The organism is Kocuria subflava (genome assembly GCF_012163155.1).
GTDB classification, from domain to species: Bacteria; Actinomycetota; Actinomycetes; order Actinomycetales; family Micrococcaceae; genus Kocuria; species Kocuria subflava.
Map to the genome: position 1 here is coordinate 1 of NZ_JAAVUN010000003.1, position 57671 is coordinate 57671.

Here is a 57671-nt window from a genome sequence, read left to right on the forward strand (position 1 = left end):
CCGCCACAGGACTCTGACCAGCGACAACACCGGCCAAGTCAGCCAGGAGCTCTCAAGTGGCACGAGTCAGGTTGGATGCGCCGGGAGCCGGGGATCGGAACGATCCACGGCTGCTGCGCCAACAGCCACGCCAGCGCCACCTGACCTGCAGTGGCCTCCTTGGAGGCAGCCAGGGTCTGGACGTGGTCCACCAGGGCCTAATTGGCCTGGCGGTTCTCCTCCTGGAAACGCGGAATGGTGGCGCGGATGTCACCGTCACCGAACGACGACGTCGTCACCTGGCCCGTCAAGAATCCCTTGCCCAGGGGACTGAACGGGACAAAGCCGATGCCCAACTCGGCACAGGCCGGAAGAATCTCCGGTTCCGGGTCACGGGTCCACAGTGAGTATTCGCTCTGGACGGCCGTGACCGGGTGCACGGCGTGGGCGGCCCGCAGGGAATGTGCACCGGGCTCTGAGAGGCCGAAGTGCAGGACCTTGCCTTCGGCCACCAGATCACCCACTGCACCGGCCACCTCTTCCATGGGCACATCCGGGTCCACTCGGTGCTGGTAGAACAAGTCGATCCGGTCCGTGCGCAGCCGCTTCAGGGATTCCTCAGCCACCCGCCGGATCTGTTCCGGGCGGCTGTTCAGGCCGGTGATCTGACCGTCCGTGATCTGCCAGCCGAACTTGGTGGCCAGCACCACCTGGTCGCGCACCGGCTCAAGGGCCTCACCCAGCACTTCCTCGTTGTGGAAGGGACCGTAGGCCTCGGCGGTGTCAAAAAACGTCACACCGGCATCCACAGCGTCCCGCAGTACCTGCACCATGGCGGCGTGGTCGCCGGGGTTGGGGCCGTAGGACTGGGAGATGCCCATGCATCCCAGACCAATGGCCGAGACTTCCAAACCCTGTCCCAAAGTACGTGTGTGCATGACCTGCTCCATTCTGCTCGGAAGCGGCGGCGGACCTCAGTCGTTGGCCCGCTGGGCGGACCCGTTGGCCAATCTAAGGCCTCTGAACCGGTTGACGGCAGCCTGGAGCTCTTGTTGCCTGGGCGCTGCCAGGTAGCCAGGGTGCCCGCCATGAGCACTGAGCGCATCCAGCCCATCGCGTTCCATGCTGCAGATCCGCTCGAATGCCGCACGTTCCAGGGCCACGTTGTGGGGTGTGGTGGTGGCCAGTTCATCCAGGGCTCGCGCCAGCGCCGCGGTTTGACCGGCATCCACCAGCTGAGAGACGGCGGACAGGTCAATGTTCTGGCGGCCCACCTGAATCTCCGTGCGCCCACGGGCTCGATTGGGTTTGGTCTTGGAGCGTGGATTCAAGCTGGGTGCATGCAAGATCCGCGGGGTGCGGGCACGGAACGGTGCCACCTCACGGCCGTTGACGTCCACGTCATCGGACTCATCCCCCCACGGTGTGTCCTGGGCAATCTGCCGGGCCTGCTCGGTGACGTCACGCGGACGGTAGGCCTCCATGACAATCACCTGATCTGCCACGTCAAAAAAGGCTCCAGTTCCACCGGCCACGAGCACGGTGGAGACCCCGGTGTGTTCCAACATGGGCTTGACCCGCTCCACGAACGGCGTGATGGGTTCCCTGTGCGGAGGGATCAGGCGTTTCATCCGGTCATCACGGATCATGAAGTTGGTGGCGGAGGTGTCCTCGTCAATCAGCACGGTGGAGGTGCCAGCTCCCAGCGCCTCCACCAGATTGGCGGCTTGGGACGTGGAGCCGCTGGCGTTCGTCGTCGTGAATTCGCGGGTGTCCACGCCGGTGGGCAACCCGGTGATGAAGGGGGAGATGTCCACCCCCGTCACGCAGCGCCCGTCCTCAGCCCGGATGGCAACGGCATCGCGGCGGGTGATCACCCACTCGCGGCCGTCCCCGGCAACGTGCGGGTAGACCCCGCCGCTGAGGGCTGCCAGCAGCGTGGACTTGCCGTGGTAGCCGCCGCCAACAATCACCGTGATGCCCTCCGGGATGCCCATGCCGCGCACGGTTTTCCCACTGGGCAGCTCAAAACTCACGTCCAGAGAGCCTGGGGTGGTGAACGGGATGGCCCCCTGTTCCAGGGGCAGATCGGAGTCGCCGGCCCTGCGCGGCAACACCGACCCATCACCCACAAAGGCCACCAGTCCCCGGTCCTTCAAGCTCTCAGCCACATGGAGTTGGTCCAGGTAGAGCTGAACGTGGGCGACCAGGGCGTCGTCGTCCCGGTTTTCGGGGTCAAGAGCAGCGGCGACCACCTGCGGCAACTGCTGGGTGAGAACGTGCTCGGCGGCGCGGCCCTTGATGCGGCGCCCTGCGGCGGGCAGGGCCACCTCCAAGCGGACTTCCACACGGTCATCGGTGATGAGCACCGTGCTGCGTTCCAGCACCTGCTGACCGTGTGCGTAGGTTTTCAAAGCAGTGGTCTCGCCCTGATGCGAACCGTTGCCGTAGCTTCCACGAGGCTTGGAGCGCGGCGGCTGGTCCTGGGACGTGGTCCGGCCCTGGACGGCAGCATGGAAACGCCGGGCCAGATGGTCTGCTGCAGCAATCCGTTGAGGACGCGTCTGGGTCACGTGCCCGGGTAGCTGGATCTGGTCCCGGGCGAGCATCACGCGGATCTTGGACGGGGGAGCATAAGGGTCCACCTGCGTGTGGTCCACACTGAGTCGGAAGCCACCCATGTCATAGGTGCCCTTGAGGCGGTTGTAGCTGCCGTATCCCTGGCCGTCCAGATCGCGGAGCGTGTGCTGCAGTGCCTTGAGGTCGCCCATACCCCCACCCTATGAACTTCCTGCCGAGTGTGTGAGTTCGGGCGTTTCCAGGGCTACCAGACGACTGAACTCACACACTCGGCAGCAAGACGGTGGGGACGTAGGGTGGTGGTGTCAAGGACCGACCAGTCAGGAGTGCACCATGACTTCCACCTTGCCGCAGTTGGCCGTCACCGGTTCCACGGGAGTCCTGGGAGGGGCCGTTGCCCGCACGTTGTCCCAGGCCGGGGTGGCACAGCGGTTGATGGTGCGCTCCTTGAACCGGGCGCCTGAGATCCACGGCTCCACCGCCCGTCAGGCCGAATACGGGGACCGTAGTGCGGCCTTGGGCGCACTTGAGGGGGTCAAGACCCTGTTCATGGTCTCCGGCCGGGAAAGTGCCACTCGACGTCAAGAGCACGCCACCTTCATCCAGGCCGCAGCAGACGCCGGGGTCCAGCACATCGTCTACACCTCCTTCTTTGCCGCCAGCCCTGACGCAGTGTTCACCCACGCCCGGGGCCACGACGAAGCGGAGAACCTCATCCGTGACTCCGGGATGTCCTGGACTTTCTTGCGCGACAACTTCTATATGGACGTCCTCCCGGCGTTCACCGGGGACGACGACGTCCTGCGCGGTCCGGCTGGTGACGGCCGCTGCTCCTTTGTGGCCCGCGACGACGTCGCTCGCGTGGCTGCCGCCGTGCTCCAGGACCCCGCAGTTCACGTGAACCAGACGTACAACCTGACCGGCCCGGAGGCCCTGAGCCTCCAGGAGGCCGCAACCACCATGTCCCAGGTGATGGGCCGCTCCTTCAGCTACCACGCGGAGACCGTTGAGGAGGCCTACGAATCGCGCCGCGCGTGGCCTGCCGAGCAGTGGGAGTACGACGCCTGGGTGAGCACCTACACCGCCATCGCATCCGGAGACCTGGCACCTGTGACCGGTGACATTCAACGAGTGACAGGTCAGGCGCCCATGACCTTTGAGCAGTTCCTCCGCGCCCAGTCATCCAGCTGACGGTCGCTCCGGCCGGTCAGTCCCAGAGGCCCGAGCAGCCCCGCCGGTGCGAGCCCACCAGGTGCAGGTCCACCAGTCCGATGGCGGACATCAACGCGTAGGCCGTGGTGGGTCCCACAAAGCTGAAGCCCCGTTTCTTCAAGGCCTTGGCCATGGCCACAGACTCCGGGGTCTGGGTGGGCAGTTCCGCCATGCTCCGCGGCGCCGGGGTGGTCTCCGGGCGGAAGGACCACACCAGATCGGCCAGCCCGCCGTCCTCTCGAAGGCGCACGGCGGCTTGGGCGTTGCCGATGGTGGCGGTGATTTTGGCGCGGTTGCGCACGATCCCGGCGTCGTTCATCAACCGCTCGTGGTCAGCTGGACCGAAGGCAGCCACCGCGTCCGGATCAAAGTCTGCGAATGCCTCCCGAAAGCGTGGGCGCTTGGCCAGGATGGTGGACCAGGCCAGCCCGGACTGGAACGCTTCCAGGCTCAGCCGTTCGAACACGCCGCGCTCATCGGTCACGGGCATGCCCCACTCGGAGTCGTAGTACGCACGCAACAGATCACTGGATGCTGCCCAGGGCGGCCGGGCCAGGCCGTCGTCGCCGATGACCAGATCAGTCGGCACGGATTCAGATGTGCTCACCCCTTCAGGGTAGGCCGCCCCCGGCGTCCGGTCAGACGGTCCCAGAGCGGACCGCTCACCGCGGCCAGGACGACGGCGCCCGCCATGATGGCTGCCAGTCCTGCTGCCCCGGTGCCCAACCCGGCGCTGCGCTCAGCGCTGAAGAACAGGACGTCGCGCACACCCAACCAGGTGTAGTGCAGGGGCTCGATGTTGGTGATCCAGGCGAAGAACCCGGGTAGGGCCTCCACCGGCACCACGGCACCGGCAGATGGCAGGCCCAGGAAAATCAGGTAGACCATGGACAGGATCAGCCCTACGCCGCCGGCCGCCGTGAGCAGTGCCAACGTCACGGCCGATGACGCTGCGATGGAGAGCCAACTGATCAGGAACAGCTCGCCACCGTTCGGCATGGGCATGTTCACCACGGAGGCCGCCAGCATCATCAACCCGGAGGTTGCGGCACCGGCCAGCAGCATGATCGCCCACTTCACCAGGAACGTGGTCAGCCGGGACAACTCCACCGTGCGGTACTGGTGGAAGCTGGGCCCCAGATCCACCGGCATGATCCCCAGGATCCCGTCCACCAGGGTGTGGACTGCCACGCTGCCGCTGAGACCCACCACCAACAGGACCACGGACCAGTAGAACGGGCTCATGCCCAACGCGGTGCCGTCCTGCAGGTCCTGCCAGGCATGGGTGGTGATGTGAACGGGATCGTTGAGCACGTCCTGGGCAACGGTGGTGACCTCGGGGACGTGCTGACCTGCGTCCTGGCGTGCTTGCACCTGTTGGTCCGCGGATGCACTCAGGTCCTCACCAATGGACTCAGATGCCTGGTCGAGTCCTGGCTTGAGGCCATCGGAAACCAGCCGGGTGCTCATGGAACCGGCCTGTGGCGAGGTGATCAGCTCAATGGTGGGCTGGGTGCCGTCGCCGTCCCCTCCGATGGCAGCGGGTACCAAGGCCACGGTCTGTGCGGAGAACTCCTGCGGGATCTTGATGGCCCCGTAGATCTCACCGCTGGACAGTTGGCTGTCAGCTTGCTCGGAGGACATCTCCTGCAGATTGAACTCACCGCTGTCATTGACCTTGGACATCAGGTACTCCGTGAGGTCATCACCCAGGTTCACCTTCTGTGGGGAACCATCGGCTGCGGTGGTGGTGGCGCCGTCGTCCTGGTTCACGATGGCAACGGGCAGGTCCTCCATGTGATCAGCGGGGGATCCCAGGCCACCCAGGTAAAGCAGGATGCCCAGGAACCCGATGATCATCACGCCCACCGGGGGAATGATCCACCGCAGCGTGCGGGGCAGGTCCCACAGTGTGGCGTGGTGGCGGGTGGCCTCCGCGGACGGGGAGTTTTCGCGGTGTTTGGGATGTCGCTCGGTGAGCTCGTCTGAGTGCATGACGTCCTCGATGCATGAGTGTATTGAAATTCAGGGCCTGACGATACACTGGTGTATCGAGTCGGTCGAGGGGATGATGACGCCAATGAGTGAGACTCCTGACACAGAAGCCGCCAAGCGCTCGCGCTCAGCCACGCGCACCAAATTGGTGGACCAAGCCGCCACCGTGTTTGTCACCAAGGGCTTGGAGGCTGCCAGCGTGGCGGATCTCTGCGCGGCGGCAGGGTTCACACGGGGTGCCTTCTACAGCAATTTTGACTCCAAGTCTGAGCTGGCGGTGGCGGTCTACGCCCACCGGGTGGATCAACTGGTGGAGCTGCTGACCACGGAAGTGCAACGGCAACTGCGGCGGGATGTGCCCGTGACGCAGATGTTGGCGTTCGTCCTGCAGGCACTGTCCGGATTGACCCAGGACGGCCAATGGCAGGCCTTCCGTGTGGAGATGCACTTGGCGGCCGACCGAGACCCGCAACTGCGCCTGGCCGTGGACGAGCAATACGAACGCATTCTGGCGGCTGTCACGGAAGTCCTGGAGCAGGTCAAGAGTCGCGGGGTTTCCTACCGCGTTGACGGCAAGGACCTGGCGCGCATCCTGATCGCGGTCTGGGACGGGGAGTTGTTGCGTGCAGGACGCAACATGGCACCGGACCGGGGGACCGGTGCCCGGTTGATCACCGCAACATGGGAGGCCTTCACCACGGTGGACTGACACCGCCACCGCGGCCCCATGTAATGGCCTGCAACCACGCGCCACCGGCACGGCGCTGTGCCTACCGTGGAGATGAATGCACACACAGCATTCGAACCTCAAATCGGTACCCAGAGGAGTGGCATCAGATGAAGGCTGCACGTTTCTACGACCGTGAAGACATTCGTATCGAGGACATCCCGGAGCCCACCGTGGAACCTGGTCACGTGGGGATCGACGTCGCCTGGTGCGGAATCTGTGGCACCGATCTTCACGAGTACAAGGATGGCCCGGTGTTCTGCCCCACGCATGACACCCCTCACCCCATCTCCGGTGAGACTGCGCCCATCACTCTGGGCCATGAGTTCTCCGGTGTGATCTATGAGGTCGGTGAGGGCGTCACCGACCTGGAGGTTGGCGACCACGTGGTGGTGGAGCCCTACATCATCGACGACTCCGTGGACACCGGCCCCGAGTCCAAGGACTATCACCTCTCCCAGAACATGAACTTCATCGGTCTGGCCGGTCGCGGTGGCGGGCTGGGGGAGAAGATTTCCGTCAAACGCCGCTGGGTGCACGCCATCAGCAAGGACCTTCCCCTGGATCAAGCAGCACTGATCGAGCCCCTGTCCGTGGGCTACCACGCGGTCCAGCGTTCCGGGGCCACGGAAGGGGACATCGCTGTGATCGGCGGTGCCGGTCCCATCGGCTTGCTCACCGCAGCTGTGCTCAAGGCCATTGGATGCACCGTGGTGGTCTCCGAGCTTTCACCCCTGCGCCGTGAGAAGGCCCTGGAATCGGGCGTGGCAGATCACGCCCTGGATCCCACCCAGGTGGACGTTGCCGAGGAGGTACGCAAACTCTCCCGTGACGGACGCGGTGCGGACGTGGCTTTTGAATGCACCTCGGTGCAGGTGGTTCTGGACACCCTCATGGACGCGTTGCGGCCCACGGGTGGTCTGGTGGTGGTCTCCATCTGGGCACAGCGCTCCAACTTTGACATCCACACGTTGGTCATGAAGGAGATCGACCTTCGCGGCACGATCGCCTACGTGAATTCCCACCCGGCCACGATCGCGCTGGTGGAGTCCGGAAAGATTGATCTGGCCCCGTTCATCACGGGCAAGATTGCCGTGGAGGACCTGGTGAGTGAGGGCTTTGACACACTCATCCACCGCAATGAGACGGCCGTGAAGATTTTGGTCTCTCCCAGTGGGAGGGGCTTGTAAAGTCGGATCCATGCGCCCGACACTTCTTGAGCGCCTACGCAGTGAGTCCGGTAGCGCGCTTCTTTTGGTGGCGGTCACGGTCTTTGCTCTGTTGTGGGCCAACTCCCCGTTCTCCAGGCTCTACCACGAGCTGTGGGAGACCCACATGGAGGTCACCGTGGGGTCCTGGGGCCTGAACCTCAGCCTGCACCACTGGGTCAATGACGGCTTGATGGTCATCTTCTTCTTTGTGGTGGGCTTGGAGGTTCGCCAGGAGTTCGCAGTGGGCTCCTTGCGCGACCGTCGTCGGGCCCTGGTGCCGCTGGTGGCCGGCGTGCTGGGCGTGGGGGTGCCTGCGTTGATCTACCTGAGCATCGCCGGGGGCGAGGCACCCGCTGGTTGGGGTGCGGTGGTGGGAACGGACACCGCATTCCTGCTGGGTGCTCTGGTCCTGGTGGGCCCGGCCATGTCCAATCAGCTGCGGATCTTCCTGCTCACCCTGACCGTGGTGGATGACTTCCTGGCGGTGTCCATCATTGGTGTGTTCTACACCGAACAGGTGCGTATCTGGCCCCTGGTCATCGCGGTGTTCGCCTTGGTGGCTCTGTTCCTCTTGGGGCGCACCCGGCAGTGGCGTTCCTCCCCGTACGTGGCACTGGTGATCGTGCTGTGGCTGGCCACTTTGGAATCGGGGATCCACCCGTCCATCGCAGGCATGGTGGCGGGCCTCATGGTGCCCGCCTTCGCCACGCACCGCGGTGTGGTGGACAGTGTGGCGCACCTGTTCCGTGACTTCCGTCAGTCCCCGGAGGCCGACGCCGCCCGTACGGCTTCCCGGGGCCTGGCCCGTTCCATCTCGGTCAACGAGAGGCTACACGCCGCCTTGCGCGGGCCGTCGTCGTTGGTGATCGTTCCGCTGTTCGCCCTGGCCAATGCCGGGGTGGACCTGCGCGGTGACACCCTGGGACAGGCGGCGACCTCCACGGTCACCTGGGGTGTGGTGGCCGGGCTGGTGATCGGCAAACTGGCCGGAATCTCCTTGGGCACCTGGCTTGCCATGCGCATGGGTCTGGGCAAACTTCCCGACGGCGTGGGGCCAGGTTCCATCATGGGTGGTGCGGCCCTGTCCGGAATCGGGTTCACGGTGTCTCTGCTGGTGATCGGGTTGGCCTTCACGGATCAACAGCACAGCAATGCCGCCACGGTGGGAGTGCTGTTGGCCATGGTCCTGGCCTGGTTGTTGGGCTGGATCATCTTCTGGGTGGCCCGGGTCCGGTTCGGGGAAACCTCAGCCGACCTGCCGGTGACTCTGACTCCTGCGGTCAACGAGGACTACGACCACATCTTTGGATCCCCGGATGCCGAAGCCACTGTGGTCGAGTACTTCGACTACGAATGCCCCTTCTGCTCACGCACCACGGGTATCGGTCAGGACCTCTACCAACACTTTGGGGACCGGGTGCGTTTTGTGGCGCGTCACGTGCCCATTGCAGACCGGCATCCCAATGCCGAACGTGCGGCCGTGGTGGCAGAAGCGGCCGCTCGCCAGGGTCAGTTCTGGGACATGCACAAGCAGTTGTTCGATCACCAGGACCACCTGGATGAGTCGGTCTACCGGCGACTGGCGCAGGAGATCGGACTGGACATGGACCAGTTTGAATCTGACCTGGCGGACCCGGAGCTGCCCAAGTGGGTGGCCAAGCATGCCCGTAGCGCCCATGAGAGCGGGGTGCGTGGAACCCCCACGTTCTTCCTCAACGGGTCGCGGCACCTGGGCGCCCATGATGCCCGCACCATCATCGCCGAGCTGGAGGCCCAGATGAACACCCAGAGCGAACAGCCCCTACGGCGCCGCTCCTGAAACTATCGGCCTTGGCAGCCCGTGGGCTTCTCAGGCAGTTTCCTCCACTTCACGACGACGCAGTGCAGCCAGGTGGGCGTGCACCAACGGCAGCACAGACGCACCCTCGCCGGCGGCGGATGCCACGCGTTTCATGGACCCTGCGCGGACGTCACCCACCGCAAAGATCCCCGGCGTCGTCGTCTCCAAGCTGGTGGGGGGCATGCCACCGCGCCACCGGTCCTGGGGGACATCGCGACCGGTGAGGATGAAGCCGTGGTCGTCGCGGACCACGGAATCGGGCAGCCAGTGGCAGGCGGGTTGGGCACCCAGCAGACAGATCAGGCCGTCGGCTGGGACGTCGCGGGTGACACCAGTGGGGATCTCCTCCAAGGTGATCCCGGTCAACCGGCCCTGTCCACGACCTCCCACCACACGGGTGTTCGGCAGCACTGAGATGTTGGGGGTGGCCTCCACCTCACGGATCAGGTAGTCGGACATGGTGGCGGCCAAGGACTCACGGCGCACGGTGATGGTCACGGACCGGGCGAACTTGGCCATGTGCACGGCCGCCTGGCCCGCGGAGTTGCCACCGCCCACCACGTAAACGTCCTTGTCCTCCATCTCCCGAGCCAGGGACGTGGCGGCACCGTAGTGGACCCCCATGCCGATCCATTCATCCACGGATGCGATGTCCAGGCGCCGGTAGGCCACACCGGTGGCCAGCACCACGGTGCGGGAACACAGGTGGGTGTCATCCACCACCACGTGGTGGTGCTCTGGTTCATCGGCCGGTCCCGGTTCCACGGAGGACACCGGGCGGCCCGTGTAGAACCGTGCCCCGAATCGACTGGCCTGCACACGGGAACGCTGCGTGAGCCGCATGCCGGAGATCCCACGCGGGAAGCCCAGGTAGTTGCGGATCATGGAGGAGGACCCTGCCTGACCCCCAATGGCGTCTTCCTCCAGTACGATGGTGGACAGGCCCTCCGAGGCTGCGTACACGGCCGCCGCAAGGCCGGCCGGGCCTGCCCCGATCACCAGCACGTCCGCGATTTCACCCTCCGGGATTTCGTCGTAGCCGCCGTAGAGGTGTTGGCCCACGGACTGTGCTGTGGCGTCCTGGATGATGCTGCCGTTGAACGTGCGTACCAGGGGGAGCGCGGCACCTGGTCCAGCCTCTTCCAGGACGGCCTGTGCGTCCTCGTCCTCCAGACCCAGCATCCGTGTGGGCAGACCCATGCGTTCCAACATGTCCCGAATGGCCGCGGTGGTGGGTGTGGGTTGGTCGGTGATGATGTCCACCGCCGAGATCACGGGTCGGGCCACGGACCAACCCCATTCGGAGAGCAACTCGATCAGCGCGGTGTGGAACTCCTCGTCCCGCGGGCCTCTGGGGATGCCCACAAAGGTGTCCATGTCCCGTTCCAGGGCGGCCTGCTTGAGCTCCTCCAGGTGGTTGAGGTATCCATCCATACCCACCAGCGCCACGCGGCGGGAGGTGGGGGTGACCATCTGCATCTGACGCAGCAACTCGATGGCCGTGGTGTCCGGAAGGTCGAACTCCGCGGCCACCATGGCCAGTTGCGCCGACGCGGAGCATAGCTGCTCGGCCCGCGCCAGGGCCTCCTGACCGGTCTCCACCACCTCGATGGCGTAGTCGCGGTTGTACCGGGCCCGGAACTCGGCCTCGGTCACCTGGCGGTCGTGGTGGGTCACCAACAGAATCACAGGACGCTCAGTCACGCGATCAGCCTAGTCCTGCCGGGATCAGCCGGCATGAGAGCCGGGCAGTGCACGTTCCTTCCGGGAGGTCTGAGGGACAGGATGTTTCCGGAACGCGTGCTCTGTGCGGTCCCGGGCCAGAGTTGTCCGTGGGCATGACTAGACTGTGGCGAGGTTGTCCCAGCCGCCTTTCACGGTGGTCACGGGCAACTCCACACAGACGTCCGGCCGGCTCGTTGCTTCCCTTCCCCACGGGGTCGCCCGAACTTTGATCACTTCATGAGCACCAGAGGAGGAACGCGGGAATGATGACCACGCCGTCCGAGCGCAACATCCCGTCCGCTGGCCCGGAAACCACGTCCATTCAGATCATTTCTGAGGTCCTGGAAGAAGCTGCCGTGGGGCACCGCCTGTCAGATGAGGAGCAGGCTGCCGTGGATGCGCTGCCGCCCAACTCAGCCCTGCTGGTGCAGGTGGACTCCCACGGCCGCGGGGCACGCTTCCTGCTGAACACGGAAGAGGTCAGCGCAGGGCGCTACCCCAAGTCAGACATCTTCTTGGATGACGTCACCGTCTCCCGCCGTCACGCAGGCTTTGTCCGCCGGGACAAGACCTATGAGGTCATTGACGCGCAGTCCTTGAACGGGACCTATGTCAACAGTGACCGCGTGGACTCGGCCATGCTGAACAACGGGGACGAGGTTCGGTTGGGCAAGTTCCGCTTTGTGTTCTACCGCTCGACCCGCAATCCTGAAAACCACTCCTGACGTGGTGCCGTCACTTCACCAAGGCGGCAGCGAGTCCCCGCAGAACTCTTCCGACACCTCATCCGCAGGGGCGGGGGCTGCCAAGACCCAACGTGTGGGAATGGGTGCTCTGTTGACGCAGATGCAAGCTGAATTCCCGGAGATCAGTGCCTCCAAGGTGCGTTTCCTGGAAGACCAAGGCCTGTTGCATCCAGCGCGCACTCCGTCCGGCTACCGGAAGTTCTCTGCGGAGGACCGTGAACGCCTGCGTCAGGTTCTGATCCTTCAGCGGGAGCGCTACCTTCCTCTGAAAGTGATCCGGGAGCTGTCCGAAAACGGGCAGTTGGAGGCGCTGCTGAGCCAATCCGGGGCATCGGAGTCCGGCGCGGGTGCCGGTTCGGTTGCTGCAGGTGCGGGTTTGCCTGGCAGCGGTCAGAACTATGCCGGTGCTCCGGAGACATCCAGCCGACGTGCTGCCAAAACCACCGGTGCAGCCAACGCCACCAGTGCACCCAGCGCCACCATCGGCGGCCGGACGTCAGGCGGCTCTGGGTATTCCCATCCGTCTGAAGCCACCTCGGCCTCCCAGGCAGCCGCTGTGCCCGGTGAATCTGATGTGCCGTCCCAAGAACCCCTGACCATGCGGGAACTGTGCCGTCAGTCAGGGGCCGGGATCCCTCTGGTCCGTGAGCTGATCAGCTTTGGTCTGATCCATGAGCGCCCCGGTGGCTTTGACCGCCATGACCTGGTGATTGCCGGTGCGGCCCGTGCGCTGCGCGATCACGGGGTGGAGCCACGGCACCTGCGGACCCTGCGTCAGGCTGCCGACCGGGAGATCGGCCTGGTGCAGCAGGCCATCGCGTCGGAGGTTGCCAAACGCAGCCCAGCAGCATCACGTCGCGCCAGTGAACGGGCCGGAGAGATCACGCAGCTGTGCCTGAGCATTCACGCCTCCCTGGTTGTGGGACAGTTGGAGTCCGTTCAGCAGAAGCTGGGCGCTCACACACCTGAGGACTAGAACCGGGAAGTCGGCATGCAACGCGAACATCTCATGGAGATTGCAGGGGTACGCCTGGACGTGCCGTCCTCGCAACCCGTGGTGGTGCTGCGGGAGGCTGCGGGGCGTCGCCACGTGCCCATCTGGTTGGGCACCAATGAGGCCACCTCCATCGTGTTCGCCGTGCAGGGCATAGAACCGCCCCGGCCGCTGACCCATGACCTCCTGTTGGAGGTGGCCAAGACGTTTGGCCGCAGTGTGGAGAGGGTGCGCATCCACACCGTGGAGGACACGGTATTCCACGCGGCACTGGTCTTCGACGACGGCTCCGTGGTGGACTCCCGGGCATCGGATGCCATTGCGTTGGCCGCCCGGGTGGACTGTCCCGTGTTGTGCTCGGATGCTGTTCTGGATGCCGCCGGGCTGGTCATGACCGGAGACGGTGAGTTGCGCGAACCCGAGGAAGCTGATGGGCCTTCCGGCAGCGGCACCACGCGTGAGGGAGCTGAGCAAAAAGTCCGGGAGTTCAGGGACTTCTTGGACACTGTGGACCCTGAAGATTTCATGACGTGATCTTGGCCGCGTTCCCTGACCAGTGAACCGGTGTGATCGGCGTCAGGACGCGCCTGTCCAGGTGTTGCGCGGTGCATGCGTCATGCGACACGAATTCGTTGGGGCCCAAGGTCTTTGATTCGCGGTGCGGGCCCGTCTACCGTCACTTCCAAGTTGTTTTTGGCATCCGTACCTGCCGCTGCACAACCCTCACGAAACCGCGCGGTTCGTGGAGGTGGTGCGTGCCTCCACACTGGGGCAGGTTGCCGATGACCCACCATCACATGACCACGTGACTGCACCGCCCAGACGGTTCGGTCCCAGTTGCCGGGAGGACCTGCGTGAAGGACACCGATCACGTCGATGCTCCGCTTGCCGAGGAACTGACGCTGCCTGTGTTCACATCCCTGACCGGAGGAACCCAGGGGGTGCTGTTCGATGACGAGCGGCAGGTGCTCGATGACACCGTGGGCTACCGCGGAGCCACGGCCTGCAAGGTCACCGGGATCACCTACCGTCAGTTGGATTACTGGGCACGCACCGAACTGGTGGAGCCCACCGTTCGCACCGCCAAGGGGTCCGGATCTCAGCGCCTCTACAGCTTCCGCGACATCGTAGTGCTCAAGATCGTCAAGCGTCTGTTGGACACGGGTGTCTCCCTGCAGCAGATCCGTTCCGCCGTCGTCGCCCTGCGCGTGCGGGGGATTGAGGACCTGGCCCAGCTGACGCTCATGAGCGATGGCGCCTCCGTCTACGAATGCACCTCCCAGCAGGAAGTGATCGACCTGGTCCAGGGTGGTCAGGGCGTGTTCGGCATTGCGGTGGGCCGCGTGTGGCGTGAGGTTGAAGGCAGCTTGGCCAGCCTCCCGGAGGCCAATGCAGACATGGAATCCGAGTTCCCCGGGGACGAGCTCTCCGCTCGCCGCGCCCGGCGCCAGCAGAACGTCTCCTGAGGCCTCTCTCCACTGTTCAGACGTCAAAAAACTCGCCCATCAGCGCTGATGGGCGAGTTTTTTGACCACTGACTTTCACGACGACGGCTGCAGGAGCCCGTCCAGGATCTGGGTGTAGCGCTGCGCAATCTCTGCCGCGTCCACACCAGGCCATCGGTGGATGGGCCAGGCCGCACCCTGGGCGCGTTGCCACACCCGGTAGTCGGGCAGCACGGGGGCCACCAGGAGGTCACCAAAGAGTTCTTCCAGTTCCTCCACCCGGTGCTGGTGCTCGCGGGATCCGGGATGCACCTTGTTGACGATCACCCCGGCCGAGTTCACCGCCCACGCGGTGTCCCGTTCGAACTGGGCAATGGCGGTCATGGTGCGCTGGGTACCGGCCACGGAGAACAGGGAGGGTTCCGCCACGGAGAGCACTTTCTCCGAGGCGGCCCAGGCGATTCGCGTCAGCGTGTTGAGGTTGGGCGGGCAGTCGATGATGACCAGGTCGTAATCAGATTCCAACCCGTCCACCGCACGATCCAGCTTGACCAGGTCCGAGCGCTTGTACTGGGCGCGGTCGAACATGGAGGAGGCCGAGGACCCGGGCGCAACGTCCAGGCGAAGGCCCATCCGGCCGTGCTCTGTGCGTTCGTTCTCCACCCAGGGGGAACCCACGGTGACCGTGCTCAGGGAGCCGGGTTTGCCCCGCCGTCCCAGGATCTTTCCCACATGGTGCTCCGGGTCTGCGGTGACACCGAGTCCGGTGGTGGCATCGGCGTGCGGATCCAGGTCCACCACCAGGGTCTTGACGCCGCGTTGCAGGGCGGCCGAGGCCAGACCCAGGGTCACGGAGGACTTTCCGACTCCGCCCTTGAGGCTGGAGATGCTGACGATCTGCACGATGTCCTTCGACGTCCTTCGGGTCCGGGTGACTTGCCGCTGGCCATCTTAACGATCGCTGACGGCCCCACTACTCGTCACACGGCGTCTGTGGGCTGATTTGGCAGCCTGTCAGACGACTTAGGATGATTCAATGCGCACTTTTGACGTCATCATCATCGGGTCCGGATCCGGCAATTCGCTGTTGGGACCGGAGTACGACGCCCTGGATGTGGCCATCATTGACGGCGGCACCTTTGGCGGCACGTGCCTGAACGTGGGTTGCATCCCCACCAAGATGTACGTCTATCCCGCAGAGATCGCCCAGTCAGCACGCGAACTGAGTGGATTGGGCGTTTCTGCGGACGTGAGCTCGGATGCGGTGGACTGGCCGAGCATTCGGGACAGGATTTTCGGTCGCATTGATGCAATCTCAACCGGTGGGTTGGCGTACCGCAACTCCCTGCCGCGGGTCACGGTGTTCCAGGAGTACGCGCACTTCATTGGCCCCAAAACGTTGGAGACCGCATCCGGTGAGCAGCTGAGTGCCCCCACCATCATTCTGGCCTCCGGCTCCCGGGTGTTGGTGCCGCAGATCCCCGGCATCGACCTCCCGCAGGTGCACACCTCCGACACCGTGATGCGCATTCCGCAGCTTCCGCGGCGCGTGGTGATTGTGGGTGGGGGCTACATTGCCGCCGAGTTCGCCCACGTCTTCAACGGGCTGGGTGCTGAGGTCACCCAGATCAACCGCTCGTCCCGGTTGCTGCGCGGACAGGACACGGAGATCGCAGAGCGCTTCCAGCAGTGCGCCGGAGACCAGTGGAATCTGGCCACGGAATGGACCCCGGAGCAGATCACCCCCAACGACGACGGCTCGGTCACCCTCCGCTCGATCTCCACCCAAGGTGCTGAAACCCGTGAGGAGGTGGCCGATGTGGTGCTCATGGCCACCGGCCGGCGCCCCAACTCAGATCTGCTCAACCCACAGGCCGCAGGGATCGCGGTGGACCCGGAGTCACAGTTGATCCGGGTGGATGACCACCAGCGGGTGTTGGGTCAGGACGGCAAGGTCCTGGAGGGTGTGTGGGCCCTGGGGGATGTTTGTTCTCCGGCGCAACTCAAGCACGTGGCCAATCATGAGGCCCGCGTGGTTGCCCACAACGTGATGCACCCTGAGGACTTGGTGACCTCAGACCACCGCTTCATCCCGGCTGCGGTGTTCACCCATCCGGAGATCGCCACGGTGGGCATGACTGAGGACCAGGCGCGGGCCTGGGCCCAGGAGAACGGTGCGGAAATCACGGTCAAGTCCCAAGCCTTTGGGGACGTTGCCTACGGCTGGGCCATGGCGGATCAGACCGGGATCTGCAAGGTGGTGGCGGATCGGGCGACCGGCAAGATCCTGGGGGCACACCTGATCGGTCCGCATTCCTCCATGCTGATTCAGCCGCTGATCCAGGCCATGAGCTTTGGTCTGGATGCCCGGCAGATGGCACGCGGCCAGTACTGGATCCACCCGTCGTTGGCGGAAGTCGTGGAAAACGCTTTGCTGGGACTTGAGTTCGACTGAGCCAACGGCCTACCGGTCGTGAATCCCCCACGCCGTTGTCGATGTCCCAGGAAGTTCGCGGTTCCCCACGGTATGGGCGGTGATTTGGCAACCCGGTGGGGAGTCGACGGCAACGTGGGGAGTGGGCAGCAGGGTGAGGGCTCGGCGCTCAGATGGGGGTGGCTCAGGCGGCGGGGGCGTCGTCGTCCCGGTCTCTGAGCGCCCCCGCCACCACCACGGCAAAAATGCCGACCACGGGGACGGCCAACACCGCCACCCGCAGCCCCACGGAATCGGAGACCACGCCCACGAACGGGGAGACACTCAAGAACGCAGCTCGCAGCAGCCACCCGGCCATGGTCAGCCCGGTGCCGGGTTTGAGCCCAGGCACGGAGTCCGCGGCGTGGAAGGCCGAGGGCACCAGCGTGGCGCAACCGAAACCGGCCAGGGCAAAACCGATGATGGCGAAAGTCGGTGCGGGGGAGAGAGCCGCCACGGCCAGGCCAGCCGCGGCCAGGCTGCCGCCGAATCGTGCCATCCAGACCCGTCCGAACCGGTTGGTCATGGCATCGCCCACCAGCCGTCCGATGAACTGAGCGGCCATCAGCGCCACCAGACCCATGCCGGCCCAAGCTGCCGGTGTGTCCAGGACGCGGGAGAGAAACAGGGTGGACCAGTTCATCCCAAGGTCTTCCACCATGGCGCCTGCAATGGCGATGCTGGAGATCAAGGCCACCAGGGCCAGTGCGCGTCCGGTGGAGGGGGAGGCCGCGGGGATCACCGGTTTGGCGGGTGTGTCCGGTGTGCCCGGGCCGGTTTCATCGGCCACCACCCGCACCCGGCTCAGGCCCTCCGTCTCATGACGGTTCAGGGCAAAGTGCTGGGAGATCAACGCCACGGCCGCGAACAGCGCGCCGCTGATGGCCAGGTGGATGTGCAGTGGCAGGTCCAAGGCCACGGCAGCGGATCCCATCAGGCCGCCCAGCATGGCCCCCAGGCTCCACAGTGCGTGCAGGGAGTTGAGGATGGAACGGCCCATGGCTTTTTGGATCTGGATGCCTTGGGCGTTCTGGGCCGTGTCCACAATAGCGTCCAACATGCCGGCCAGCATCATGCCGGCCAGATAGGCCACCACCACGCCCAGACCCACCGCTGCGCCGTTTGCCTGGCCACCCAGGAACAATGTGCTGCCGGCAGCCCATGCCGCAGCAGTGCCCGCCACGGCAATCACGGCAGCCAAGGCAGCCGAGCCGATCCCTGCCACACGGGCGGAACCAAACCTGCGCAACAAGGGTGCCGGTGCCATCCCGGCCAGGATGGACCCCACAGGCAGGGCAATCACCAGAAAACCGAACTGCGTGTTGGTCAGCTCAAAGGCGTCCTTGACCTCTGGCAGACGGGGCAAAAGGTTGGCGTACACCGCGCCGTTGACCAGGAAGAACCCGCCGGAGGCCCAGCGTGCGGTCTTCAGCCGGGCGGCCGGGACGACGGCGGTGGTGGTTCTGCTGGTCTCTGTGGGCATCAGTGGCGGTCCCTGCGTTCCTTCATTTCCTTCAGACCACGCTCCACACCTGGCAGGTCCTTCAAGTGAATGTCCTTGACGTTCTTCTCTGTGATTTCGCGCAGCCGCTCCATGGAGGTCTCCAGCCGCTGCACTGAGGTCTCCAGGCGCTCCCGGGAGTTCTCCAACCGCTCCTTGGAACTCTCCAGGGAGGACTCCAAACGCGCACGGGCATCCGATGCCGGACGCGCAGGGGGTGCTGGACGCGAATACAGCTCCTCAATGGTCTCAGCGACATCGCGCAGGATCTCCGGGCGGCGCAGTTTCATGGACGGTGTCAGATGCCCAGATTCCACCGTGAGATCCGATGGCAGGATCTGGAAGGCACGGATGCTTTCCGCCACGGAGACCTTGCGGTTGGCCCGGTCCACGATGGACTGGATGTGACTGATGACCTCCGGGTGTTCGGCGGCCTGCTCGGTGCTCATGGAGGGGTCCAGACCCAGGAACTCCAGTTGTTTGGCCAGGGTCTCCGGGTCCAAGGTGATCAACGCGGCCACGAACTTGCGCCCCTCACCGATCACCATGCACTGGCTGACCGCGGCGGTGGCCCGGATTGGACCCTCCAAGACCTCCGGGATTACGTTCTTGCCACCGGCTGTGACAATGATTTCCTTCTTGCGTCCTGTGATCCGCAGCAGTCCGCGATCATCCATGGCACCCAGGTCCCCGGTGGCAAACCACCCGTCCTTGAGCGCTTCCTCGGTCAGATCCGGGCGACCGTGGTAGCGGGCCATCACATGGGGACCGCGGACCTGGATCTCGTCGTCGTCGCCCAAACGGATCTGGTGACCCGGCAGCGGTCGGCCCACGGTGCCCAGCGCGTTGATGGCGGGGGTGTTGGCCGCGATGGGGGCTGTGGTCTCCGTGAGCCCATAGCCCTCCACCACGTACAGGCCGATGCCGTGGAAAAAGTGCGCCAGGGACTCGCTCAGGGCCGCACCCCCTGAAATGGCCCATTTGACGTTGCCACCCATGGCTTCACGCAACTTGGCGTAGACCAGGCGGTCGTAGAGCTTGTGCCGTGCAGCCAACACCGGGTTGACCCGGCCCCGTGCGTGGGCGCGGGACCAACTCTGGCCGGTGGTCACCGCACGGTTGAACAACCAGGAGCGCAGTTTGCCGCCATCCTGCGCTCGCATGCGTGCGCCGATCATGATTTTCTCGAACACCCGCGGCACGGCCAGGATGAAGGATGGCTGCACCCGCTGCAGGTCGGCGCTGAGGTTCTTCACATCGGGGGTGTGCGCCAGGGTGATGCCGGCGTGCAGGGCAATGACCTCCACCATGCGTGCAAACACGTGTGCTAGCGGGAGGAAGAGCACCGTCTTGGCCCCGGTGTGGATGACCTCCGGCAGATAGGGCTGGACGTTCTCACACAGGAACACAAAGTTGCGGTGTGTCAGCTCGCACCCCTTGGGGGGTCCCGTGGTGCCGGAGGTGTAAATGATGGTGGCCGTGTCATCCAGGTTCACTGTGAGCCTGCGCTGCTCCAACTGGTCATCGGAGATCTCACGGCCTGCATCCATCAACTGCTCCAGGCTGTTGCCCGTGCCGTCCATGCGCCACATCCGCTGCGCGGCCTCCAGATGGGTGGCCTGGGCGCCGTCGTCCAGACCCTCCAACGAGCCGTCTGCCACCTGCGCGGCCGTGGAGCGCACCGCATCCTCCAGCTTCTGGTTCTCCACGAACACAGCTTGTGCTTGGGAGTCCAGCAGATTCCAGGCAATCTGGGCGGGGGAGGAGGAGTCATAGACGGGAACGGATACGCAGCCTGCCCACCAAATGGCAAAGTCCACCAGACTCCACTCGTAGCGGGTGCGTCCCAGAATCCCCACACGCTGCCCGGGCTCCAGTCCTGCGGCCACCAGGCCCTTGGCCACGTCCATGACCTGCCGCCGGAACTCGGAGGCCCGCACAGCTACGCCCGGCCCGGTGCGGGGCAACCGTTCGTACAGGACCGGGTCAGCAGTGGATGTGGCTTGGCGTTGCAGCAGGTCGGTGATGCGCTTCTGGGTCAGGTGCTCGTGGATGGGCGGCACGGATGTTTCGCGCACTGGGTCTCCCGGGGGTTGGATCAGGTGATCGCGTGGAGGCGAACAGGTGATGAAAACTTTGGATGGTGCATCCGTTGCGGTGACGGTTTCAGGTGTTCGGGTCAGACCCGAGCACCGTCATCGCCTGAGTCACGTTGTTCCGGCAGCCCGCCCAGCAACGTGATGATTGAGGAAATCACCGTGGCCAGACCTGGCATCCACAGCCACCACGGCAGCCCGTCCATCATGGCTCCCAGGATGACCAGAACAACAGGCACCACGATAAGCAGTAACCATGCTGTCAGTGTGCCAGTGCTCAATCCTGCGGTCACGTGTCCCGGGTCGTGAGGCTGCCAGTCCTCCTCGGACTCATCGGCAAGTTCGCGGGGAACAGCACCTGCGGCAGGCAGTGCTGAGCGCCAGGGAACCTGATACACCTCAGGTTCCGGTTCAGATTCTGATGGGTCCTCCGGCTCCGGCTCCTGGAGGCGGTGAACGATCTCCTCCCAGGCCTGCTGATCCGATTCTGGGTCCCTGGGCGTCTGGCTCACCCGCAACCTCCCTGCACGGGCTCAGCAGAGCTGACGCTCCGGGCTGCTGGAAGTGGCCCACCGGTGATCGAACAGTGTCCTGCCGCAACGGCATCCACAAATTCGCGGGAGCGGTTGAGCACCACGTCAGCCTCATGATCCAAGGTGGCAACGTGATAGCTGCGCGGTAGCACCACGGTCTCCACGGGGCCGCTGCAGCGCTGCATGATCAGTTCGTGGGAGGCTTTGGAGACCACATGGTCCTGCCGTGAGCGCAGCACCAACACCGGCACCGTGATCTTGGCCAGCTCCCTGGTGGTCAGGCGCATCAACCGGTTCAACTGGGCCACACCCGCTGTGGGCGTGCGCCCGTAGGCGTATTCATCCACCCCTTCCTTGGCCACGTCACTGCCCACGGCGCGGGTGGACTTCACGGCGTGACGCAGCACGGAAGCAGCACGCGCGGCCCGGTTGTGCAGCGACAGCGCCGGATTCACCACGACGACGCCGTCCACCACCTCCGGCATGGCTTCCGCCAGGCGCAAAGCCAGGGCACCGCCCATGGAAAACCCTGCCACCACCACACGCTCGTGGCTGGAAGCCAGCTCGGCGAGCAGATCTGCCACATGGGTGTACCACTGCTGCCAGGTGGTGGTTGAAAGGTCTTCCCATGTGGACTCATGTCCTGGCAGCGCTGGCACCACCACCGAGTGCTCGGGTGTGAAATTCAGCGCCCAGTCACGCACGCTGTAGACGGAACCGGTGAAGCCGTGGATCACCAGCACTCCCACAGGCTGCGGTGCCGGGCTGTCCCCGGAGCCGGAGGTGCTGTGGGCAGACCGTGCGGCCGTCATGGTGAATGCCACGCGAGGGTCGGCCTCTGTGGGCAGATCGGGGTGGGTGGTCATGGGACCATGCTCTCACTGCCGGAAGGCTGCACGCTCTCACTGCCGGATGGCTCATGCTGTCACTGCTGCAAGGCTGCCCGCTCTCACCACCGCCATGAGATACTGCAGCGGAATCAGTCACGGTTCCGCCGTCGTCGTTGGTCAACAGCGCCTGCGGCACAGTGCATGAACGGCCGTAAGGAGTGCAGACCACATGGTCTACATGTTCTTGAAGAACTGGGTGGTTGCCCCGTTCATCAACCTGACTTTCCGCCCCAAGGTGGTGGGCGCACACAACGTTCCCAGCACGGGACCTGCCATTCTGGCCAGCAACCATCTGGCGGCTGCTGACCACATCTTCATGCCCATTGCCGTGGACCGGCAGATCTTTTTCCTGGCCAAGTCCGACTACTTCACGGGCAAGGGGCTCAAAAGCAAGATCGTGGCCGGGTTCTTCCGAGCCATCAACCAGATCCCCATGGACCGCTCCGGTGGCAAGAAGTCAGCGGCGTCCCTGTCAGCCGGTGGCAAAAAGCTGGCCGAGGGTGAACTGCTGGGGATCTATCCGGAAGGCACCCGCTCTCATGACGGCCGTCTGTACCGCGCCAAGATCGGTGTGGCCCGTCTGGTCCTGGAATCCGGTGCTCCGGTGATTCCCATTGCCATGATCGGTACGGACGTGGTGCAGCCGTTGGGCACGCCGTTCCCGGCCCCGTGGCGGCAGAAGAAGGGATTCCGGGTGACCACCATTTTTGGTGAGCCCATGGACTTCTCCCACCTGAAGGATCGTGCAGGGGACCGGGACGTGGTCCGGCAGATCGCTGACGAGATCGTCCAGGCCATCCAGAAGCTCTCCGGCCAGGAGTACGTTGAGGCCTATGCGGCTGACGTCAAGCGCGCACAGTCGCAGGGCAAGTCCTCCGGAAGCTGACGCCCGCCGTTGGTGGCGACCGGGGTGCTGGGCACGGCTCACTCAGGTGTGACTGTGGGCACCTTGAGCTGCGGTAGCGTAGAGGTTGCGCGATTGCGGGCCGGAACCTGTGTCAAAACCACGCATGGGTCATGGACAGGCCGACTCGCAGTCCATCCATTTGCTGTGCTTTCCGGCACGGCCACACCACGGCCGCATTGACGGCCGCAAACGCAAGGACGCAACACCGTGACTAAGGTTTCCGTAGACACAGCCCAGCTCCCGTTCCAGCCCGGCCCCAAGCCCACCGCTGACACCTATGGGCTGGACGAGTGGCGCAACCTGACGGCAGATCAGCAACCCACGTGGGCTGAGCACCCCGATTTTTCCTCCAGCATTGAGGAACTCTCCACCGTGCCCCCGCTGGTATTCGCCGGTGAGGTGGACACCCTCAAGGCACGCTTGGCCGAAGTCGCGCAGGGCCGTGCGTTCTTCCTGCAGGGTGGTGACTGCGCTGAGACCTTTGAGGGCGCCACCGCAGACAAGATCACCGCCCGGGTACAGACTCTGCTACAGATGGCCGCTGTTCTGACCTACGGCGCCTCCATGCCCGTGGTCAAGATGGGGCGGATGGCAGGTCAGTTCTCCAAGCCGCGCTCCTCCAACGATGAAACCCGTGATGGCCTGACCCTGCCCACTTTCCGCGGTGAGATGGTCAACGGCTTTGACTTCACGGAAGAGGCCCGTGTCCACGACCCCAACCGCATGGTTCGCGGCTACCACACCTCCGCATCCACACTGAACCTGATTCGCGCTTTCACCGGCGGTGGGTTTGCTGATCTGCGCCACGTGCACTCCTGGAACATGGGCTTTGCTTCCAACCCGGCACACTCCCGTTACGAGTCCATGGCTCGTGAGATCGACCGCGCGGTGAAGTTCATGGAAGCCTGCGGCGCGGATTTCGATGCCCTCAAGACCACCGAGCTGTTCACCGGGCATGAGGCCCTGCTGCTGGACTACGAGCGAGCCCTGACCCGTATCGATTCCCGCACCCACCGCCCGTACGGCACCTCAGGCCATTTCCTGTGGATCGGTGAACGCACCCGTGGGTTGGACGACGCCCACGTGGACCTGCTCTCCCGCCTGGAGAACCCGATCGGCGTCAAGCTTGGCCCGTCCACGACGGCGGAGGACGCCTTGGCGCTGATCGACAAGTTGGATCCCCACCGCATCCCGGGCCGCCTGACTTTCATCACCCGCATGGGGGCCGGCAAGATCCGCGAAAACCTCCCGCGTGTGGTGGAGGCCGTGGAAGGCTCCGGCGCCAAGGTGGTCTGGGTCTCCGATCCCATGCACGGCAACACCGTGTCCACCCCGTCCGGTTTCAAGACCCGCAACTTCGATGACGTCGTGGACGAGGTCCGCGGATTCTTCGAGGTGCACCAGGCCATCGGCTCTCATCCCGGTGGCTTGCACGTGGAGATGACCGGCGACGACGTCGCCGAGTGCCTGGGCGGTGCCGCAGCCGTGGAGGAAGCCCACTTTGCCGACCGCTACGAAACCCTGTGCGATCCCCGACTCAACCACATGCAGTCATTGGAGATCGCCTTCCTGGTGGCCGGCTACCTGGCTCGCGACTGACTGTGGATCAAGCCGGCCGTCGGTCACATGACCGACGGCCGGACACATACGGTTGGCCACAGGACCTCTAAGCGGTCAGATCACTCGAAGCGTGATGGTGGTGCCGTCCTGGGACTGGGTGATCACCCGGCCCAGGCGGCCTCCGGCCACGTCCTCACGGGTGACGGTGAATCCCAGATCCTCCAGCTGACTGGTGGCGTCATTGATGTCCGCTCCCACCACGTTGGGCACCTCTGTGGGTTCGGAGCCTGCCGAAATGGTCAGGTCCACGCTGGATCCTTCATCAACCTGGGTGCTCTGGGTGGGTGAGGCAGCTATGACCGTCCCTTCAGCCGAGCTGGAGAACTCGGTGGTGATCTGACCGGTGCTCAGCCCTGCATTCTCCAGCCGTGAGGTGGCCTCCTGCTGCTCCAACCCCTCCAGAGCGGGAACGCTCACCTGTGCGGGGCCACTGGAGACCAGGATGGAGAGTTGTTCACCCACGCGCATCTGGGTCCCCTCAGCGGGTTCTGTACCCAGCACTGAGCCTGCGGGTAGTTCCGTGCTGGATTGTTCGTACACCCGCACATTGCCGAATCCTTGGTTCTCCACCAGGGATTGCGCCTGTTCGGTGCTGGTGCCGTAGACAGCCGGAACCACTTCCGTGCGAAAGCTGCCTGAACCCAGCAACCAGCCCATGAACGCAGCAAGACACACCAGCAGCACCGTCAGAGCCAGGGCCACGCCCACCTTGAGCACGGACCAGCGGATGAGCTTGACCGTGGGTTTGGTGGGATCAGACGGTTTGGCACGGTCAGACGGTGTGGCATGACCAGACGAAGTGGTCGAGCCAGACCCTGCCGCGCCGCCGTCGTCGTGCCACACACTGGAAGCCGTGGACCCACCCCCGCGTCCGGCACCACCGAAGCCCAGCCCCTCTTCAGACACCGTGGGGGAGGTTGCGGTGTGCAGCCCTGTCAGGGAGGTGGTGTCGTCAAAGACTCCCAAGGTCTTGGGCGCGGTGCCGGTGGATGCGTGTGCGGTGGCTGTGGTGATGGCTTCGGTGGGGGCTTCTGCTGGTGGCGTTGTGGACGGTGCGGTGGGCAGCGAACCGCTGGAGCGCAGTTCCTCCACCGGACCGGTGGCTGGTGCGGTGGGCGGAAGCACAGAGGCGCCGGGGTCGGCCACCACCGGTGCCAGCGGCCCGGGACCCTGCTCCCAGCCCGCAGGTACATGCGTCAGCGCATCCGCGTTCAGCTGACGTCGCAGGTCGGCCAAATCCTGGACCAGGTGACTGGCATCTGCGGGCCGTTGGTCTTCTACCTTGGCCGTCCACCGGGCCAGCATCTGGGAGATCAGCGGATCGATCCCGTCCACCGACTCCTCCAAGGCGGGGACGGCCTGTTCCGCATGGGCCCGGGCCAGGCTCAGTGGCCCGCCCTCGAACGGGCGGCGCCCTGCCAACATCTCCCACACCAAAATGCCCACCGAGTAGACGTCCGCCCGAGTTCCCACGGGCTTCTCCAACACCAACTCCGGTGCAGCGTAGGCCACGGTGCCCAACACTGCCCCGGTGGTGGTGTGCTGATCGGCCCCACGGCTCAGACCAAAGTCGGCCACCTTGACGGTTCCGTCCGTGCGCATGAGGACGTTCTCCGGTTTGATGTCCCGGTGAACCAGTCCTGCACGGTGCGCGCTGGCCAGCCCGTCCAGCATCTGAGCCAAGATGCTGAAGGCCTGGCTGGGGGTCAGGAAGCCCTTGCGGTGGAGCACGTCCCGCAGGGTGCCGCCCTCCACGTATTCCATGACCAGGTAAACCAGGCCATCGGGGGTTTCACCTTGGTCCAGGACCGCCACCACGTGAGGGTGGGACAGCTGGGCAGCAGCACGTGCCTCCCGTGCAAATCTGCCCACGAAGGCAGGGTCCTCCGTCAGGTGTGGGTGCATGATCTTGACGGCCACCGTGCGATCCAAGCGCTGATCCACCGCCCGGTAGACACCCCCGGTGCCACCGCGGGCCATACGTGGGCCCACCGTGTAGCGCGACTCCAGGACGGTGCCGGTCAGGTGATCTTCTTGAGCTCTTTGCACAAGACAACACTAGGCCAGGGTTCTGAGCCAATGCTTGGAAGCAGAATTTCTGGCCTTCACGGTGGTCAGCTCCAGGCGTTGAGCTTGGCCTTCACCTGGGACACGTAACGCTTGGTGTCATCGAACATGCCGTATTCCTGGACGCCGTGAAGGCCTTGGTAATAGGCGGCAATGGCCTGGTCGTCATTATCCGCGCGCTGCGTGTTGGCGCGAATGATGGCCACCCCGGCGGTCACGTTGTCCTGTGGATCCAACAGATCCAGTTCCCGGCCCACCAGCAGTTCTGCCCATTCGCCTGCTGCGGGGATCACCTGCATGGTGCCGATGGCATTGGCAGGGGAGATCACCTGGTGGTTGAACCCGGATTCCTGCTCGGCATGCGCCAATGCCAGGGCTGGGTCCACACCCATGTCTTCAGCGGTGCTGCGCACCATGGACTTCAGGTCCTGGGCAGAGACCTGGGGCCGTTGTGCCAGCGCGGCGTGGGACTCATTGGCGGCGGCCACGGTGTCGTCGTCGTAGTCATGTCCGGGGAAATTGTTGGTGACAGCCTGCGGTGTGGGGCCAGACTGCTCGGAGGGTTGCCCCGGCTCGGAGGCCGCAGGGGCCTGAGGGCCGGCGTCTGCGGCGGGAATCGTCAGTACGTGCCCGGTATTCAGGGCACGGGCCACATCGAGGTCATTGGCCTCGATGATGTCAGCCACCGTGACGTCATGCGTGCGGGCCAGTTCCCACAAGGAATCACCGCGGACCACCGTGTGCTCCGTGGTGGCCGGCGCTTCCGTCTGGGTGTTGTCTGCTGGTTCTGCAGGCTCGGCGACCGCTGCGGCATCCACCGCTTTTCGGGGGGCATCCGCCCCTGCCGGGGCGCTGAGGCGTAAGTGCTGGCCGGGCTTCAACGCGGCGTCACCGTGGAGATCGTTGAACTCCATCAGCTCCTCCACGGAGATGCCATTGGCGGTGGCAACCGACCACAGCGAATCCCCGGGCATCACGGTGCGGACGGGTCCTTCGGGGCGTGATTCGTCCTGGGCGGGCGTGGGCTGGTGGTCATCCGGGGTGGCGTGTGCTGCTGCAGCGCCCGTAACACCCAACGCCGCCAATGCGGCTGCTGCGGTTGCTGCCCGGGTTGCCAGGCGAAAATGCGGGCGGGTACCAGAATTCGGGTGCTTGTCAGCGCGCTGCGAATCCTGGTCCTCAGGAGTGTGGTGCATGAGAGACCTCAAGGACTGGGGTGACGACTGTGGGGAAGTAACGGCCGCGCCCCAGACGCTACCCGGCTCATCCGCCGGCGCACAGCAAGGGGGCGCGCGAGTCTCACCACATCACGGTTCCAACGCACATCGCGGTCACTCCCACTGTGGTCACAGCGCGCCAGACTGTGCCCTGGACGCACCGCATGGCACCCTGGTGCCGTGAACAAGTCCACTCATCGTGAAGAAGATCCCACACCCGAACAGTTCGCCCCGCTGGCACAGCTGGTTCAGGGGTGGACCACCATCCCTGACATTGCTGAGGCCATGGACGTGATCGTCACTCGCGTGCATGGATTGGTGGACGACGGCGCCGTGCTCGCCTTCCGCGACCCCGCTGACGGTGTGCGGCGGATCCCCGTGGAGTTCACCACCGACGGCAAGCCCTTGGATTCGTTGCAGGGCACCGTCTCCGTCCTGCGAGATGCCGGCTTCACAGACGTGGAAGCTGCCATCTGGTTGCTGACCCCGGACGAGTCCCTTCCCGGACGTCCCGTGGACTTCCTCCATGCAGGTCGCAAGACGGAGATTCGGCGTCGAGCCCAGTCCATGGGGTGGTGAACCACCGCTTCAGCGGTGAAATGGTCAGCGGCGGAACAGTCCGCCGCGAGAAAGTCGGCCGCGAAACGGTCGCTTGCAACGCTGATCAGCGCTCGCGGCGCACCGCCGATTGCAGGATGCGGTGGAAGGCTGCGGCCACCACGGGTTCCACCTGCAGGCTGTTGATCCCGGCTTTTGCCGCCGCGGTGAGGAGGTCCACGGATTCCTCCACCTGTTCCAGGGCACCACTGGCCTGGATCGCCTGGCGTGCGGTCATGATGTCCTCCGCGGTGCTCTCGGAGCGGCCCAGTACCCGGGTCACGGCGGCTGCTTGATCTTCCGTGGCGTGCTCAAGGTGCTTGGCGATGACCACGGTGCGTTTGCCTTCGCGGAGGTCATCGCCTGCGGGCTTGCCCGTGGTCTGGGGATCTCCGTAGATGCCCAGAATGTCGTCCCGGATCTGGAAAGCCTCGCCCAGGGCCAAGGCGAACTTCCGATGCCCTGCGATCTGAGCTTCGGTTCTCCCCGCCAGCAGCGCCCCCAATGCAACGGGGTGTTCGGCTGAGTACTTGGCGGATTTGTACCGCAGTATGTCCACCGCACGCCGGTGGGCTCGCTCGGAGGGGACATCGCCTGCGGCCACTTCCGCATGGATGTCCAGATACTGCCCGATCATCACTTCCGTACGCATCAGATTGAAACCCTGAGCGGCTTCTGCTGGATGGCCTGCTGCCGCCAGGGCTTGTCCGAACAATTGCTCAGACCAGGTCAGGGCCAGATCGCCAATCAGGATGGCGGAGGACACCCCAAAATGGGCGGGTTCCTGATCCCAGCTGCGGTTCATGTGGAGGTGCTCCAGGCGCTTGTGCACGCTGGGCATGGAGCGTCGGGTGTCAGAGCGGTCAATGACGTCGTCGTGAATCAAAGCCGCCGTTTGGAAAAGTTCCAGCCCCGCTGCCGCCTGAATCGGGATGGGGGAGTCGGCCTGACCACCTGCCGAACGCCATCCCCAGTACAGGAGTTGGGCCCGCATCCGTTTGCCGCCCGTGGACAGATCGGCAATAGCCTGAACCAACTCACCGGCGGCGTCGTCGATCCCCAGGGCAACCTGGGTCTGCTGACCGAACCATAGTGTCAGTTCGTGTTCAACGCCCTCAAGGAAAGTACTGGTCTCTGCGGTGATCTGATCCTGCAACGCAGCTGTGCTGTCTGAGGCGGATGGGATGCTGGGTGTTGGCACGTAAGGCTCCCGGTCAAACGGTGTGGCATGGCAGGCGCGTCACGGCACCTCCATCAGCGTAGACGAGCCTGCGCCGGGCCAGTGCAGTTCAGTTGGCCGGGCCAGTGCCGCCCAGTAGGCCAGGCCCGCGCAGGCAAGTGGTCCGTGCAGCTCAGGAGCCGGCGTCGCCCAATAGTCAGTGCTGCCCGGCACTGGAGCCCGGTTCACCAGGAAGGAGTGGTTGTGCCTCACGACGACGTCGCCGAGCTCAGGCGCACAGCAATCCTCCATGTGGACATGGACATGTTCTTTGTGGCCGTGGAGTTGTTGGAACACCCCGAGCTGGTGGGGCGCCCGGTGATTGTGGCCGCTCAGTCCAACCGCTCCGTGGTGCTCTCGGCTTCCTATGAGGCTCGAGCCTTTGGTGTTCGTTCCGGGATGCCGTTGGCACGGGCCCGGGCCATGTGCCCCCAGGGAACGGTGCTGACGCCGCACTACAAGGTGTATCCCAAGTATTCGGCGACCATCATGGGGATCTTTCATGAGGTCACCGACCGTGTGGAGCAGATCAGTGTGGATGAGGCCTTTCTGGATGTCTCCGGTGCCATCCGTCGGCTGGGATCACCGTTGGAGATCGCAAGGCGGCTGCGGGTGCGGATCCGGGAGGCCACTGGATTGACCGCCTCTGTGGGGATCGGTGCCACCAAGACCATTGCCAAGATCGCCTCCACCCGTGCCAAACCTGATGGTCTGCTGATGGTGAACCATCGGGATACGGTGGCCTTTTTGGCGGAGTTGCCCGTGGGCGCACTGTGGGGGGTTGGTGCCAAGACCGCCCAGACTTTGCAGGCCGCCGGGCTGCGGCATGTGGGGGACTTGGCCGCCCAGACACCGGCATCATTGGCACGACTTGTGGGCCCGGCCGCCGGCGCCCATCTCCACGCGTTGGCCAACGGCCACGATCCTCGCGCGGTCACCCCGGTGCGGGAGGAGAAGAGTCTGGGGGCTGAGGGCACGTTCGAGGAAGACGTCACGGACGTTGGAAGGATCAGGCGGGAACTGTTGAGCCTGTCCCACCGCACAGCCGCTCGTCTGCGTTCCAACGGGCTTCGGGCCAAACGTGTGGGACTCAAACTGCGCTGGGCGGATTTCACCACCATCTCGCGCTCGCGCACCGTGGCACAGCCGTTTTCCTCGGGGCACGACCTCTACACCCATGCCCTGGACCTGCTCAAACAGGAGACGCCGTTGCCCGCACCGGTGCGCCTGATCGGGGTGCGTGCTGAACATCTGGAATCAGGTGACACCGCCATGCAACTGAGCCTGGACGGCAGGGAGGAGGACTGGGCCGCCGTGGAATCCGCCATGGATCGTGCACGCAGGCGCTTTGGCGATGTCGGACTCGGACCGGCCTCCATGCTCGGCCACCGCGGGACGGGGCACCGGCGTGAAGGTGAGCAGAACCTGCGCCCCGGTGCTGCGGGCGGAGGCGATCCACAAGGCAACTGGGAGCCTGGGTCGCGGAACAGACCAGAACCAGGCGTACCCAGGGGTGGACATGGAGGGTAGGCTTGTTCAAAAGACGGTGTGCAACGTTGCCCTTGGCCCCTGCCCATCGATCCTGATCATCGCCTTTGAGGAGGGACGTCGTGGCTCTGTCTGAGCGAGAGCAACAGCTGTTGGCGCAATTGGAACAGCAGTTGAATGCTGACGACCCCCAGTTCGCCAGCACCATGGAAACCCGGCCCGTCCGCCCCACGTTCTCCACCCGTGCCATTGTGCTGGGTGCGGTGATCGCCGTTGTGGGACTGGTCGTGGTCATCGGTGGTGTCATGCTCAACCAGATCGTGGTTGGCGTCCTGGGCTTTTTGATCATGTCCCTGGGTGTCTACTGGGCCAGCACCCGCGGTGCCGGCAAGCCCAAGGCTGCAGCAGACGCCGATCCCCAGCCCAGCCGGGGCCCGGCACCCAAGGCGGCCAAGTCGTCGTCGGGATTCATGCGCAATTTGGAGAACAAGTGGGACGAGCGCCGCTCCAGCGGCCAGTGACCCGCCCCTGACCCATTCGGTTTGAGGCCCCGAACCCTGGTGGTTCGGGGCCTTTGCCATGCCCAGGCGACTCCACAACAGAGAGTCAGCGGCAGAAATGTGGGGTTAGCGGCAGAAATGTGGGGGCGGGTCGGGCGCGTCCGGTCGGCCATTGGCGTGCCCAGCCCAGTTACTCACTGCGCACCGGGGCATGACTTGCGCCCCTGATCCACCCCGCCACCTGAGCCACCCCACCCGATGCCACGCGCGCCAAGCGGGTGCCACTTTGGTACGCCATGAGCAACTGATGGCGTACCTAAGTGGCAGCGGCTTGATCGAGGCACGGCATCGAAGCGCGAGCCATCGGGCGGTGCCGCTGCGCACCGTTCAGGCGCCGCCGGTTGTGCATCGCCACCAGGTGCTCCCTCCACGTTGCTCCACATCCCCTCCCCACATCCCTCCACTGGGCACCCGTTCGTGGCCCCAGATGCTCTGACATGCACAGATGCCCTGCTGGGAAGAGTGGTTCACGCACCACTGATCGTCGATCCTGCGTCACGTTTGTCCAAGTTGACGCGGATGTTGGTTGACCGGGGAGGAAAGTGGAGTAAAGTGGGGGAGTAGAAAGAGAAGTAGGAGGAACCCTTCAAGAACCAAGGTGGTGAGCATGTTCCTCGGGACGTACTCACCCCGGCTCGATGAGAAGGGGCGCCTGATCTTTCCGGCCAAGTTTCGCGATGAACTTGCCGAAGGTCTGGTCCTCACTCGCGGTCAGGAACGCTGCATCTACGTGTTCAGCGCTTCTGAGTTCGAGAAGGTTCACGAGCAGATGCGGGCGGCGCCGTTGTCGTCCAAACAGGCCCGTGACTACATCCGCGTTTTTCTCTCAGGTGCCTCGGATGAGGTGCCGGACAAGCAGGGCCGGGTGACCATTCCCACTCCGCTTCGTCAGTACGCAGGTCTGGATCGTGAGTTGGCGGTTGTAGGCGCCGGCTCCCGTGCTGAGATCTGGGACGCCCAGGCATGGGAGTCCTACCTAGCGGAACAGGAGTCGGCGTTCTCGGCCACTGAGGACGAGGTCATCCCGGGGCTCTTCTGAGCACACCGGCTGAAACCGAATAGTTGTCCATGAGCGGTTGCACACCGCACCGGGATCTCCGCGGCGAGATCTCCACCCGCACTGCCGTCACCGTCCTGACTCAACTTCCCCTGAGCCAGGCCGGATTCGAGGGACGGCCAGCGGGCGGGGTTCTGGTCACGTAGCTCACGGTGCGGTGTCCGTCTGTTCGGACCCGCCCGCCAGTAAGCTGATGCACCGAAAACACCGCATGCGACGGCGCGTGCACCCCTGAATCGTTGATGGCCACCTGATCGTGGCCGTGATGAGGAGCAGCCATGTCGGATGTACCGCGCCCCACCTCGCAGCGGCACGTCCCCGTCCTGTTGGACCAATGCCTGGACCTCATGGCACCTGGCCTGGATCGGGACCATTCGGTGGCCGTGGACGCCACCCTGGGCATGGGGGGTCACTCAGAAGCGCTGCTGACACGGTTCCCCACGCTGCACCTGGTGGGTGTGGACCGTGACCCCACCGCCTTGGAATTGGCCAGCGCCCGGCTGGCACCATTCGGTGAGCGATTCCACCCCGTACACGCCACCTACGATCACATCCCGGAGGCCCTGGAACAGGCCGGCTTCCACCGTGCCGACGCCATTCTGTTCGACCTGGGCGTCTCGTCCATGCAGCTGGATGAACGCGAGCGTGGGTTCGCCTACTCCTATGACGCGCCCTTGGACATGCGCATGGATTCGACCTCCGAGTTCACCGCCCAGGAGATCGTGAACACCTACTCGGAGGATGATTTGCGCCGAATCCTGCGCGACTGGGGAGAGGAACGCTTTGCAGGCCGGATTGCCCGAGCCATCGTCAAGACCCGTACGTCACAGGAATTGGCCACCACCGGTGAACTCGTGGAGATCGTGCGTGGTGCGGTCCCCGTTGCAGTGCAGCGCAAGAAGGGCCACCCGGCCAAGCAGACGTTTCAGGCGCTGCGCATCGAGGTCAACCAGGAACTCGAGGTCTTGCGTCGCGCGGTCCCGCGTGCCCTGGATGTTCTCAGCATGAACGGGCGAGTCGTTGCCATGAGCTACCACTCCCTAGAAGACAAAATCGTTAAACAGGTCTTAGCTGCTCGTTCCGTCTCCACAGCGCCCAAGGGTCTGCCGGTGGAATTGGAGGAGCACAAGCCGACCTTCAAGGTCCTCACACGGGGCACGCACACCCCCACCGAGGAAGAAATTGCTGCCAATCCGCGCGCCGCGTCCGCGCGGTTGCGGGCGGCCGAACGCATCAGAAGTGGGAATGTGGCATGACCGGATCAGGTGAGAACCCCCGGGGAGGAAAGGGCCGTCTGCGCGGACGGATCAAGATGCCTCAGCGCTTGGCGCTGACGACGCGGCGACAGCCGTCCGGCTCCAGTGTGTCAGCGGGTACCGCACAAGCCGCAGGATCCGGTGCTCCCCCCGCAGTTCGACGGCGTTGGTCCGCACTCCTGCCCCTGGCGGTGGCGGTCCTTGCAGTCATGGCCACCTTGGCTGGGATCTTGTTCCTGAACATCAAGATCAGTGACGGTCAGTACCGGCTGGTGGAGATGCGTGCGCAGGAGCGTGCCCTGGCACAGGAGTCAGAGGCACTGACCCAAGACCTGGAGTTCTATCAGGCTCCACAGAACGTGGCCATGGCCGCCACCAACGAGGGCATGGTCTCCACCACCTCGGAAGGCCTGATCGATCTGGACGCCCAGGAGGTCTCCGGCAATCCCCAGCCCGCTCCTGCGGCGGAGGATGCGGAGATCCTGGTGGCCCAACCCGTCCAGAGGGGCTCCGCGGCAGCAGACCGTGCGGCGTCATTGGCACGGGAGCGCCGTGACGCCCTGCCCGAGAGCGAGTCTCAGGCTCAGGACCAGCTACAGGCCGCCAACGAGGCTGAACTGGGTGTGAACCTGCACGGGGGCAGCCTGCCCGCGCCCCAGCAGCGCCAGCCTGCCGATGCCACCCCCTCACCTTCGCCCACCGCAGCCCCCACCGGGACACCTGCCGATGCGGATGCAGCAGGTGCCGGCGCTGACGCGGCAGTGGAGCAAGACGGCCCTGACCCCGCAGCGGGCGGGGCCGATTCCGCAACAGCCCAGCAGGGTAACGGAGGTGGCCAGTGAGCTCGTCCTCCGAACACCCGGATGCCACTGACGACCCCCAACTGGGCATGCAGCGCCCCGCAAGTCGGCGTGAGTTCATCGGTTTGGCCATCGGCCTGTTCGCCCTGGTGCTGTTGGCTTTGCGCCTGGTGTGGGTCCAGGGTTTTGACCTGAGCGGGCGTGCGGCCTCCGCAGAGAATGCTCGTCTGCGCCAGGAACGTCTACCTGCCCTGCGCGGTGAGATCGTGGACCGGACCGGGGCGGTGATGGCCCGCAGCATCCAGCGCTATGACATCGCCGTGGACCAGACCTTGGTGCAGGACATCATCATGCGCAACCCGGATGGAACCACCCGGACCGTGTCCGTGTTGGAGACCATCCAGAATTTGGCGGACATCCTCCACATCTCCGACGACGACGTCCGTGACGCCTTGGATGGTGATGCCAACTTCCAGTACCTCTTCCGATCGGCCACACCGGAGCAGTGGAATGCGGTGCGGGAACTTCAGTTGGGCTACGTCACGGCTGAGCCCGTGTCCCAACGCAGCTACCCCAACGGTCAGCTGGGTGGGTCCGTGGTGGGTTTCATGGGCGGTGACGGAGATGCTCTGGCAGGCATTGAACTCTCCCAGAACGACGTTCTCAGCGGTGAGGACGGCAGCCGCACCTTTGAGATCAGTGCTGACGGGGTGCGGATCCCGGTTGCACCGCAGGACGAGGTCAGTGCGGTGGATGGCGGCAGTGTGCAACTGACCATCGACCGTGATGTCCAGTACTACGCCCAGGAAGCCGTGGCCGCCCGCGTCAAGGAGCTCGATGCGGAGTGGGGCACCGCCGTCGTGCTGCGGGTCTCCGACGGCCAGGTGCTGGCGCTTGCGGATTCCACCATGGTGGACCCCAATGAACCGGGCCGGACAGAGAATGAGGGCGACTACTCGCCACGCGCCGTGGCGGCCGCAGTGGAGCCAGGCTCCACGGAGAAGACCCTGACGGCTTCGGCAGCCATTGAAGAAGGAAAGGCTGAACCTCTCAGTGAGGTTCCGGTTCCGGCCGAGCTGACCATTGACGGTCAAACTTTCACGGACTCCTTCAATCACGGCGCCGAGGACCGCACCTTCGCGGGAATCGTGGCGGATTCCATGAACACCGGCACCGTTGAGGTGGGCAGCCGACTCAGCCCCGAACAACGCCACACATGGCTGAAGAACTTTGGGATCGGGGATCTGACCGGGATCGAGATCCCCGGTGAGACCATGGGTCTGCTGGCCGATTGGACCGCCTGGGACACCCGCCAGCAGTACACCGTGCTGTTCGGCCAGGGGCTCTCCCAGTCCCCGTTACGCACCGCCACCATCTACCAGACGGTGGCCAATGACGGCGTCCTGGTGGAACCCCGTGTGGTGCTCTCCACCACGGATGCGACCGGCAACACCACCCAGGCACCCACCCCGGAGCCGCGTCGGGTGATCAGCAGCGAAACCGCCGCACAGGTGCTGGAGATCATGGAAACCGTGGTCACCGTGGGTGGTGCCCCGGATGCTGCCGTGGAGGGCTACCGCGTGGGTGGGAAATCCGGCACGGCGGAGGCTCCAGGCGATCAGGGTGGCTACGACGGTTACACCACGTCGTTCGTGGGCATGGCGCCCATGGAGGATCCTCAGTACGTGGTGGCGGTGACACTGCAGCGCCCCAAGGGTGATGTGCGGACCATTGGTGCATCGGGTGTTTTCAGCCGGATCATGGGGGATGTGCTCAAGCACTACGGTGTGAGCCCGTCCACCACCGAGCCTGTGGCCTTGGACAAGTTTTTTGGCAAGGATGCGGACCGCAATGATGAAAACCGTGACTGAATACCCGTGGACCACGCTCTCACTGGGTGCAACGCCCCAGTATGAGCCGTGCACACCGGGTGGTGTGCCGCAAGATGGAAAGACAGGCCACGCACTGTTGTGCGCGGGCAAACAGCGCCGGGTCGCTAGACTCGGCAGGAATCCGGAACGGGTCCTCCCCACCGTTCAGGCCGCACGCACGCGCGTGGTCGGGGGAAGATGCGACCGGGTCCGTCCCGTGTTGTCGGTTCAGGTGCACGGGGATGGTCGGTGCAGACCGACGCAGCACAGGAAGGACAACGTGGAGAACATGGAGAACGCGCAGGCGATCACCACGGATGCAGCATTGCTGCGCCCTGGTGGGGTGTCCGCGGTCAGCGTGGGGTCATTGGCCTCGGCGATTGGCGGGCAACTGCTTCAGCTGGCGGACTCCACGGATCCCGGTGGTGTTGAGGTCACGGGCGTGAGCCTCGATTCCCGGGCCATCCGTCCGGATGATCTCTACGCCGCACTGCCTGGTGCCCGCTTCCACGGCGCTTCCTTTGCCGCTGCCGCCTTGGATGCCGGTGCAGCCGCCGTGCTGACCGATTCGACAGGTGCCGACCTGCTCCGGGCATCGGAAACACCCGTGACGGTGCCCGTTGTGGTGGCAGCAGATGCCCGCGCTGCGGTGGGCTCCGTGGCCGCCCGCGTGTACGCCTCCCAGCCGGCCGATGGCAGCGGCTTGTCCCTGTTCGCCGTGACCGGGACCAACGGGAAGACCACCACCACCTACTTTGTGAACTCGATCCTACGGGCCCTGGGGGAGACCACGGGCCTGATCGGCACCATCGAGATCCTGGCCGGTGACCAGCGCATCCCCTCCAAACTGACCACCCCTGAGGCCCCCACGGTGCACTCGTTGCTCTCCGTGATGCGCGAGTCGGGGATGACTGCGGCTTCCATGGAGGTCTCCTCCCACGCCATTGAGTTCCACCGCGTGGACGGCATCCGCTACGGGGTGGCGGGATTCACCAACCTCACCCAGGACCACCTGGACCTGCACGGGACCATGCAGGCCTACTTTGACGTCAAGGCGCAGCTGTTCACCCCTGAGCGCACGGAACGCGCTGTTGTGGTGGTGGCCGACGACGACGACGCCTGGGGCATCGCCATGGCCCGCCACGCACGCGCGCAACTGGGTGCTGACAACGTGGATGTTTTCGCCATGCGCGGTGGTGTGGTGGGTGACCGTGAGTCCGGGCCGGAGCGCCGCGGAGCGGATTGGACGCTGCATTCCTTGACCCGGCGCGGCATCGGCCACGCTTTTGAGCTCGTCCACCGCGACGGCCGCAGCCTGCGGGTGAGCACCGGTTTGCCCGGTGTCTTCAACGTGGCCAACGCCGCCTTGGCAACACTGATGGTGCTCAGTTCCGGCGTGGCGTTGGAGGACCTGCAGCGGGCTCTGGATCAGCACGATCCCCTGACCACGGATGTGCCTGGACGCATGCAGTTGATCGGTACGCAACCCACGGCCGTCGTCGATTTTGCACACAACCCCGATGCTCTGGCCCGGGCACTGGCTGCTGTGGATCCGCCGGAAGGCGATGGACGAGTGATCCTGGTCTTCGGCGCAACCGGTGAGCGGGACAAGACCAAGCGTCCCCTAATGGGGGAAATCGCCGCACGGGAGGCGGATGTGGTGATCGTCAGCGACGACGACCCCCACGGGGAAGATCCCTCCACCATCCGTGAGGAAGTGATGGCCGGTGCTCAGGCGCTGATCGAGGCCGGCGGCGCCCGTGCCACGGAGATCCACCAGATCGCCCCTCGGTCAGTGGCCATTCACTCTGCGGTGCGCATGGCCGGACGCAATGATTCAGTGATCGTGGCTGGACGCGGTCACGAAACAGTTCAGGAGATTGCGGGGGTGGACCACCCGCTGGATGACCGTGCGGAGCTCCGCGCGGCTTTGGATGAGATGCGCCACAGCACTCAGGAAGGCTGGGGTGAAACCAAGTGATCGCACTGGATGCACACCAGATCGCTCAGATCACGGGCGGCACCGTGTTGGGTCTGCAGGACTCGGCACCAGCCCTTGTGATCCAGCACGTGACCACGGACTCCCGGGAGGCAACCGCCGGTACGCTGTTCGTGGCCAAACCCGGTGAGGTCACGGACGGTCACAAGTTCGTGGGCACCGCCTTTGCGGCCGGGGCCGACCTGGCACTGGTGCAACGCCCGGTCCCGGATGAAACCGGGGCGGTCTACCCGTCCGTGCAGGTGGATGACGTGGTGGAGGCCATGGGCGCGCTGGCTGCCTGGGTGGTGGCCCACCTGCGTGAACTGCACGGCACCGGAGCTGACGGCGTGAAGGTGGTGGGGATCACCGGTTCCGTGGGCAAAACCACCACCAAGGACCTGTTGCGCGCCATCTTCGAGTCGGTGGGACCCACCGTGGCGCCCCAAGGCTCCTACAACGGGGAGGTAGGCGTACCACTGACGGTGTTCACAGCCACCCCGCAGACCCGCTACCTGGTGGTGGAGATGGGCGCCACCCACATCGGCAACATCGAGTACCTGTGCAACATGGTCCACCCGGACGTCGGGGTGGTGCTGTGCGTGGGCACCGCCCATGCCGGGGAATTCGGCGGAGTGGAAAACATTGCGATCGCCAAGGGCGAGCTGGTGGAGGCACTGGGAACTGACGGCGTTGCCGTGATCAACCAGGATGATCCCCGGGTTCGCACCATGCACTCGCGGACTCAGGCGCCCGTGGTGTTCTTCAGCTCAGACACGGACACCAGCACCCTGCCTCCCCAGGCACAGCGGGTCTGGGCCACGGAGGTCACCACTGACGACGACGGCCACCCCACCTTGACATTGCACTTCCCTGACGGGTCGGAACATCGTGTGGTCTCCGGGCTGATCGGTGCCCACCACGTCAGCAACATCCTGGCCGCAGCCACTGCAGCGTACGTCTCCGGGGTGCCTGCAGCCCAGATCGCATCCGTGCTGCAGAACCAGGCGGCCGGAAGCCGGTGGCGCATGGAGCGAACCGAACGTGCCGACGGCGTGACCGTGATCAACGATGCCTACAACGCCAACCCGCAGTCCATGCGAGCTGCTCTGCAGACCCTGGCTGCCCTGGGACGTCCCAGCGGGCAGCGCCCTGCGCGGCGCACCTGGGCCGTGTTGGGCGGCATGCTGGAACTCGGTGATCTCTCCGTCCAGGAGCACGATTCCATCGGCCGCCAGGTGGTGCGGATGAACATCTCCAAACTGGTGGTAGTGGGGGAGACCGCACGCCCCATGTACAACGCAGCGCATCTGGAAGGCTCCTGGGGCAACGAGGCCACATGGGTCGAGGATGCAGACACCGCAGAAGAGCTGTTGGCCCGTGAGCTGGCACCGGGGGACATCGTGTTGTTCAAGTCCTCCAACGCTGCGGGCATGAAGGTCCTGGGGGACAAAGTCGCTGCGGCAACGGTTGACGGGCAACGTGCCCCTGCAGCTGCCAACGATGCCCCGGCAGCAGGTGACCACTGGTTGTCTGCCGGTGACTGTGTGAATGCCGAGACCACGGAGCCGAGCGGGATCCAAGGGGAGCGCGCGTGATTCAGATTGTTGTTGCAGGCTTCCTGGGCCTGGTTCTCTCCATCTTCGGCACCCCTGCCTTCATCAAGTTCCTGGCCCGGCAGGGCTACGGTCAGTTCATCCGCGAGGACGGGCCATCCAGCCACCAGACCAAGCGTGGTACGCCCACCATGGGTGGTGTGGCCATCCTGGGTGCTGCCACCGTTGCCTACCTGATCTCCCACCTGGGCGTTGGACTGATCACGGGTCAGTGGACCGGGCCCACCATTTCCGGAGCCCTGGCACTGTTCCTGATGCTGGGCATGGGCTTTGTGGGGGCCATCGATGACTTCACCAAGATCACCAAGAAGCAGAACCTGGGCCTGACCCCCAAGGGCAAGATCCTCCTGCAGGGCCTGATCGGCTCACTGTTCGGTGTTCTGGCCTTGCTGTTCCCGGACCGCAACGGCCAAACGCCTGGTTCCACCATGGTTTCTTTCACCCGGGACATCCCGGCACTGGACATGGGCTTCGGACAGTTCCACGGGGGACTGATTGAGGCACTGACCTCTGAGCGCACCGTCATCCTGGTGCTGCTGGGGCTGGTCCTCTTCGTGGTCTGGGTCAACCTGATCGCCACGGCCACCACCAATGCCGTGAACCTCACGGACGGACTGGACGGGTTGGCCACGGGTGCTGCCATCCTGGTGTTCTCCGGCTACATGCTCATCAGCATGTGGCAGACAGATCACCTGTGCTGGGACACCAGCCCCACCGCAGGCACGGGCCTGTGCTACACCGTGCGCGACCCATCCGACCTTGCCGTTCTGGCCGCCGCCCTGATCGGTGCCCTGATCGGATTCCTGTGGTGGAACACCTCCCCGGCCAAGATCTTCATGGGGGACACCGGTTCCTTGGGCCTGGGTGGTGCCCTGGCGGCCTTTGCCGTGATGAGCCGCACCGAGCTGCTGTTGGTGCTGATCGCCGGACTGTTCGTGCTCATCACCATCTCAGTGATCCTGCAGGTCGGGTGGTTCAAGATCTCCGGCGGCAAGCGAATCTTCAAGATGGCCCCGTTGCAACACCACTTTGAACTCAAGGGCTGGCAGGAAGTGACCGTGGTGGTTCGCTTCTGGATCATCGCCGGCCTGTTCGTGGCCGTGGCACTGGCCGTCTTCTACGGCGAATGGCTGATCTCCAACGGAGGAACTTTCCGGTGATTGAATCCACCAACGCAAACCCCGTGCTCGGCAACGCCAGGCTTGAAGAGCTGACCAGTTGGGATGCCAACTGGGCAGGTCTGCGCGTGCTGGTGGTGGGGATCGGTGTCTCGGGTTTCGCCGCCGCGGACACGCTGATCGAACTCGGCGCGAACGTCGTCGTCGTGGACGGCAAGGACACCCAGGAAACGCAGGCCAAGGCCGAAACCCTGAAGATCGTGGGGGCAACGGAGGTGCTTCTGGGGCCTGCAGCCATGACCCAGGTGCCGAAAGTCAACGGCGATCCCGCTGAGCTGGTGGTGACATCTCCTGGACTGCGTCCGGACCAGGCTCTGTTGGCGGATGCCCGTCAGCGCGGGGTGCAGATCTGGGGCGAGGTGGAACTGGCGTGGCGGATTCGTCAACGGGCCGGGCGCAAGCCCGCCGACTGGGTGTGCATCACCGGAACCAACGGCAAGACCACCACGGTGCAGATGACCGAAACCATGCTCCAGGCAGGCGGACTCAAGGCCATTGCCGTGGGCAACGTGGGCACCCCCATCCTGGATGCACTGCGGGATCCCGTGGAGTACGACGTCCTGGCCGTGGAACTCTCCAGCTTCCAACTGCACTGGCAGTATTCGCTCTCCCCGTTGGCGGCCGTGTGTCTGAACGTGGCGGAGGATCACGTGGACTGGCACGGCGGCTTCCACGAATACATGGCGGACAAGGCGCGGGTCTACCAGAATTGCCAGGTGGCAGCCGTCTACAACGTGGCGGATCAGCGCACCCTGCACATGGTGGAGGAAGCCGATGTGGTGGAAGGCTGCCGTGCCATCGGCTTCACCGCAGGCCACCCGGAGCCCTCCATGTTGGGTGTGGTGGACGACCTCCTGGTGGATCGTGCGTTCCTGGACGACCGCCGCAACCATGCTTTCGAACTGGCATCGGTCACTGATCTGAAGCCTGTGCCAACGGTCCACGGTGTGGCCAATGCCCTGGCGGCAGCCGCCCTGGCGCGTGCGGCAGGGGTCAGTGCCGAGGACGTTGGGCACGGTCTGCGGTCCTTTGAGCCCGGGGCGCATCGCATTCAGCCGGTGGCCAAGACCCACGGCGTGGTGTGGATCAATGATTCCAAGGCCACCAACCCGCACGCGGCCAACGCTTCACTGTCTGCCTTTGACCCGGTGGTGTGGATTGCCGGTGGTCTGGCCAAGGGCACGGACAGTCACGATCTTGTGGCACAACACTCTCACCGCCTCCGGGCCGTGGTGCTGATCGGTACGGACAACGCCAATCTGGTGGATGCGCTGACTCGCCACGCTCCCGATGTCCCGGTGATCGGGGCCCTGCAGACGGACTCCGCAGGGTCTGCGGCACCTGAGGACGGTGACGCCGTGATGCGCCTGGCCGTGAACGCCGCACTGGCTGTGGCTCAGGACGGAGACACTGTCCTGCTGGCCCCGGCTGCTGCTTCCATGGACCAGTTCAAGGACTACGCCCACCGAGGAGATGCCTTCACCCAGTCCGTGGCCGATGTGGTGGAGCGCTTGTCATGAGCCCCAGGGGACGCACCGGTGCCAGCACGGTCAGCGCCATGCGCCGTGCCGATTCTGGTGCTCCGGCACCTGTGGGTTCTGATCTGCAGAGTGCGGGCAAGGGTTTTCTGCGCAAGGTCTGGACCTGGGTGCATGACGGCCCCCTGGTTCATTCCTACTGGGCACTGGCGGCCAGCGCGATTCTGCTCTCCGCCGTGGGCATCATGATGGTGCTCTCCTCATCAGCGGTGGAGTCGATCTCCGCCAACGTGTCCGCCTTCTTCTATTTCTCCCGTCAGGCGATCTTTGGCGGCGTGGGTGTTGTGGCCATGGTGATCCTCTCCCTGGTGCCCTCCCACGTGTACCGCCAGCTGGCCGTTCCGGCCTTTGTGGTCACCGCCATCGGATTGGCCTCCGTGTTGATCTGGGGAACCGAGATCAACGGCAACCAGAACTGGATCCAGATCGGTGGTTTCACCGCTCAGCCTTCTGAGGCCGCCAAGCTGGGTACCGCCCTGATGCTGGGGTGGTACTTCGGCAAACACGCAGGTGCCTTGCACGGTGCCAAGGCCTATGTCTGGCCGTCGGTTGGCATCCTCCTGATCCCGTTGATCGGCGTGGGCCTGGGCGGGGACGCCGGAACCGCCATCATCTTCGCCTTCATCTACGCGGCCGCGCTGTTCTTGGCGGGAGCCCCTCTGAAGATCTTCACCGCCGGGGCAATCCTGGTGGTGGTGGTCAGTGCCCTGACCGTGATCACAGCACCGCACCGTTTGGATCGCGTGACCGGGTGGATCACGGGGAATTGCGACGCCGCCGGGTCCTGTTGGCAGGCACAGCAAGGCCTGGGCGCTCTGGCCACCGGTGGATGGTGGGGGGTTGGCCTGGGTCAGTCGCGGTCCAAGTACAGCTACGTCCCGGAAGCCCACAACGACTACATCTTCTCCATCATCGGGGAAGAGCTGGGCCTGATCGGAACCGTGTTCATCCTGGCGTTGTTCGCCGTGATGGCTGTGGCCATGGCCCGGGTGCTGCTGCGTAGCACCTCCACGTTCGAGCGTGTCACCACCGGGGCCGTCCTGGCGTGGTTGATCGGGCAGGCCTTCGTGAACATCGGAATGGTGACCGGTGCCCTGCCTGTGATCGGCGTTCCCCTGCCGTTCATCAGCTACGGTGGATCCTCCCTGTTCATGTGTCTGGCCGCAGTGGGAGTGGTCATGTCCTTCACCCGCATGCCGGGCCAGCCTGGCTTGTTCTCCTCGTTCAGCCGTCAAGGCCGCCAGCAGAATGCACAGGCGCTGCCACACAACGTGCACCCCATCGGCCACCGTTCTGAGAGGACGTCATGAACGCCCAGGATCCCGCTGACACGGAGACCGCAGCCCAGCGGCCGATCTCTGTGGTGATCGCCGGTGGTGGAACCGCCGGTCACATCTCCCCCCTGTTGGCCATCGCACGGGCCATCACAGAGGTTCAGCCCCAGGCACAGGTGACCGCCGTGGGTACCGCCTCAGGTATGGAAACCCGATTGGTCCCGGAGGCCGGCCTTCCGCTGGAGACCATTGACCGGGTGCCGCTGCCGCGCAAACCGTCAGTGGATCTGCTCAAACTGCCGCTGAAGTTGCGCAATGCCATCAAGCAGGCCGGAGAGATCATCGACCGCCACAAGGCTGACGTGGTGGTGGGGGTCGGTGGCTATGTGTGCACCCCCATGTATCTGGCAGCCAAGCGCCGAGGTGTCCCCGTGGTAATCCACGAGGCCAACGCTCGGCCCGGCATTGCCAATCGAGTGGGTGCCCGCTCGGCTGCGGTGGTGGCCACCGCCTTCCCGGACACCCCGTTGGCCGGAGCGCGCACCGTGGGCATGCCCATGCGGCCTGAAATCGCCGGTCTTGACCGAGCGGCTCAGCAGCGTTCGGCGCGGGAGAACCTGGGCCTGGACCCGCAGAAACCCACGCTGATCGTGACCGGTGGGTCCTCCGGTGCCCTGTCCATGAACAAGACCATTGAGCAGGTTGCCGGTGATGTTGGCGTCCTTGGGGTGCAACTGCTGCACATCACCGGCCGGGGCAAGCAGGTCAAGACCTCAACCGGTGAACTCCTCCAAGCTGATGGCTACCGCCAGGTGGAGTACGTCAACGGCATGGAGGACGTCTATGCCGCAGCGGATCTGTTGGTGGCTCGCTCCGGTGCCGCCACGGTCTCGGAAGTGGCCGCGGTGGGTCTGCCCGCCATTTTTGTGCCCCTGCCCATCGGCAACGGTGAACAGGCCTTGAATGCCCGTGCGCTGGTGGCATCCGGTGCGGCACACTTGGTGGAGGACGCCCAGTTCACACCGGATTACGTCCGAACCACCATTCTTCCCCTCATCACCAACAGTCAGCAGCTGAGCGTGATGTCCCAAGCCGCCCAGGGTGCGGGCGTGCGTGACGCCGCGCAAACCATGGCCGGGCTGATCTTGCAGGAGGCACGGGCGTGAGCGCTCAGACACCATCCAATGATGCCGTGGCGGCACATGACAACGGTGAGGTTTGTGCCCGCACCGTGGTGGGTGTGAACACCAATCCACAGGATTTGGGCAGAACACATCTGATCGGCATCGGCGGGGCGGGCATGTCCGCCGTCGCTCGTCTGCTGCTGGCCCACGGTGTGCCCGTGTACGGATCCGATGCTCAAGACTCCACGGCCGTCACCCAACTGCGGGAACAAGGTGCCACGGTGACGGTGGGGCAGAAGGCGGAAAACGTTCAGGACGTGGACACCGTGGTGATCTCCACGGCCATTCGTGAGTCCAACCCTGAACTGGCGGCGGCACGTGAGCGTGGACTGCAGGTGGTGCATCGTTCGGACGCCCTGGCAGTCTCCATGCACGGTTCCCACGTGGTGGCCGTGGCCGGCACGCACGGCAAGACCACCACCAGCTCCATGACTGCGGTCATGCTGGAGGCCGCAGGGCGCCAACCGTCGTGGGCCATTGGTGCACATGTGGCGGACCTGGGAGCCAATGCCGCCTTGGGTCACGGTGAGTGGTTCGTGGCCGAGGCCGATGAATCGGACGGGTCCTTTCTCAAATACGCCCCCAGCGTGGCGGTGGTGACCAACATTGAACCGGACCACCTGGACCATTACCCCACGGTGGAAGCTTTCTTCCAGGCCTTTGACGACTTCGCCGCAACGCTGCGCGACGGCGGCACGCTGGTTGCCTGCCAGGACGACCCCGGTTCCAGGGACCTCGCGCGCAAGGTCCGTGACCGTGGTGGCCGGGTCCTGACCTACGGCACCGATTCCACGGCGGACATTGAGATTCACGACGTCGAACCCCACGGTCTGGGCTCCAGCGCCGCACTCGTCGTGGGTGAAGGCGCAGATGCACGCCGCCACCGTTTGACGCTGTCAGTGCCGGGGATGCACAACGTGCAGAACGCCACAGCTGCTTTTGCGGTGGCCTTGGCCACCGGAGTTCCGGCTGAGGACGCCCTGCGCGGGCTGACGGGCTTCCATGGATCTGCTCGCCGGTTCGACCTGAAGGGCGAGGGCGGGGGAGTGCGCGTGTTCGATGACTACGCCCACCACCCCACGGAAGTGGCAGCGGCCCTGACCGCAGCGCGCAACGTGGCCGGTGAAGGCCACCGTGTGTTGGCCATGTTCCAACCGCACCTGTTCTCCCGGACCAAGGCCTTTGCCACCGAGTTCGCCGCGGCACTGGAACTGGCAGACCACGCTTGGGTCCTGCCGATCTTTGCCGCACGCGAGGACCCCATGCCAGGTGTCACCTCAGAACTCATCACGGATGCTGCGGGGGAGAACGTCACGGCTGCGGAGGATGCCCAGCAGGCCATGGATCAGATGGTGGCTCAAGCACAGCCCGGCGATCTGATGTTGACCATTGGCGCCGGCGACGTCACCGTCCACGGACCGCGCCTTGTGGAAGCCCTGGCCACTGCGGCGGACCAGGCGTCTGCCGGGGAGGCCACTCGCTGATGGCCCCCGGCCAGCGGCCCCACCAGCCAAACTTCCACCGCACCGGGCAGAGCCCCACCGATCCTTCCGTCAGCGACCCCTCACCGGATGATGCAGCGGAGGTTCAGGTCAATGACGGCTCCAAGGTCTCTGATCTTGACCCTGAGCGGTTCGAGGAGGTCCCGGCAGGTGGTGGACGGTTCAGCGCCTGGCGGCGCCATGTCCAGGTGGAGAATCCCACCACTGATGCTGCTGATGGAGCGCAACGCACGCCCCCGTTGACTCCCGCTCAGAGGCGTTCACGACGCCGTCGTCGGGCATTGTGGGCTGCGATCACTGCTGTGGTGGCCGCCTTGGTGCTGGTGTGGGTGATCTTCTTCTCCCCGCTTTTGGCCGTGCGTGCTATTGAGGTCAACGGTGCGCAGCTCACGGACGAACAAGACGTCCAACAGCATCTGGAGCATTTTCAGGGCACACCCATGGCGCAGATTTCCGAGTCCGATGTGATGGACAGCCTGGGGGACCTGCCGCAGGTTCGATCCGTGCATGTCATGACCATGCCCGACCGCCGGTTGATCGTGGACCTCACGGAACGGGTTGCTGTTGCAGCGGTCCAGGACGGTCAGAGTTGGAGCCTGGTGGACCATGAGGGCACGGTGTTGGGTACCACCGAGGATCTGGCCGAGCTCCATGTCCCGGTGATTGAGGGCGGTACGGAGGTGTTGGGCACAGAGGATTTCACCTCCGTGGCAGATGTGCTCTCCACCTTGCCGTCCTCGCTCCTGGAACAAGTCAGTTCCGCCAAGGCCCAGTCCGATTCGACCGTGGAGCTGGAGTTGAACGGTGGCATCACGGTCAAGTGGGGGGATGCCACCCAGAGTGCGTTGAAAGCTGAAGTTCTGGCTCAACTGGTACAAGCTCCCGAACAGACCGGGGCGGTGAACGTCTATGACGTCTCCACGCCGGAACACCCGGTCCTGAGCTGACATCAACTGCCTTCGCCGGGTGTCTCGGTACGGTGAATGCCCTGGTGGTGGGGTCACAGACTTCAAGGTTTGCCTGAAGCTTGAAGTAGTGATGTCAAATTCCAGGCAATGCACTGCTCAACACACCCACTTACGTGCAGTGAGCCGTGAACCCGTTGCTAGTCTTTGCGTGGAAGAAATAGGTGCGCCGTATCTGCTGGTCACTCATCATTCAATCCCAACTTGAGGGTTAAGGAATGATGGGGTCGGCGGAGGGCTCACCATCAACAGCCCGTTCGTCCCAGGCGGGCGGACCCCCGAAGTGAAACAGGTGATCATGGACACCACGACTCCCCAGAACTACCTGGCCGTCATCAAGGTCGTCGGCATCGGCGGCGGCGGCGTCAACGCCGTCAACCGCATGATCGAAGAAGGCTTGCGCGGCGTTGAATTCATCGCCATCAACACTGACGCCCAGGCGCTGTTGATGTCCGATGCCGACGTCAAGCTGGACGTCGGACGCGAGCTGACCCGCGGACTCGGTGCAGGCGCCAACCCTGATGTGGGGCGCCAGGCTGCTGAAGATCACCAGGAGGAGATCGAAGAGGTCCTCAAGGGCGCGGACATGGTCTTCGTGACCGCCGGTGAGGGTGGTGGCACCGGTACCGGTGGCGCGCCCGTGATCGCCCGCATCGCCCGTTCCTTGGGAGCCCTGACCATCGGTGTGGTCACCCGTCCGTTCACCTTCGAGGGGCGTCGTCGTTCCAACCAGGCCGAGAACGGCATCGAGACCCTGCGGGACGAGGTCGACACCCTGATCGTCATCCCCAATGACCGTCTGCTCTCCATCTCGGATCGCAACGTGTCCATGCTGGATGCCTTCAAGTCCGCTGACCAGGTGCTGCTCTCCGGTGTGCAGGGCATCACCGACCTCATCACCACCCCGGGTCTGATCAACCTGGACTTCGCGGACGTCAAGTCCGTGATGCAGGGTGCCGGTTCGGCCCTGATGGGCATCGGATCCGCCCAGGGTGAGGACCGTGCCGTCAAGGCTGCGGAGCTGGCCATTGCCTCCCCGCTGCTGGAAGCCTCGATCGACGGTGCCCACGGCGTGCTGCTCTCCATCCAGGGTGGCTCGGATCTCGGCCTGTTCGAGATCAACGAGGCCGCTCGCCTGGTCCAGGAAGTCGCTCACCCGGAGGCCAACATCATCTTTGGTGCCGTGATCGACGACGCCCTGGGTGACCAGGCTCGCGTGACGGTGATTGCTGCAGGCTTTGACTCCGTCTCCCCGGAGACCAACGCCAACAACACCTCGGCTGCCGCTCAGCAGGCCGCCTCCACCCGTGCAGCCTTCGGCTCCGGCGCCGGCCAGCCCGCCAACATCGGACGCTCCCCGCAGCGCGGCGGTCAGTCCACTCAGGGCCGTGGCACCTCCACCTCCGGATGGTCGCAGCAGTCCAACGACGACGTCCCGGACGACGCCGGATTCGATGTTGATCTGCCGGCCGAGCAGGACTCCGTGAAGGGTTCCTCCAATCGCAAGGACTCTTTGGACTTCCCGGATTTCCTGAAGTGATGTGACGCCGCAGCTCATGGAGCGGCACCCCCTGAGAATGAGCCGGAAGCGTGCTGTCAGGCATCCGGCTCATTCTCATGTGATGTTTGAGCACTGGTGGACAATGGTGGCGGGCCGGGACACAAGGAGTTCTGGCCGCGCAGGACGATGACCACAACACGGCAACCGCTGCGGGAGGCAGGAATGTACTGGTACCAGACCACGGTGGGCCCGGCTCACGTAGGGTTCACCAACCGTGGCGCCGGCAATCTTGCACTGCACGTGGGTGATGATCATGAGGCGGTGCGTCGTCGTCGTGCAGCCCTGGAGTCTCAGCTGGGAGTGCAGCCGGGCAGCATGCTGTATCTCAACCAGGTCCACGGCAACACGGTTGCAGATGCGGAGCAACTGGCCGCTGGTGTGGTGCCCACGGCTGATGCCGCCGTGTCCACCACCGGCCGGCCGCTGGCTGTGATGGTGGCCGACTGCGTACCCGTTGTTCTGGTGGGCCAGGATCCGGGTGATCCCCGCGTGTGTGTCACAGCCGTCGCCCACGCCGGCCGCAACGGGTTTCTGGATGGGGTGCTGGAAGCGACGGTGGATGCCATGCGCACCCGCGCAGCTGTCAGAATCTATGCGGTGGTGGGCCCCAGTGTGTGCGGTGACTGCTACGAGGTTCCGGAGCAGATGGCTGCGGACTCGGAGTTGCGCAGCCCCGGCGTCCGTGCTGAAACGAGCTGGGGGACGCCGTCCCTGGACCTGCCCGGCGCGGCAGTGCGGCGTCTGCAGGAGATGGGCGTGGACGTGGACCGTCCCCAGGACCAGCCCACCGTGGCCTGCACCCTGGAGAACACCACTTTGTTCTCCCACAGGCGGGATGCAGGCAGCGGTCGAATCGTGGGTGTGGTCACCGTGCCCGAGCATCCAGGTGCCAACCTCGGCAGCGATCAGCAGGACGGGGCGGTGGAGCTGTGAGTGCAGATCAGCGTCAGACCGAGCTGGCAGAGAATCTGGCCCAGGTGCGTGAGCGTTTGGCTGCTGCCGAACAACAGCGGCAGGTGGGCACGGGGCCAGCCGAACTGATTGCCGTGACCAAGTTCTTCCCGGCAGCGGATGTTCGCCGATTGGCCCAACTCGGGATTGTTCAGGTGGGGGAGAACCGGGACCAGGAAGCATCAGCCAAAGCCGCAGAGGCTCCCGAGGTGACCTGGCACTTCATTGGCCAACTGCAGTCCAAGAAGACCAACTCCGTGGTCCGTTACGCCTCCTGCGTGCACTCCATGGACCGTCTGTCCTTGGTCACGGGCCTGGGTAAATCAGTGCGCCGGCATAGGGAGAGCGTTCTTGCCGGTGAGGTTGCCCGCGGGCCCAATGCCGAGCGCGATCTCCAGTGCTTGATCCAGGTGTCACTGGATGGCACCGCGGGGCGCGGAGGGGTTGCTCCAGCGGAGTTGGAACGCCTGGCTGAGGCAGTGGAAGCGGAGGACGGACTACGTCTGCAAGGTGTCATGGCCGTGGCTCCGTTGGGTCAAGACCCTGATCCTGCCTTCCAGGAATTGTTCGAGTTGTCACAGGTGGTGCGCAGGACCGCACCGGCAGCGCAGTGGATCTCCGCCGGTATGAGCGCGGATTTGGAGGCAGCCGTACGGTGGGGCTCCACCCACGTTCGAGTTGGTTCCGGTATTCTCGGTGCGCGTCCGGTGGGTTGATCCAACCCCGGTACACCACCCCGCACCAGATGAACTTCCCGCACCAGATCAAGGAGAGCCGTCCATGGGCCAGTCGATGCGCCGAGCCATGATTGCGCTGGGTCTGGCCGAGCCCGATGCGCCATCCCAGGCCGAACAGCGCGAATCGCGCGCCGAGTCCCCCCGGGTGACAGAGTCCAGCCGTGATCAACGGGTGGAACGTGAGGAACGCAGTCAGGTGCCGGCACCCCGGAACGCGGCCCCCCAGCCCGGCCGGTCCAGTGCAGAGACTCGGCCCTCCGGGTCCTCAGCCGTTCGCGGCAGCACTGAGGGCAGCCGTGAGAGCTCCACGCCGCACAGTGCTCGATCCAGATCGGCACAACCGCGCCGAGAGGCCGAGTACCGTGCCCCGGTGACTCCCATCAAGCGTGCCCCCTCCACTTCACGAGAGAATGCTGACGACATGCGCACCATCACCACCGTGCACCCGCGCTCCTACAACGACGCCAAGTCCGTGGGTGAGTCCTTCCGGGACGGCACCCCTGTGATCATGGATTTGACGGACCTCGGTGAGGCTGAGGCCAAGCGACTCGTCGATTTCGCGGCCGGCCTGGTGTACGCACTGCACGGCTCCATTGAGCGCGTGACCACCACCGTGTTCCTGCTGACCCCCTCCTATGTGGAGGTGGTGGACAACACCACCCCGCAGGAGACCGCTTCCGCTGACGAACAGGCTTGAGTGAATCAGTGAACATCGTTCTGGGCATCCTGTACCTGGCCTCCCACCTGTTGGTCCTGGTGGTCCTGGCACGCTTTGTGCTGGAAATGGTGAGTTCTTGGTCACGCAACTGGCGTCCGCAGGGTGTGATGCTGATTTTCGCCTCGGTGGTCTACGGCATCACAGACCCGGTGTTCAAGCCGTTGCGTCGGCTGATTCCCCCGTTGCGCATGGGCGGTATTGCCTTGGATCTTTCCGCAATCATCCTGATCCTGGGCCTGACCTTCCTCAGAGGCATCCTGGCCGCCATGTTTTTCGGCTGACCCGACCCCCGGACCGCTCAAGGACGAGGCAGCGGCGGACGGTCACCAACGCAGCCACCAGGGGCCGTGCAACAGCGGCGTCGTCGGTGAATCGATGATCCGGGAACGCGCCGGGACAATGTACTGTGTTGAGAGAACATGACCATTGCGTCGCGGTCGTCCCTTGAGTTGATGGGCGTCTGGACCACCGGGAGCCGGGCTGGCAAACGGGAACATCAGACGCCAATGCTCACAGGGCCTGCTGCTCGGGGGCCAAGACCCACGCAATGACCTGCACGAGGAGAGAAAACACCCCATGGCTCTGACTCCTGAAGACGTCATCAACAAGCGGTTTCAGCCGACCAAATTCCGTGAAGGCTATGACCAGGATGAAGTTGATGACTTCCTGGATGAGATTGTGCTGGAGCTGCGCACGCTCAACCAGGAGATCGCCGATCTGACTCAGCAGCTGGAAGCTGCAGGCAGTGCTCCTGACAACGCGCGCGCAGCGGCCCCTGCCGAGACCCCCGCAGAAGAAACTGCGGAGCCGGTTGTGGAGCCCGCTCCGGCGGCCGCAACCGAGCCGGAGCCCGCCGCTGCACAGGCGCAGCCCACCACGGACTCCGCTCAGAGCGCTGCCGGCGTGCTGGCCCTGGCCCAGAAGCTGCACGACGAATACGTGGCCAACGGCCGTGCCGAACATGATCGTTTGGTGGCCGAGGGCCAGAGCCAGGCGGACCAGATGGTCTCCGACGCCCAGCGGTCCAAGGAGGAAGTCCTGGCCGGACTGGAGCAGGAGCGCGGCGTCCTGGAGCAGAAGGTCAGTCAGCTCAAGGGCTTCGAGTCCAGCTACCGCGAACGCCTTAAGTCGTTCATCTCCGGGCAGCTGCATGAGATCGACAACGCTCCCTCCGTCATGCCTGAGGCAGATCAGTCCTGAGTTCTGCACACACCGAGTCACATCCGGTGAACGGATCCAAGCGCCGCCCCGCAGTTTTCGTTCTGGGGGCGGCGCTGACCGCGTTGGTGGTCTACGTCCTGGACCAGGCCACCAAGGCGTTCGTGGAACGCACCATGCAGTTGGGCGAATCCATCTCCGTGGTGGGGGACTGGGTGCGGTGGCACTACATCCTCAACCCCGGTGCGGCCTTTTCCCTGGGTGAAGACCACACCTGGGTGTTCACCGGCATCATGGCCGTGGTCTCGGTCGGGATCATGCTGTATCTGCCGCGCGTTCGCAGCTGGCCGTGGGCCCTTGGACTGGGGATGGTCCTGGGCGGTGCGCTGGGCAATCTGACCGACCGGCTCTTCCGCTGGCCCGGGTTCCCCAGTGGTCACGTTGTGGATTTCATCCACGTCAAGCACTTTGCCGTGTTCAACACTGCAGACTGCGGTGTGGTGATCGGCATCGCCCTGATCGCCCTGTTGCTGCTGATGGGGCGTGAGCCGGACGGCACCCGCTACAGCAAGACGCGCGACACCGGATCCAGGACCCATGACTGAACGGGTCACGGAACACTTCACGGTGCCGCCTGAGCTCGACGGCCAACGGGCAGATGCCGCCGTGGCGCGGTTGAGCGGCCAATCACGAACTGTGGTGGGAAAGTTGCTGAGGGCCGGAGAGGTCCAAGCGGATGGCACCACCCTGAACAAGTCAGCGAAGCTGACGGCCGGGACCAGCGTCACCGTGCTCATGCCGGAACAGGTCGATCTGGCCGACGTGACCCCTGAGGTCGTGGCCGGATTCGACGTCGTGTACTGCGATGACGACATCGTGGTGGTGGACAAACCCGCCGGTGTTGCCGCCCACCCTTCCCCCGGGTGGAAAGGCCCAACGGTGGTCAGCGCGTTGGCTGGTGCAGGGGTGTCCGTGAGCACTTCCGGGGCTGCTGAACGGCAAGGCATCGTGCATCGCTTGGACGTGGGCACCTCCGGGCTGATGGTGGTGGCCCGAACGGAACGCGCCTACACCGCCTTGAAGCGTGCCTTCAAGCAGCGGACGGTGGAGAAGGTTTACCACACGGTGGTGCAGGGTCTTCCTGACCCGTTGGAGGGCACCATTGATGCACCCATCGGCCGCCACCCGGGCCACGAGTGGCGCTTCGCCGTCGTGGACGACGGCCGGGACTCGGTGACCCACTACCAAACTCTGGAGGCCTTCGGGCGGGCCACCTTGGTGGAGGTGCACCTGGAGACCGGGCGCACGCACCAGATCCGCGTGCATTTCTCGGCGCTGCACCATCCCTGCTGTGGGGATCTGACCTACGGTGCGGACCCGGCGCTGTCGGCGGGACTGGGCTTGACCCGGCAGTGGCTGCACGCTCGTCGTCTGGGGTTCGAGCATCCCGCCACCGGGCAGAACGTCACCTTTGAGAGCCCGTACCCCCAGGATCTGGACTACGCCTTGGAGACTCTGCGCGACAGCGGCCCCTGATCACCTGGGGAGGGCATCGTCACCTGTGGCACACGCGATGGTGTCTGAGCCTGCCGCTAGACTCTTGGGGTGACGAAGGGCAAAGGTTTTACGCATCTGCACGTGCACACCGAGTATTCGATGCTCGACGGTGCAGCCCGACTCGACGATCTCTTTGAGGCCTGCCATGCCAACGGGATGGACTCCCTGGCCACCACGGACCACGGATTCGTCTTTGGTGCCTACGACTTCTGGGCCAAGGCCAACAAAGCGGGCATCAAGCCGATCATCGGTGTTGAGGCGTATCTGACGCCCGGTACCCACCGCACGGACCGTTCGCGTGTGAAATTCCATGAAGGCGGCCGCGAGGACGTCTCCGGTGGTGGTGCGTACACGCACATGACCTTGCTGGCTGAAACCACTCAGGGCATGCAGAACCTTTTCCGGGCCTCCTCCTACGCCTCCCTGGAAGGTCAGCTCTACAAGCCGCGCATGGACCGTGAGCTGCTCAATCAGTACGGCAAGGGCCTGATTGCCACCACCGGCTGCCCGTCCGGTGAGATCCAGACCCGGTTGCGCCTGGGACAGTACAAGGAAGCGATCGATGCCGCTGCGGAGTTCCGGGACATCTTTGGCCCGGAGAACTTCTACTGCGAGATCATGGACCACGGTCTGGGGATTGAGAAGAACATCCACCAGGACCTGATGAAGCTGGCCAAGGACCTCAGCCTGCCGCTGGTGGCCACCAATGACCTCCACTACACCCACGCGGAGGACGCCAAGGCGCATGCAGCTCTGCTGTGCGTCCAGTCCGGCTCCACCTTGGCTGATCCCAAACGCTTCAAATTCGATGCCGATGAGTTCTACCTGAAGTCCCCGGCGGAGATGCGTGACCTGTTCCGGGACTATCCGGAGGCCTGTGACAACACCCTGGAGATCGCCGAACGCTGCCACGTGGAGTTCGATGAATCCATCGGCAAGTTCATGCCCGTGTTTCCCGTCCCGGAAGGGGAGAACGAGGCCTCATGGTTCGCCAAGGAGGTGGACGCGGGCCTGGAATACCGCTTCCCCAACGGTGTTCCGCAGGAGGCCAGGGACCAGGCGGAGTACGAAAAAGGCATCATCCAGCAGATGGGCTTCCCCGGGTACTTCCTGGTGGTGGCCGATTTCATCAACTGGGCCAAGGACAACGGCATTCGGGTGGGTCCCGGACGTGGCTCGGGTGCAGGTTCCATGGTGGCCTACGCCATGCGCATCACCGAGCTCAACCCCCTGGAGCACGGACTGATCTTTGAACGTTTCCTCAACCCGGAACGTGTCTCCATGCCGGACTTTGACGTCGACTTCGATGATCGTCGTCGTTCGGAGGTGATTCGCTACGTCACGGAGAAGTATGGGGACGAGCGCGTTGCCATGATCGTCACCTACGGCACCATCAAAGCCAAGCAGGCCCTGAAGGACTCCTCCCGAGTGTTGGGCTACCCGTTCTCCATGGGAGAGAAGCTCACCAAGGCCATGCCCCCGGACATCATGGGCAAGGGCATCTCCCTGGCCGATGTCTACAACAAGGACGCCAAGCGCTACGACGAGGCCGGTGAGCTGCGCGACGTCCTGGAGGAGGACCCGGAAGCCGCCAAGGTGTTTGAAACCGCAACCGGCCTGGAGGGACTCAAACGCCAGTGGGGTGTGCACGCGGCAGGCGTGATCATGTCCTCGGATCCGCTGATCGACATCATCCCGTTGATGCGCCGCGAGGCCGACGGCCAGGTGATCACCCAGTTCGACTACCCCACGTGCGAGGGCCTGGGGCTGATCAAGATGGACTTCCTGGGGCTGCGCAACCTCACCATCATCTCCGATGCCATGGAGAACATCACCCTGAACCGGGACGGGTTCGTACTCGACCTGGAAACCCTGGAGCTGGATGACAAGGCCTCCTATGAGCTGCTGGCCCGCGGCGACACCCTCGGCGTGTTCCAGCTGGACGGTGGCCCCATGCGCTCGCTGCTGCGCCTGATGCAGCCTGACGAGTTCGAGGACATCTCCGCCGTGCTGGCCCTCTACCGGCCCGGCCCCATGGGTGTGAACTCCCACACCAACTACGCCCTGCGCAAGACCGGTCAGCAGGAAGTCACCCCCATCCACCCGGAGCTGGAAGAGCCCCTGGCGGAGATTCTGGACACCACTTACGGCCTGATCGTCTACCAGGAACAGGTCATGGCCGTGGCCCAGAAGGTGGCCAATTACACGCTGGGCCAGGCAGACCTTTTGCGCCGCGCCATGGGCAAGAAGAAGAAGTCCGAGCTGGACAAACAGCAAGATGCCTTCTTTGGCGGCATGAAGGACAACGGGTATTCGGAGGATGCCTCCAAGACCCTGTGGCACGTGCTGGAGTCCTTCTCCGACTACGCCTTCAACAAGGCCCACACCGCCGCCTACGGGCTGGTGTCCTACTGGACGGCCTACCTCAAGGCCCATTATCCAGCCGAATACATGGCGGCCCTGCTGACCTCAGTGGGGGACGACAAGGACAAACTGGCGCTCTACCTCAACGAATGCCGCCACATGGGCATCACGGTCCTGCCGCCGGATGTCAACGAATCGGTCATCACCTTCACCCCGGTCGGCAACGATATCCGCTTTGGCATGGCGGCGGTGCGCAACGTGGGTGCCAACGTGGTACAGGGCATTGTGGATGCCCGCGAGGAAAAGGGTGCTTTCACTTCCTTCAACGACTTCCTCTCCAAGGTCCCGGTGGTGGTGTGCAACAAACGCACCATCGAGTCCCTGATCAAATCCGGTGCTTTCGACCAGTTGGGGCACACCCGCCGCTCTTTGGTGATGTGCCACGAGCAGGCGATCGACGACGTCGTCGCCCAGAAGAAGAACGAGGCCAACGGCGAGTTCACCTTTGACCTGTTCGCCATGGGTGGCGACGACGACGCCGCAGACTCCCAAGGCACACAGGTGGATGTCCCGGACGTACCGGAGTGGGAGCGCAAGGACATGCTCTCCTTTGAACGAGAGATGTTGGGGCTTTACGTCTCCGACCACCCCCTGCGTGGTTTGGACGACGCCTTGGGACAGTACTCGGACACCACCGTCCAAGCGCTGTTGGCCGAGGACGGTGGCAAGCCGGACGGGGCGATCGTGACCGTGGCCGGGATGATCACCTCCGTGCAGCGGCGGA

47 protein-coding genes and 1 pseudogene (1 of these 48 running past the window's edge) are annotated in these 57671 nt (G+C 64.6%); 35 read left to right on the plus strand and 13 right to left on the minus strand.

What is annotated here, in order from left to right; translation table 11 throughout:
• Positions 1 to 77: 77 nt before the first annotated feature.
• Positions 78 to 917, minus strand: a pseudogene (locus GTW58_RS02565) (aldo/keto reductase); the annotation flags it as partial.
• A gap of 36 nt (positions 918 to 953) precedes the next feature.
• Positions 954 to 2750, minus strand: a complete 1797-nt coding sequence (locus GTW58_RS02570; RefSeq protein ID WP_119932287.1) for an ABC-ATPase domain-containing protein — start codon at positions 2748 to 2750, stop codon at positions 954 to 956.
• 142 nt (positions 2751 to 2892) lie between these two features.
• Between GTW58_RS02570 and GTW58_RS02575 the strand changes: the two genes are divergently transcribed.
• Positions 2893 to 3750: an SDR family oxidoreductase gene (locus tag GTW58_RS02575; RefSeq protein ID WP_119932286.1), complete on the plus strand. Its 858-nt coding sequence runs from the start codon at positions 2893 to 2895 to the stop codon at positions 3748 to 3750.
• 16 nt (positions 3751 to 3766) lie between these two features.
• Here the strand turns inward: GTW58_RS02575 and GTW58_RS02580 are convergent, their stop codons facing one another.
• Together GTW58_RS02580 and GTW58_RS02585 are read right to left on the minus strand one after the other, a co-directional pair.
• Positions 3767 to 4378 (minus strand): DNA-3-methyladenine glycosylase I, encoded by a 612-nt coding sequence (locus GTW58_RS02580; RefSeq protein ID WP_119932285.1) that lies wholly within the window; start codon positions 4376 to 4378, stop codon positions 3767 to 3769.
• Positions 4375 to 5766 (minus strand): YhgE/Pip domain-containing protein, encoded by a 1392-nt coding sequence (locus tag GTW58_RS02585; RefSeq protein ID WP_119932284.1) that lies wholly within the window; start codon positions 5764 to 5766, stop codon positions 4375 to 4377. Before GTW58_RS02585 ends, GTW58_RS02580 begins: the two co-directional genes overlap by 4 nt.
• A gap of 85 nt (positions 5767 to 5851) precedes the next feature.
• Between GTW58_RS02585 and GTW58_RS02590 the strand changes: the two genes are divergently transcribed.
• From GTW58_RS02590 to nhaA, 3 genes are all read left to right on the plus strand, one after another.
• Complete coding sequence (locus tag GTW58_RS02590; protein WP_232817944.1) at positions 5852 to 6475, plus strand: TetR/AcrR family transcriptional regulator; 624 nt, start codon at positions 5852 to 5854, stop codon at positions 6473 to 6475.
• Between the two features lie 128 nt (positions 6476 to 6603).
• On the plus strand, positions 6604 to 7683 hold the full coding sequence (locus GTW58_RS02595) for a 2,3-butanediol dehydrogenase (protein WP_119932283.1): 1080 nt from the start codon (positions 6604 to 6606) through the stop codon (positions 7681 to 7683).
• 10 nt (positions 7684 to 7693) lie between these two features.
• Positions 7694 to 9523 (plus strand): Na+/H+ antiporter NhaA, encoded by a 1830-nt coding sequence (nhaA, locus tag GTW58_RS02600; RefSeq protein ID WP_052209646.1) that lies wholly within the window; start codon positions 7694 to 7696, stop codon positions 9521 to 9523.
• Positions 9524 to 9553: 30 nt separating this feature from the next.
• Here nhaA and GTW58_RS02605 read toward each other — a convergent pair whose 3' ends face one another.
• A complete protein-coding gene (locus GTW58_RS02605; RefSeq protein ID WP_119932282.1) occupies positions 9554 to 11248 on the minus strand; it encodes an NAD(P)/FAD-dependent oxidoreductase in 1695 nt (564 codons plus the stop codon).
• 284 nt (positions 11249 to 11532) lie between these two features.
• On the opposite strand from GTW58_RS02605, the gene GTW58_RS02610 reads away from it, so the two are divergent.
• The 4 genes from GTW58_RS02610 (at position 11533) to GTW58_RS02625 (ending at position 14475) form a co-directional block, all read left to right on the plus strand.
• Positions 11533 to 11994, plus strand: coding sequence for an FHA domain-containing protein (locus tag GTW58_RS02610; RefSeq protein WP_052209647.1), 462 nt, complete (start codon positions 11533 to 11535; stop codon positions 11992 to 11994).
• A gap of 1 nt (position 11995) precedes the next feature.
• Entirely contained in the window at positions 11996 to 12991 is a 996-nt protein-coding gene (locus tag GTW58_RS02615; RefSeq protein WP_232817943.1) for a MerR family transcriptional regulator, read from the plus strand.
• Between the two features lie 15 nt (positions 12992 to 13006).
• A complete protein-coding gene (locus GTW58_RS02620) occupies positions 13007 to 13543 on the plus strand; it encodes a bifunctional nuclease family protein (RefSeq protein ID WP_047691952.1) in 537 nt (178 codons plus the stop codon).
• Positions 13544 to 13905: 362 nt separating this feature from the next.
• Positions 13906 to 14475, plus strand: coding sequence for a MerR family transcriptional regulator (locus GTW58_RS02625; protein ID WP_119932306.1), 570 nt, complete (start codon positions 13906 to 13908; stop codon positions 14473 to 14475).
• Between the two features lie 75 nt (positions 14476 to 14550).
• Here GTW58_RS02625 and GTW58_RS02630 read toward each other — a convergent pair whose 3' ends face one another.
• Entirely contained in the window at positions 14551 to 15357 is an 807-nt protein-coding gene (locus tag GTW58_RS02630) for a ParA family protein (RefSeq protein ID WP_119932281.1), read from the minus strand.
• A 133-nt stretch (positions 15358 to 15490) separates the two neighbouring features.
• Between GTW58_RS02630 and GTW58_RS02635 the strand changes: the two genes are divergently transcribed.
• On the plus strand, positions 15491 to 16909 hold the full coding sequence (locus tag GTW58_RS02635; protein WP_119932280.1) for a mycothione reductase: 1419 nt from the start codon (positions 15491 to 15493) through the stop codon (positions 16907 to 16909).
• Positions 16910 to 17072: 163 nt separating this feature from the next.
• Here the strand turns inward: GTW58_RS02635 and GTW58_RS02640 are convergent, their stop codons facing one another.
• The 4 genes from GTW58_RS02640 to GTW58_RS02655 form a co-directional block, all read right to left on the minus strand.
• Positions 17073 to 18410, minus strand: coding sequence for an MFS transporter (locus tag GTW58_RS02640; protein WP_119932279.1), 1338 nt, complete (start codon positions 18408 to 18410; stop codon positions 17073 to 17075).
• On the minus strand, positions 18410 to 20506 hold the full coding sequence (locus GTW58_RS02645) for an AMP-dependent synthetase/ligase (protein ID WP_119932278.1): 2097 nt from the start codon (positions 20504 to 20506) through the stop codon (positions 18410 to 18412). Before GTW58_RS02645 ends, GTW58_RS02640 begins: the two co-directional genes overlap by 1 nt.
• 101 nt (positions 20507 to 20607) lie before the next feature.
• Positions 20608 to 21036 carry a hypothetical protein gene (locus tag GTW58_RS02650; protein ID WP_047690356.1) on the minus strand — a complete coding sequence of 143 codons (429 nt, stop codon included), beginning with the start codon at positions 21034 to 21036 and terminating at the stop codon, positions 20608 to 20610.
• Complete coding sequence (locus GTW58_RS02655; protein WP_231559416.1) at positions 21033 to 21923, minus strand: alpha/beta hydrolase; 891 nt, start codon at positions 21921 to 21923, stop codon at positions 21033 to 21035. The genes GTW58_RS02650 and GTW58_RS02655 overlap by 4 nt, the downstream gene beginning before the upstream one ends.
• Before the next feature lie 193 nt (positions 21924 to 22116).
• Here GTW58_RS02655 and GTW58_RS02660 point away from each other — a divergent pair, with 193 nt between their 5' ends.
• On the plus strand, positions 22117 to 22833 hold the full coding sequence (locus GTW58_RS02660; protein WP_119932277.1) for a lysophospholipid acyltransferase family protein: 717 nt from the start codon (positions 22117 to 22119) through the stop codon (positions 22831 to 22833).
• 303 nt (positions 22834 to 23136) lie between these two features.
• Positions 23137 to 24453: a class II 3-deoxy-7-phosphoheptulonate synthase gene (locus GTW58_RS02665; RefSeq protein ID WP_209436297.1), complete on the plus strand. Its 1317-nt coding sequence runs from the start codon at positions 23137 to 23139 to the stop codon at positions 24451 to 24453.
• A gap of 75 nt (positions 24454 to 24528) precedes the next feature.
• Here the strand turns inward: GTW58_RS02665 and GTW58_RS02670 are convergent, their stop codons facing one another.
• Both GTW58_RS02670 and GTW58_RS02675 read right to left on the minus strand, forming a co-directional pair.
• Positions 24529 to 26523, minus strand: a complete 1995-nt coding sequence (locus GTW58_RS02670) for a protein kinase domain-containing protein (protein ID WP_157980424.1) — start codon at positions 26521 to 26523, stop codon at positions 24529 to 24531.
• A gap of 65 nt (positions 26524 to 26588) precedes the next feature.
• Positions 26589 to 27737 carry a lytic transglycosylase domain-containing protein gene (locus GTW58_RS02675; RefSeq protein WP_119932274.1) on the minus strand — a complete coding sequence of 383 codons (1149 nt, stop codon included), beginning with the start codon at positions 27735 to 27737 and terminating at the stop codon, positions 26589 to 26591.
• 201 nt (positions 27738 to 27938) lie between these two features.
• On the opposite strand from GTW58_RS02675, the gene GTW58_RS02680 reads away from it, so the two are divergent.
• Entirely contained in the window at positions 27939 to 28337 is a 399-nt protein-coding gene (locus tag GTW58_RS02680; RefSeq protein WP_231559417.1) for an Rv2175c family DNA-binding protein, read from the plus strand.
• An 85-nt stretch (positions 28338 to 28422) separates the two neighbouring features.
• On the opposite strand, the gene GTW58_RS02685 is transcribed toward GTW58_RS02680, so the two are convergent.
• Complete coding sequence (locus tag GTW58_RS02685; protein ID WP_232817942.1) at positions 28423 to 29556, minus strand: polyprenyl synthetase family protein; 1134 nt, start codon at positions 29554 to 29556, stop codon at positions 28423 to 28425.
• 276 nt (positions 29557 to 29832) lie between these two features.
• Here GTW58_RS02685 and dinB point away from each other — a divergent pair, with 276 nt between their 5' ends.
• The 23 genes from dinB to dnaE all read left to right on the plus strand — a co-directional run.
• Positions 29833 to 31104, plus strand: a complete 1272-nt coding sequence (gene dinB / locus GTW58_RS02690) for a DNA polymerase IV (RefSeq protein WP_232817947.1) — start codon at positions 29833 to 29835, stop codon at positions 31102 to 31104.
• Positions 31105 to 31184: 80 nt separating this feature from the next.
• The gene (locus GTW58_RS02695; protein ID WP_047690364.1) at positions 31185 to 31583 is read left to right on the plus strand and encodes a DUF3040 domain-containing protein; all 399 of its coding nucleotides are present in this window, start codon (positions 31185 to 31187) and stop codon (positions 31581 to 31583) included.
• A gap of 646 nt (positions 31584 to 32229) precedes the next feature.
• A complete protein-coding gene (mraZ, locus tag GTW58_RS02700; protein WP_119932272.1) occupies positions 32230 to 32661 on the plus strand; it encodes a division/cell wall cluster transcriptional repressor MraZ in 432 nt (143 codons plus the stop codon).
• 296 nt (positions 32662 to 32957) lie between these two features.
• On the plus strand, positions 32958 to 33935 hold the full coding sequence (gene rsmH, locus GTW58_RS02705; RefSeq protein WP_119932271.1) for a 16S rRNA (cytosine(1402)-N(4))-methyltransferase RsmH: 978 nt from the start codon (positions 32958 to 32960) through the stop codon (positions 33933 to 33935).
• Positions 33932 to 34777 (plus strand): cell division protein FtsL, encoded by an 846-nt coding sequence (gene ftsL, locus GTW58_RS02710; protein ID WP_119932270.1) that lies wholly within the window; start codon positions 33932 to 33934, stop codon positions 34775 to 34777. Before rsmH ends, ftsL begins: the two co-directional genes overlap by 4 nt.
• On the plus strand, positions 34774 to 36606 hold the full coding sequence (locus tag GTW58_RS02715) for a peptidoglycan D,D-transpeptidase FtsI family protein (RefSeq protein WP_232817941.1): 1833 nt from the start codon (positions 34774 to 34776) through the stop codon (positions 36604 to 36606). The genes ftsL and GTW58_RS02715 overlap by 4 nt, the downstream gene beginning before the upstream one ends.
• A 289-nt stretch (positions 36607 to 36895) precedes the next feature.
• Positions 36896 to 38587 (plus strand): UDP-N-acetylmuramoyl-L-alanyl-D-glutamate--2,6-diaminopimelate ligase, encoded by a 1692-nt coding sequence (locus GTW58_RS02720; protein ID WP_119932303.1) that lies wholly within the window; start codon positions 36896 to 36898, stop codon positions 38585 to 38587.
• On the plus strand, positions 38584 to 40182 hold the full coding sequence (locus GTW58_RS02725; protein ID WP_119932269.1) for a UDP-N-acetylmuramoyl-tripeptide--D-alanyl-D-alanine ligase: 1599 nt from the start codon (positions 38584 to 38586) through the stop codon (positions 40180 to 40182). Before GTW58_RS02720 ends, GTW58_RS02725 begins: the two co-directional genes overlap by 4 nt.
• Entirely contained in the window at positions 40179 to 41360 is a 1182-nt protein-coding gene (gene mraY, locus GTW58_RS02730) for a phospho-N-acetylmuramoyl-pentapeptide-transferase (protein WP_119932268.1), read from the plus strand. Before GTW58_RS02725 ends, mraY begins: the two co-directional genes overlap by 4 nt.
• Complete coding sequence (gene murD, locus GTW58_RS02735) at positions 41327 to 42898, plus strand: UDP-N-acetylmuramoyl-L-alanine--D-glutamate ligase (protein WP_119932267.1); 1572 nt, start codon at positions 41327 to 41329, stop codon at positions 42896 to 42898. The genes mraY and murD overlap by 34 nt, the downstream gene beginning before the upstream one ends.
• Positions 42895 to 44226, plus strand: coding sequence for an FtsW/RodA/SpoVE family cell cycle protein (locus GTW58_RS02740; protein ID WP_052209569.1), 1332 nt, complete (start codon positions 42895 to 42897; stop codon positions 44224 to 44226). The genes murD and GTW58_RS02740 overlap by 4 nt, the downstream gene beginning before the upstream one ends.
• Positions 44223 to 45356, plus strand: a complete 1134-nt coding sequence (murG, locus tag GTW58_RS02745; protein WP_119932266.1) for an undecaprenyldiphospho-muramoylpentapeptide beta-N-acetylglucosaminyltransferase — start codon at positions 44223 to 44225, stop codon at positions 45354 to 45356. Before GTW58_RS02740 ends, murG begins: the two co-directional genes overlap by 4 nt.
• A 134-nt stretch (positions 45357 to 45490) precedes the next feature.
• On the plus strand, positions 45491 to 46858 hold the full coding sequence (gene murC / locus GTW58_RS02750) for a UDP-N-acetylmuramate--L-alanine ligase (protein ID WP_232817946.1): 1368 nt from the start codon (positions 45491 to 45493) through the stop codon (positions 46856 to 46858).
• Positions 46858 to 47823 carry a cell division protein FtsQ/DivIB gene (locus GTW58_RS02755; RefSeq protein ID WP_119932265.1) on the plus strand — a complete coding sequence of 322 codons (966 nt, stop codon included), beginning with the start codon at positions 46858 to 46860 and terminating at the stop codon, positions 47821 to 47823. The genes murC and GTW58_RS02755 overlap by 1 nt, the downstream gene beginning before the upstream one ends.
• Positions 47824 to 48139: 316 nt before the next feature.
• Positions 48140 to 49381, plus strand: coding sequence for a cell division protein FtsZ (gene ftsZ / locus GTW58_RS02760; protein WP_047690426.1), 1242 nt, complete (start codon positions 48140 to 48142; stop codon positions 49379 to 49381).
• A 147-nt stretch (positions 49382 to 49528) separates the two neighbouring features.
• Positions 49529 to 50335 carry a purine nucleoside phosphorylase YfiH/LACC1 family protein gene (locus GTW58_RS02765; RefSeq protein WP_232817939.1) on the plus strand — a complete coding sequence of 269 codons (807 nt, stop codon included), beginning with the start codon at positions 49529 to 49531 and terminating at the stop codon, positions 50333 to 50335.
• Positions 50332 to 51069 carry a YggS family pyridoxal phosphate-dependent enzyme gene (locus GTW58_RS02770; protein ID WP_119932264.1) on the plus strand — a complete coding sequence of 246 codons (738 nt, stop codon included), beginning with the start codon at positions 50332 to 50334 and terminating at the stop codon, positions 51067 to 51069. The genes GTW58_RS02765 and GTW58_RS02770 overlap by 4 nt, the downstream gene beginning before the upstream one ends.
• A 64-nt stretch (positions 51070 to 51133) precedes the next feature.
• On the plus strand, positions 51134 to 51787 hold the full coding sequence (locus GTW58_RS02775; protein WP_047690376.1) for a cell division protein SepF: 654 nt from the start codon (positions 51134 to 51136) through the stop codon (positions 51785 to 51787).
• Positions 51788 to 51795: 8 nt separating this feature from the next.
• Positions 51796 to 52089 carry a YggT family protein gene (locus GTW58_RS02780; protein WP_047690378.1) on the plus strand — a complete coding sequence of 98 codons (294 nt, stop codon included), beginning with the start codon at positions 51796 to 51798 and terminating at the stop codon, positions 52087 to 52089.
• A gap of 295 nt (positions 52090 to 52384) precedes the next feature.
• Positions 52385 to 53008, plus strand: coding sequence for a DivIVA domain-containing protein (locus tag GTW58_RS02785; protein WP_047690381.1), 624 nt, complete (start codon positions 52385 to 52387; stop codon positions 53006 to 53008).
• Positions 53009 to 53034: 26 nt separating this feature from the next.
• Positions 53035 to 53571 (plus strand): signal peptidase II, encoded by a 537-nt coding sequence (gene lspA / locus GTW58_RS02790; protein WP_119932263.1) that lies wholly within the window; start codon positions 53035 to 53037, stop codon positions 53569 to 53571.
• Entirely contained in the window at positions 53564 to 54502 is a 939-nt protein-coding gene (locus GTW58_RS02795) for an RluA family pseudouridine synthase (RefSeq protein ID WP_119932262.1), read from the plus strand. Before lspA ends, GTW58_RS02795 begins: the two co-directional genes overlap by 8 nt.
• Positions 54503 to 54622: 120 nt before the next feature.
• Positions 54623 to 57671, plus strand: the 5' portion of a protein-coding gene (dnaE, locus tag GTW58_RS02800; protein ID WP_209436304.1) for a DNA polymerase III subunit alpha. 458 nt of this gene lie beyond the right edge of the window; only the first 3049 of its 3507 coding nucleotides appear in the window; the start codon lies at positions 54623 to 54625; the stop codon falls past the right edge of the window.

Coding starts and splice junctions, on each gene's coding strand:
- GTW58_RS02575 (WP_119932286.1), top strand. CDS start 2,893: ATGACTTCCACCTTGCCGCAGTTGGCCGTCACCGGTTCCACGGGAGTC.
- GTW58_RS02590 (WP_232817944.1), top strand. CDS start 5,852: ATGAGTGAGACTCCTGACACAGAAGCCGCCAAGCGCTCGCGCTCAGCC.
- GTW58_RS02720 (WP_119932303.1), top strand. CDS start 36,896: ATGGAGAACGCGCAGGCGATCACCACGGATGCAGCATTGCTGCGCCCT.
- murC (WP_232817946.1), top strand. CDS start 45,491: ATGTCCGCCGTCGCTCGTCTGCTGCTGGCCCACGGTGTGCCCGTGTAC.
- GTW58_RS02620 (WP_047691952.1), top strand. CDS start 13,007: ATGCAACGCGAACATCTCATGGAGATTGCAGGGGTACGCCTGGACGTG.
- GTW58_RS02640 (WP_119932279.1), bottom strand. CDS start 18,410: ATGCCCACAGAGACCAGCAGAACCACCACCGCCGTCGTCCCGGCCGCC.
- dinB (WP_232817947.1), top strand. CDS start 29,833: ATGGACATGTTCTTTGTGGCCGTGGAGTTGTTGGAACACCCCGAGCTG.
- murD (WP_119932267.1), top strand. CDS start 41,327: ATGGCTGATCTCCAACGGAGGAACTTTCCGGTGATTGAATCCACCAAC.
- GTW58_RS02595 (WP_119932283.1), top strand. CDS start 6,604: ATGAAGGCTGCACGTTTCTACGACCGTGAAGACATTCGTATCGAGGAC.
- ftsL (WP_119932270.1), top strand. CDS start 33,932: ATGACCGGATCAGGTGAGAACCCCCGGGGAGGAAAGGGCCGTCTGCGC.
- mraZ (WP_119932272.1), top strand. CDS start 32,230: ATGTTCCTCGGGACGTACTCACCCCGGCTCGATGAGAAGGGGCGCCTG.
- GTW58_RS02795 (WP_119932262.1), top strand. CDS start 53,564: ATGACTGAACGGGTCACGGAACACTTCACGGTGCCGCCTGAGCTCGAC.
- murG (WP_119932266.1), top strand. CDS start 44,223: ATGAACGCCCAGGATCCCGCTGACACGGAGACCGCAGCCCAGCGGCCG.
- GTW58_RS02570 (WP_119932287.1), bottom strand. CDS start 2,750: ATGGGCGACCTCAAGGCACTGCAGCACACGCTCCGCGATCTGGACGGC.
- GTW58_RS02755 (WP_119932265.1), top strand. CDS start 46,858: ATGGCCCCCGGCCAGCGGCCCCACCAGCCAAACTTCCACCGCACCGGG.
- GTW58_RS02775 (WP_047690376.1), top strand. CDS start 51,134: ATGGGCCAGTCGATGCGCCGAGCCATGATTGCGCTGGGTCTGGCCGAG.
- ftsZ (WP_047690426.1), top strand. CDS start 48,140: ATGGACACCACGACTCCCCAGAACTACCTGGCCGTCATCAAGGTCGTC.
- GTW58_RS02610 (WP_052209647.1), top strand. CDS start 11,533: ATGATGACCACGCCGTCCGAGCGCAACATCCCGTCCGCTGGCCCGGAA.
- nhaA (WP_052209646.1), top strand. CDS start 7,694: ATGCGCCCGACACTTCTTGAGCGCCTACGCAGTGAGTCCGGTAGCGCG.
- GTW58_RS02740 (WP_052209569.1), top strand. CDS start 42,895: ATGAGCCCCAGGGGACGCACCGGTGCCAGCACGGTCAGCGCCATGCGC.
- GTW58_RS02765 (WP_232817939.1), top strand. CDS start 49,529: ATGACCACAACACGGCAACCGCTGCGGGAGGCAGGAATGTACTGGTAC.
- GTW58_RS02660 (WP_119932277.1), top strand. CDS start 22,117: ATGGTCTACATGTTCTTGAAGAACTGGGTGGTTGCCCCGTTCATCAAC.
- rsmH (WP_119932271.1), top strand. CDS start 32,958: ATGTCGGATGTACCGCGCCCCACCTCGCAGCGGCACGTCCCCGTCCTG.
- GTW58_RS02585 (WP_119932284.1), bottom strand. CDS start 5,766: ATGCACTCAGACGAGCTCACCGAGCGACATCCCAAACACCGCGAAAAC.
- GTW58_RS02655 (WP_231559416.1), bottom strand. CDS start 21,923: ATGACCACCCACCCCGATCTGCCCACAGAGGCCGACCCTCGCGTGGCA.
- GTW58_RS02675 (WP_119932274.1), bottom strand. CDS start 27,737: ATGCACCACACTCCTGAGGACCAGGATTCGCAGCGCGCTGACAAGCAC.
- GTW58_RS02635 (WP_119932280.1), top strand. CDS start 15,491: ATGCGCACTTTTGACGTCATCATCATCGGGTCCGGATCCGGCAATTCG.
- GTW58_RS02785 (WP_047690381.1), top strand. CDS start 52,385: ATGGCTCTGACTCCTGAAGACGTCATCAACAAGCGGTTTCAGCCGACC.